Raw genomic sequence first — 42,633 nt, 5'->3', positions numbered from 1 at the left:
GCGGTTAACGATCACCCCAGCCACCATGCCGGCGCGCAGGCCCTGGCTGGCGCACATGGTCAGCAGCGTGGCGGATTCCATTTCATAGTTCATCACGCCCATCGCCTGCCACTCTTCCATCGAGCCTTTAAAACGGCTGACCACGCGGCCGGAGTAAGTGTCGTAACGTTCCTGGCCCGGGTAGAAAGTATCGGAAGAAGCGGTTACGCCAATGTGGGTGGTCGCGCCGCTGGCTTTGGCCGCTTCCACCAGCGCGGTAGTGCAGGCGAAGTCCGCGACCGCCGGAAACTCCATCGGCGCAAAGTGCAGGCTGGCGCCGTCGAGGCGTACCGCCGCCGTAGTCACCAGCACGTCACCGACGTTGATATTGGCCTGAATGGCGCCGGTGGTGCCGATGCGCAGGAAGGTGCGAATGCCCAGCTGCGCCAGCTCTTCCACCGCGATAGAGGTAGACGGGCCGCCGATACCGGTGGAGCAGACGATCACCGCCTTGCCGTCCAGCTCTGCGCGCCAGGTGGTGAATTCACGATGGGAGGCCAGATGCACCGGATTTTCCATCAGCTTGGCAATCTTCTCTACGCGCTGCGGATCGCCCGGCACGATGGCAAGCTGGGCCCCTTGTAAATCGTTCTTGGTGAGGCCGAGATGAAAAACGTCAGACTGAGACATATGAGACTCCTCATGGATCATGTTTATTGGGAGGAACAAAAAAGCACTCTACTGAAAATCGCCGTTTAATTTCGTGACGATAGTCACTATGAAAAGAGAAACAAATTACATGCTACATATTTTTTGTGATTTTCATCACAAAAAAAAGCACTATAAGGCATTCAGAATGCACCGCTAAACCTCAGTCTAGCCAATAAACCTTGCCGCTCCCTGCCCGTTGATTGCCGGCTGAAACTATTTAGCTCATCAATTCGAAATACCCCCATCTTATCGGTTGCTTAGGGACAAAAAAGCCCTCTAACGCACCTTATGGCACTTACGCGGGCCAAAACGCGTAATAACATGATAAAAAGCGCTTAAAAATGCCGCAAAGCCAGATAATTAGCCGTTTTTTATCGACTTGTCCGAAAGTGCGCCACGCAGCGCCAATAATGGGTAATCTTTCCTATAGTTAATCTCAGCGCTTTTTTCTATTGCACGGAGACCGCAATGAAAACCGAACATGTGATGACATTAGAACAGGCTCAGGGGGGATTCGCCCCGGCCGCCGCGCCGTTGGCCACCTCCGCGATTATCACCGACGAACAGGGCATTCACGCCGGGCAAACGACCATCCCTTCTCAGGGCGACGCGCTGCCGGCCTACGTCGCCAAACCCGCCGACCATAACGGCCCCTTTCCCATCGTGCTGGTGGTGCAGGAAATCTTCGGCGTCCATGAGCACATTCAGGATCTGTGCCGTCGCCTGGCCAAGCAGGGCTATCTGGCGATCGCGCCCGAGCTCTATTTCCGCCAGGGCGACGCCAATGACTACAGCGATATCGGCGAGCTGTTCCAGCAGTTGGTGACCAAGGTGCCGGATCGTCAGGTGTTGTCCGATCTGGATCACGCCGCGCACTGGGCTATTCGCCACGGCGGCGACGCCGGCAAGCTGGCGATCACCGGTTTCTGCTGGGGCGGCCGCATTACCTGGCTGTACGCGGCGCACAACCCGCAGTTGAAGGCGGCGGTCGCCTGGTACGGCAAACTGGTCGGCGAGAAAACGCTGAATTCACCGAAGCATCCGGTCGATGTCGCCACCCACCTGTCAACGCCGGTGCTGGGGCTGTATGGCGGGCAGGACAGCGGCATTCCGCTGGAGACGGTGGAAACCATGCGTCAGGCGATCCGCGCCGCCAACGCCGAGGCCGAAATCGTGGTATATCCTGGCGTCGGGCACGCATTCAACGCCGACTATCGCCCCAGCTACAACGCCGAAGCGGCGGAGGACGGCTGGCAGCGCATGCTGGCGTGGTTCGCCCAGCACGGCGTCAAATAATGTCCCTCGCATAAAAAAGGGCGCCGAAGCGCCCAATCATCACACCAGTAAATCTATAAGCGGCGGTTCATCCGCCGCACGGCATCACGCGTGCTCGCGCAGGCGCTGCGCCGCCAATACCATGTTGGCCAGCGACTGCCGGGTTTCCGGCCAGCCGCGAGTTTTCAGGCCGCAATCCGGATTGACCCACAGGCGTTCCGCCGGGATGTTCTGCGCCGCTTTACGCAGCAGCGCTTCGATCCATTCCACGCTCGGCACGTTCGGCGAGTGGATGTCGTAGACGCCCGGCCCGATTTCGTTCGGGTATTCGAACTCTTTGAAGGCTTCCAACAGATCCATATCGGAACGCGAGGTCTCGATGGTGATCACGTCGGCGTCCAGCGCGGCGATAGAGTCCATGATGTCGTTGAACTCGCAGTAACACATGTGGGTGTGGATCTGGGTGTCATCCCGCGCCACGGCGGCATTCAGTTTGAAGGCGTCCACCGCCCAATTCAGGTAGGCGGCCCAGTCGGATTGGCGCAGCGGCAGCCCCTCGCGCAGCGCAGGTTCGTCGATCTGGATGATGCCGATGCCGGCTTTTTCCAGATCTTCCACCTCGTCGCGCAGCGCCAGCGCAATCTGCTTGGCGATCACTTCGCGGGTCACGTCTTCACGCGGGAACGACCAGCACAGGATGGTCACCGGCCCGGTCAGCATGCCTTTCACCGGTTTGTCGGTCAGCGACTGGGCGAATTTGGCCCATTCGACGGTGATGGCTTCCGGGCGGCTGACGTCACCGATGATGACCGGCGGCTTCACGCAGCGGGAGCCGTAGCTCTGCACCCAGCCGTTCTGGGTAAACACGAAGCCGTCGAGGTTCTCGCCGAAATACTCCACCATGTCGTTGCGCTCGGCTTCACCGTGCACCAGCACGTCCAGCCCGAGACGTTCCTGCTCGACAATCGCCTGTTTGATGTGCTCACCGATGCTGGTGCGGTAGTTATTGCCGTCCAAACGACCCTGTTTGAAGTCGAGACGCAGGCCGCGGATCTCGGTGGTCTGCGGGAACGAACCGATGGTGGTGGTCGGCCAGGCCGGCAGGTTGAAACGCTCGCGCTGCGCCCTGGCGCGCTCGGCGTAAGCGCTGTGGCGTTCGCTGTCCTGCGCGGTGATCGCGGCCAGCCGGCGCTCAACCTGTGGGTTATGCACACGGCTCGACTGACGGCGGGCGCGGATCGGTGCGCTGTAGGCGTCCAGTTCAGCCTGTTTCGCCGCGTCAGGCGCGTTCAGCGCCGAGCTCAACAGCGCCAGTTCGGCGCATTTTTGCAGTGCGAAGGCGAACCAGCTTTTCACTTCTTCGTCCAGACGGCTTTCCACGCTCAGGTCGATCGGGCTGTGCAACAGTGAACAAGAGGAGCCAATCCACAGCGGGCGAGTACCCACCAGCGGCTGCAGACGCTCAAACCAGCGGCTCAGATCGGCGCGCCAAACGTTGCGGCCGTTGATCACCCCCAGTGACAGCAGCCAGTCTTGCGGCAATGCGGCGCTCAGCACGGCGATATCGTCATGACCGGCGACCAGATCGACGTGCAGCCCTTGCACTTGCAGCGTGCGAATGGTGTCGAGGTTATGGCCGACGCTGTCGAAATACGTGGTCAACAGCAGCTTCACCTGCCCCTGCAGCGCATCGTAAGCCGGTTTGAACGCGTCCAGCCAGGCTTGCGGCAGCTCCAGCACCAGCGCAGGCTCGTCAATTTGCACCCACTCAACGCCGCGCTTCGCCAGCTCGACCAGCACCTGCTGGTAAACAGGCAGAATCTCTTTCAGCAGCGACAGGCGGTCGAACGGCTCACCCTTCACTTTCCCCAGCCACAGATAGGTCAGCGGACCCAGCAGCACCGGCTTGATGCGATGGCCGAGCGCCAGCGCTTCATCCACTTCATCCAACAGCTGAGTCCAGCCCAGCTTGAACTGCTGGCCTTGCTGGAATTCGGGCACCATGTAGTGATAGTTGGTGTTAAACCATTTGGTCATTTCCGCCGCGGCCGCCGGCTCGCCGGTCGGTGCGCGGCCACGGCCGATGCGAAACAGCGTGTCCAGATCAATAGAGCCATCCGCATTCTGATGGCGCGCCGGCACGTTGCCCAGCAGCAGGCTGGTGGTCAACACATGATCGTACCAGGCGAAATCGCCGACCGGCACCAAATCCACCCCGGCCTGCTGTTGCTGCTGCCAATGACGAGCGCGCAGCTCGCGGCCAACCGCCAACAGCTCTTCCTGTGTTGAGTTGCCGGCCCAGTAGCTTTCCTGAGCTTTTTTCAGCTCACGTCGTAGCCCAACGCGAGGAAAACCCAGTATGTGATTCAAAATTGCCATCGTCATATTCCCCATTTAGCCGTCCAGATGTTTACACATCCATAATCAGCAGGTACTGTATTAACCACAAGCGCAATTTATTCACTGTCAATGTGAAGGACTCTCATGATCGAACTGAAACATTTACGGACGCTGCAGGCTCTGCGAAACAGCGGTTCGCTGGCGGGGGCGGCGGCCCAACTTCATCAGACGCAATCTGCCCTGTCGCACCAGTTCAGCGATCTTGAGCAACGTCTGGGCTTCAAGCTGTTCGTCCGCAAGAGCCAACCGCTGCGCTTCACCGCCCAGGGCGAGATCCTGCTGCAGCTGGCGGAACAGGTGCTGCCGCAGATCCAACAGGCGCTGCAGGCCTGCCACGAGCCGCACCAGACCACGCTGCGCATCGCCATCGAATGCCACAGCTGCATTCAGTGGCTGACGCCGGCGCTGGACAACTTCCGCCAGCGTTTCCCGCAGGTGGTGATGGACTTCACTTCCGGCGTGACTTTCGATCCGCAGCCAGCCCTGCAACAGGGCGAGCTGGATCTGGTGATGACGTCGGATATTCTGCCGCGCAGCGGCCTGCACTATTCGCCGATGTTCGATTTCGAGGTGCGTCTGGTGCTGGCGCCGGATCATCCGCTGGCCGGCAAGCCGCACATCGAGCCGGAAGACTTGAGCGATGAAACGCTGTTGATTTACCCGGTGCAGCGCCAGCGGCTGGATATCTGGCGGCATTTCCTGCAGCCGGCGGGCGTTAACCCGGCATTGAAGAACGTCGATAACACACTGCTGCTGATCCAGATGGTATCGGCGCGGATGGGGATTGCGGCGCTGCCGCACTGGGTAGTGGAGAGTTTCGAACGGCAGGGGCTGGTGGTGACCAAAACCCTGGGTGACGGCCTGTGGAGCCGCCTGTACGCCGCCGTGCGCGACGGCGAACAGCGCCAGGCGGTGACCGAAGCCTTTATCCGCTCGGCCCGCCAGCACGCCTGCGATCATCTGCCGTTCGTGCGCGATGCGGCACGCCCCGGCGCGACCGGCGCCAAAGCGTTGGCGGCCGGCGTATAAACTGTCGGCCCCCCGTTTAGCCGAGCTGTTTCGGCGCCACCCAGCGGCGGTGCACCCACAGCGAAGCGACGATCACCGCCCCGCCGATGATAAAGCTCGGCCAGTGCGGCTGCTGCTGCCAGATAGCCAGGTTGACCAACAAGCCGGCCGGCACATGCATGTTGTTCATGATGCCGAGCGTGCCGGCATCCACCTGCGTCGCGCCGTAGTTCCACATGAAATAGCCCAGCCCCGACGCCACCACGCCCAGCCAGATCAGCACGCCCCACTGCAGGTTGGTGGTTGGCAACTGCTGCGGATTGCCCCACAGGAACCAGGCCACTACCGCCACCGCCGCCGCCCCCAGGTAGAACCAGGAAAAGGCGGTGTGCTGCGGCAAGGGGTGCACTTCCATCAGGCGCTTATAGCCGACCATGCCGATGGCGAAGCTGATGTTCGCCGCCTGCACCAACAGCAGCCCCCACCAGAAGTGTTCGCTCAGTTGGTGATAGCGAATGATCGCCGCGCCCAGCACCGCCAACAGCGCGCTGAACACATAGCCCCAGCGCAGACGGCGGCCGCTCAGTAAGTCGTAGATCAGCGTGATGTACAGCGGCGTCAACACGGTGAACAGCAGGAATTCCGGCACCGTCAGGTAGAGATAGGCGCGGAAGCTGAACAGGTACATGATGCCCAGCTGGAAGGCGCCCACCAGCATATACAGCAGGATCACCCTGGGCTTGATATTGCGCCAGCGCAGGAACGGCAGGAACACCAGCGCCGCCAGCCCGATGCGCACCAGCGCCGAGAACCCGCTGTCGACATGGCCCGCCAGGTACTCGCCGATCAGGCTGAAAGAAAACGCCCACAGGATGGTGGTTATAACCAAAAGCAGCACGATGGGTTCACCCTAAAAAGACCGAAAGGGCGATTGTAACGGAAGATGGACGCATAAGGGGATGAAAGGCAGTTTACATCTGAACAAAAGACAAACTACCGGCAAAATTTCACCGCTGGGTTAGGCTTAGTAAAAAGGCGAGGTAACCATCATGAAAACATCTCACATTCTGTTCGCTCTGCTGTTGCTGCCAGGGTTGGCGGCGGCGGCCAACGGCGTAACCGACCTGCGTTCACAGCAGCAGTTACTCAACCAAAACAGCCAGCAGGCGCAGCAACAGCGCTTGTTGAACAACCGGCAGATGGATCAACGCCGCCTGCAGCAACAGCGACAGTTCGACAATCAACGGCAACAGCTGTTGCAAACCACGCCGAACGGCGGGCAACTGCTGCCTAACGGCAACCAGCCGCGCGATCCGTTCAATCGCACCGCGCCGGCGGTGCCGCAGGCGCCGCTGCCGGCTACGCCCGCACGCCCATAACGGTGAGGATCAGCGGCGTGGTGATCGCCGCCAGCACGGTGGACATCACCAGGCTGGTGGCGGCCGGGCCGGTGAGCGTATTGAACTGGCGCGACATCAGGTAGACGTTCACCCCCACCGCCATCGACCCAAGCAGCACCACAACCCGGGTCTCCATCGGCGGCAGATCCATCATCCAGGCCAGCAGCCAAATCACCAACGGCTGTACCAGCAACTTCAGCACGCAGATGGCGCTGCTCAGCTGCCAGCCTTCGCTGATGCGGTACTCGGCGAGCCCCATGCCAAGCACCACCAGCGACAGCGGCGCCGCCACCTGGCCGAGCATGCTGACCGGTCGATCGACGAAGTCCGGCAGCGGCAAGCCGGTCAGGCTAAACAACGTGCCGGACAAAATGCCGACGATCAGCGGGTTGGTCAGCACGCTGCGCGCGGTTTTAGCGAAGCCGCCCAGCGTCGGCGAGCCGTTGCGCGCCCATTCGATCGACACCGTCACCAGCGTCCACAGGATCAGGCCGTTGAACACCAGCACCAGCGCCACCGACGGGATCGCCGCCTGCCCCAGCATTACGCTGGCGATCGGTAAACCGAGCATCACGTTATTGGAGAAAATACCGCCCAGCGCAAACACCGATCCGGCGACGCCATCCAGCCGGAAGAGGTGCCGGGCGACCAGGCGGCCAAGCACGAACACGATCAGGCAACTGCCGAAGAACGCGATCAACAGCCGGGCGTCGACCGCCGGGCGCTGCGAGAAGTCGCACATCATGCGAAACAGCATGGCGGGCAAGGCGAGGGAAAACACGAAACGCGTCAGGCCATCGGTGATGCTGGAGGGCCATTTCCCCCAGCGAATCAGCCCATAACCCAACGCGATCAGGGCGAACAGCGGTAAAGACAGCACGATCTGGTGCCACAGTGACATCATAAAGCCTGGCATCGCATTCCTTCCGTTGGCGCGGCGGCAAGGCTTGTCGTCGCGGGATTTATCGGCGCCGGATTAAAAATCCGGGCCAATCAAATCTATCCGGTCGGTGCAAATGCAGTCAACGCCCCAGTCGAGCAGCAGGCGCGCGCGATCCGGTTGGTTGACGGTATACACCAGAATGCGCAGCCCGGCGTCTTTCAACGCGTTCACCCGTTCGGCGGTCAGCGCTTTGTGATCGATATGCAGCGAGACGCAATCCAGACGTTCGGTCAGCTCGCGCCAGTTGTCGTCCCAGTCCTCCAGCAGCAAGCCGCGCGGCAAATCCGGCACGGTGCGTTGCGCCGCCGCCAATGCTTCCACCGAGAAGGAGGAGAGCAACGGGTCGGTCTGCCCTTGCCACAGCAGCCGCGCCGCCAGCGCCACCACCCGGCCGGTTTCATCGTCGCTGCCGGTGGTCGGTTTGATCTCGATATTGGCCATCAGGCCGTGTTCCCGGCAGCGTTCCGCCACCTCCGACAGCAGCGGCAGCCGCTCGCCCTTGAAGGCCGAGCTATACCAGTTGCCGGCGTCCAGCTGCACCAGTTTATCCCACGGCAGTTCGCCCGCCACGCCCCAGCCGTTGCTGGTGCGATCCAGCGTATCGTCATGCAGCAGGAAAATTTGTCCGTCCTGCGCCAGTTTGGCGTCGAACTCGATCATCTTGTGGCCGTGGCGCGCGCCGACGTCGATCGCCGCCAGGGTGTTTTCCGGCGCCAGAGAACCGCCGCCGCGGTGGGCGACAATATGAGGGTAAGGCCAGGGTCTCGTCATCAATCCATCCGTAATCCGCTGTGGGTGTCAAAGAAGTGCAGCGCCTGAGCAGGCAGCTGCAAATATAGCGTACTGCCCGCCGCCGGCAAGGTTTCATGCGACAGCCGCGCGATCACCCCGTGTCCGCCCCACTGGCCGTGCGCCAGATTGTCGGCCCCCAGCAGTTCCAACGTCTGCAGCTGCAGCGGCACGCCCTGGCCTTGCGCCACCAGCTGAATATGCTCCGGCCGAATGCCCAGCGTCAACGGCCGCCCCGCCCACTGCGGCTTGGCCGCCGGCAACGGCAGCGCCATGCCGTCCGTCAGCAGCAGCTGGCCGCCGTCAGCGCTCAGGGTGCCGGGCAGCAGGTTCATCGCCGGCGAGCCGATAAAGCCGGCGACGAACAGCGAAGCCGGCCGCTGATATACCTCGCTCGGGGTGCCGATCTGTTCCGCCACGCCCTTGTTCATCACGATCACCCGCTGCGCCAGCGTCATCGCCTCCACCTGATCGTGGGTCACGTACAGGCTGGTGGTTTTCAGGCGTCGGTGCAGCTGCTGCAGCTCCAGGCGCATCTGCACCCGCAGCTTGGCGTCCAGGTTGGACAAGGGTTCATCGAACAGGAACACCGCCGGTTCGCGCACGATGGCGCGCCCCATCGCCACCCGCTGGCGCTGGCCGCCGGAAAGTTCGCGCGGCTTGCGCTTGAGCAGCGGCTCCAGCTCCAGAATGCGCGCCGCCTCCTCCACCCGCTGGCGGATATGATCCTTGCCGAAACCGCGGATCTTGAGGCCGTAGGCCATGTTGTCGTACACGCTCATGTGTGGATAGAGCGCGTAGTTCTGGAACACCATCGCGATGCCGCGATCCTTGGGCTCCAGATCGGTCACGCGCCGGGTATCGATATAAATATCGCCGCTGGTGGTGCGCTCCAGCCCGGCCACCATGCGCAGCAGCGTGGATTTGCCGCAGCCGGACGGGCCGACCATCACGATGAATTCACCGTCCGCCACGTCGAGGTCGATCTGTTTGATCACCGGCGTTTTACCGTCGTAAGACTTGGTGACCGCCTGTAGTTTTAATCCTGCCATCGTCGTTATTTCTCGCTATCAACCAGACCGCGCACAAACCAGCGCTGCATCAGAAGCACCACCGCCAGCGGTGGCAATAAAGTCAGAATCATCGCCGCCATCACCTGGTTCCACTGGGTCGGCGCGCCGGAAGTGGAGATCATGCTCTTGATGCCCGCCACCGCGGTGCCCATCGAGGCATCGCTGGTGATCAGGATCGGCCACAGGTATTGGTTCCAGCCGTAGATAAAGGTGATGACGAACAGCGCCGCCAGATTGGTTTTCGACAGCGGCAGCACGATGTCCCAGAAGAAACGCATCGGCCCGGCCCCGTCGATGCGCGCCGCCTCCAGCAGCTCATCCGGCAGCGTCATGAAGAACTGGCGCAGCAGGAAGGTGGCGGTGGCCGAGGCCATCAGCGGCAGCGTCAGGCCGGTATAGCTGTCCAGCAGGTTGAGGTTGGAGATCACCTCCACCGTCGGGAAAATGCGCACCTCCACCGGCAGCATCAGGGTGAGGAAAATCAGCCAGAAAAACAGGCTGCGCAGCGGGAAACGGAAATACACGATGGCGTAAGCCGACAGCACCGACACCGCGATCTTGCCGCAGGTGATCGCCAGCGCCATGATCACGCTGTTGAGCAACAGCAGCGAGAACGGCACCTTGAGGTTGCCCACGCCGCCCTGCCAGATATTGCGGATGTTCTCCCACAGGTGCCCGCCGGGCACCAGCGTCATCGGCACCTGAAACACCTGTTTGTCGTCCAGCGTGGCGGCGACAAAGGCCACGTACAGCGGGAACAGCACCACCAGCACGCCGATAATCAGCATCACATGGCTGAAGACATCCAGCCCGCGTCGATTCTCAATCATTGGTAGCGCACCTTACGTTCAACGAAGCGGAACTGGATCACCGTCAGGCCGATCACCAGCAGCATCAGGATCACCGACTGCGCGGCGGAACTGGAGAGATCCAGCCCGGCGAAGCCTTCACGGTAGATCTTGTAGATCAACGTGGTGGTGGACTGCACCGGCCCGCCGCCGGTGGCGGCGTCGATCACCGGGAAAGTATCGAAGAAGGCGTACACCAGATTGACCACCAGCAGGAAGAAGCTCACCGGCGCGATCAGCGGCAGCACCAGATGGAAGAAACGCCGCACCGGGCCGGCGCCGTCGATGGCCGCCGCTTCCACCAGCGAACGCGGGATAGACTGCAGCGCCGCGAGGAAAAACAGGAAGTTATAGCTTATCTGCTGCCATACCGAGGCCAGCACCACCAGGAACATCGCCTGGCCGCTGTTTTGCGCATGGTTCCAGTTATAGCCCAGCCCGTTGAGGAAATGGGTAATCAGCCCCAGACCGGGGTTGAACAGAAAGATCCACAGCACCGCCGCCACCGCCGGCGCCACCGCGTAGGGCAGGATCATCAGCGTGCGATAGAGGCGGCTGCCGCGCAGCACGTAGTCCACCAGCGCGGCGAAGAACAGCGAAACCGCCAGCCCGATGCCCGCCACCAGGAAGCTGAAGATCAGCGTGGTGTAGAACGAGTCGAGGTAGTAAGGATCCTGGAACAGCTGTTTAAAGTTATCCAGCCCGACAAACTGGCTGGACAGGCCGAACGGATCGAGGCTCTGCACCGAATACCACAGCGCTTCGCCGGCGGGCCATAAAAAGAAGACGGCGGTAATCAGCAGCTGCGGCAGCACCAACGCATAGGGCAACCAGCTGCAGCCGAAACCGGGACGGGAAGATGACATAGCAGTTAAACCATTAATCGGGTACGGAAGGATCGGCGTGAAGGCGCGAGCCCGGTCCGCCGGGCCCGCGACGCAGGGTTACTTGGTCGATGCTTCGAAGCGGCGCAGCAGCACGTCACCGCGCTGCACGACGGCGTCCAACGCCTGCTGAGGCGTTTTCTTGCCGGTCCACACGCCTTCCAGCTCTTCATCCACCACGCTGCGGATCTGCGGCATGTTGCCCAGGCGCAGGCCCTTGGTGAACGGCAACGGCGGCTTGTTCAGCATCTGGCGAGTGGCGACGTCGGCCCCCGGGTTCTTATCGTAGAAGCCCTGCTGCTTGGTCAGATCGTAAGCCGCGGTGGTGATCGGCAGATAACCGGTCTTCTGGTGCCATTCGGCGGCGATTTCCGGCTGCGCCAGGTACTGCAGGAACTCGGCCACGCCCTTGTAGGTGGCGGCGTCTTTACCGTTCATCACCCACAGACTGGCCCCGCCGATGATGGCGTTCTGCGGCGCGTTTTTCGCGTCGGCGTCGTAAGGCATCATGCCGACGCCGTAGTTGAATTTGGCGTAGTGCTTGATGTCCGCCAGCGAACCGGAAGAGGCGGTGGTGATAGCGCAATCGCCGTTGTAGAACTTCTCGGTGGATTCGTCTTTGCGGCCGAAGTAGGTAAAGTCGCCCTTCTTGTTCATCGCTTCGAGCAACGCGATATGCTTGACCTGCAGCGGTTGGTTGAACTCCAGCTTGGCGCTGGTGCCGCCAAATCCGTTGTTTTCACTGGCGAACGGCACGCCGTGCCAGGCGCTGAAGTTCTCGAGTTGGATCCAACCCTGCCAGCCGCTGGCGTAACCGCACTTCATGCCGGCTTCGCGCAGTTTGGCGGTATCCGCCGCCAGTTCCTGCCAGGTTTTCGGCGGCTGATCCGGGTTCAGGCCGGCCTTTTTGAAAGCGTCTTTGTTGTAGTACAGCACCGGCGTGGAGCTGTTGAACGGCTGCGACAGCAGATGGCCGCTCTTGTTGTCGGTGTAATAGCCGGCCACCGTCGGCACGAACACCGACTCGTCGAAGTTGATGCCGGCCTCTTTAAACACTTCGTAGACCGGCTTGATGGCTTTGCTGGCCATCATGGTGGCGGTGCCCACCTCGTAAACCTGCAGGATCGCCGGCGCCTTGCCGGAGCGGTAAGCGGCGATGCCCGCCGCCAGGCTCTGTTCGTAGTTGCCTTTATAAACCGGCACAATCTTGACGTCGCTGTGCGACTGGTTGAAGCGATCCGCCAGGGAATCCACTTCCTTACCCAGTTCGCCTTCCATTGAATGCCAGAACGGGATTTCCGTCGCCGCCAGCGCCTGGGCGCTGACCGCCAGGGTCAATGCGACGCACAGCGTGGTTTTGCGAATAGCGTAGGTGAGCATGCCTAACTCCTGAAAAAGCTGGTGTAAAAGCGCGTGAGCGAAAAGAATCAGTTTTTTGTTCGGAAGCTAACATGCCATGCGCGGATGACAGAAAAATAACCGTTATATGACAGCCACATGACGGCAAGGTGAAGTGAAGATGGCGGTTTGATGTCGGCGGCGGGCATCGGCTCCGCCGCCGCGAGGATTACAGCGAACGGCGCAGGCGCGCCACCGCTTCTTGCATCTGCTGCTCGGTGGCGGTGGCGAACGACAGGCGGAAGGTCGAACGATCCGGGTTGTCGGAGAAGAAGTATTCCCCCGGCACGAACACCACGCCCTGCTGCAGCGTGGTGTTCAGCCATTCGGTGGCGTTGAACGGCTGGCGGAAACGCGCCCACAGGAACATGCCGCCCTTCGGCTTATCGAAGGTGATGTAGTCGCCCAGCTCCTGCTCCACCAAACCGGCCAGGATCTCGCCCTTTTGCTTGTAGGCGGCACGGATCTTGTCGATCTGCGCCGGCAGGCGATCCAGGCCGAGGTAGCATTCGACGATGCTCTGCGACAGGGCGCTGGCGTGCAGATCCGCCGCCTGTTTGATGATCGCCACTTTATGCAGCAGGAACGGCGGCAGGATCGCCCAGCCCAAGCGTAGGCCCGGCGCCAGGATCTTGGAGAAGGTCGAGGTATAGATGATGTGGTCGGTGTTGCCCAGCACCCGCTGCGACACCTGATGCAGCGTCGGGTGGCGCTCTTCGGTGAAACGCAGTTCGCCGTACGGATCGTCTTCGATGATCAGGAAGTTATGTTCGGCGGCCAGCTTCACCAGCAGTTCGCGGCGCGCGGCGCTGAGGGTAATGCCGCTGGGGTTGCCGAAGTTCGGCACCACGTACACGCCCTTGATGCGCTGGGTTTTCAGCAGTTCGGCCAGCTCTTCCACCACCATGCCGTCGCTGTCAGACGAGACCGACATGATGTTGGCCTCCGCCAGTTCCAGCGTTTGCAGCGCCGCCAGGTAGGTCGGGCGCTCCACCACAAACACGTCGCCGGGATTGACGATGGCGCGCATCACCAAATCCAGTGCCTGCTGCGAGCCGGCGGTGACCATCACCTCTTCCGCGCCAGCGGTGACGCCGCGCTCGGCGCACAGCGCGCAAATGCGCTCACGCAGCAGCGGGCTGCCCTCGGTCAAACCATACTGAAACGCGCTTTTCGGCTGTTCGGTGATCGCCTGCTGGGTGGCGATGCTCAATCCTTCGAAATCGAACAGCGCATCAGAGGGGATGCCGCCCGCCAGCGAAATGACGTGTTCCATCTTGCTGTGCTTAAGCAATTCACGGATGGCCGAACTTTTTACGTTAACGATGCGCTGCGCGAGTAACCCTTCTGTCTTCATTTCTTCTTCTCGTACCTGATTATTTTAATTCGTAGGGGGGCGGATTAACCGCCCAGATACGCCGACCTCACTGCTTCGTTGGCTAACAATGCAGCCCCCGTATCTTCCAACACCACGCGGCCGTTTTCCAGCACATAACCGCGGTCCGCCAATTTCAGCGCCTGATTGGCGTTTTGCTCCACCAGGAAGATGGTCATGCCCTCTTCCCGCAGCTGCTGAATGATGTCGAAGATCTGCTGGATGATGATGGGCGCCAGCCCAAGCGAAGGTTCGTCGAGCAGCAGCAGCTTCGGCTGGCTCATCAGCGCGCGGCCGATGGCCAGCATCTGCTGTTCGCCGCCGGACATGGTGCCGGCGCGCTGGCTTCGGCGCTCCAGCAGGCGCGGGAACAGCGTGAACACCCGTTCGATACGCTGTTGATACTGCTGGCGATCGGCGAAGAAACCGCCCATCGCCAGGTTTTCTTCCACCGTCATGCGCGAGAAGACGCGCCGCCCTTCCGGCACGATCGCCACCGCTTCGCGCATGATGCGCGAGGTTTGCCACTGGGTGATGTCCTGGCCCTGGAAAACGATGCTGCCTTCGCTGGCGCGCGGTTCGCCGCACAGGGTGCCGAGCAGCGTGGTTTTACCGGCGCCGTTGGCGCCGATTAACGTCACGATTTCGCCCTGACTTATCGTGAGACTGACCTGATGCAGCGCCTGAATTTTGCCGTAATGGGCGGATACCTGATTGAATGACAACATATTATTCTTCGCCCAAATAAGCCCGGATCACGTCCGGGTTGTTGCGGATCTCCGCCGGTGTGCCCTGCGCCAGCGGCGTGCCCTGATTCACCACATAAATGCGGTCGGAAATGCCCATCACCAGCTTCATGTCGTGCTCGATCAGCAACACCGAGACCTTATGCCGATCGCGCAGCTCGACGATCAGGTGATCCAGCTCGTCGGTCTCTTTCGGGTTGAGGCCGGCGGCCGGTTCGTCCAGCATCAGCAGCTCCGGCCGGGTCACCATGCAGCGGGCGATCTCCAGCCGCCGCTGCTGCCCGTAGGCCAGGTTGCCCGCCGAACGGTTGGCCATCTCCAGCAGGCCGACGCGCTCCAGCCACTCCGCCGCGCGCGCCAGCGCCTCGGCTTCGGCGCGGCGGAAGGCCGGGGTTTTCAGCAGCCCGGCGAACACGCCGCTTTTCAGGTGCTGATGCTGCGCCACCAGCAGGTTCTCAATCACCGTCATTTCACGGAACAGCCGCACATGCTGGAAGGTACGCACTACGCCCATACGGGCGATGGCCTGCCCCGCCAGCCCTTCCAGATGGCGATCGCGCAATTTGATGGTGCCGCCGGTCGGGCGGTAAAAACCGGTCAGGCAGTTGAATACCGTGGTTTTACCGGCGCCGTTGGGGCCGATCAGCGACACGATTTCGCCTTCGTTCAGCGTCAGCGCCACATTGTTGACCGCCAGCAGCCCGCCGAAACGCATCGACAGGCCTTCCACCTGCAGTAAAGGTTGAACGCTCATGCCTGTTTCCCCTTGCCCGCGTGAATGTCCGCCGCCTGTAGCTTCAACTGCGGCCGTTTCATCGGCAACAGCCCTTGCGGCCGCCAAATCATCATCAGCACCATCAGTGCACCCAGCAGCAACATGCTGTATTCATTCAGATCGCGCATCAGCTCACGCGACACCACCAGCAGGATTGCCGCCAGAATGACCGCGAACTGCGAGCCCATGCCCCCCAGTACGACGATCGCCAACACGAAGGCCGACTCGACGAAGGTGAAGGATTCCGGGCTGACGAACCCCTGGCGCGCGGCGAACAGCGTGCCGGCAAACCCGGCGAAGGCGGCGCTGATGGTAAAGGCGGTCAGCTTGATGCGCGTCGGGCTGAGGCCCAGCGAGCGGCAGGCGATCTCGTCTTCGCGCAGCGCTTCCCAGGCGCGCCCGAGCGGCATGCGCAGCAGGCGGTTGATGACGAACAGCGTCAGCACCACCAGCAGCAACGCCACCAGGTACAGGAATACGATGCGGTCGCTCGGATCGTATTTCAGGCCGAAGACGTTATGGAAAGTATCCCAGCCGCCGTCGCGCACGCTGCGGTTGAACTCCAGGCCGAAGAAGGTCGGTTTCGGGATCTGGCTGATGCCGTTCGGCCCGCCGGTGATCTCGGTATTGTTCAGCAACAGAATGCGCACGATCTCGCCGAAGCCGAGCGTCACGATCGCCAGATAGTCGCCGCGCAGCCGCAGCACCGGGAAACCGAGCAGGAAGCCGAAGGCGGCGGTGACGATGCCCGCCAGCGGCAGGCTCTCCCAAAAGCCGAAACCGTAATAGTGATTCAGCAGCGCGTAGGTGTAGGCGCCGATGGCGTAGAAACCGCCGTAGCCGAGCACCAGCAGACCGGACAGGCCCACCACCACGTTGAGGCCGAGGCCCAGCATCACGTAGATCAGCGTCAGGGTGGCGATATCCACCGTGCCGCGCGACACCAGGAACGGCCAGGCGACCGCCGCCACAAGCAGCAGAGCCGCCAGCAGCTTTTGCCGCGGCGTGGTGCCGTCGAAGCTCGGCAGCACGAGCGCCGGGCCGGAGACTTTTTTCAATCCCTGTTGCAGCAGCGGGCGCAACAGCTGGAATAAAAAGACGATGACGCAGCCGATGCCGATCCACATCCAGCGCACTTCCGCCGCGCCGTGCACCACCAGTTTGGTGCCGTCCAGGCTGAGCTGCATGCCCATCAGGAACGACGCCATCACGAACAGCACCGCCGTGGCGATCAGCGCATTGAGCAGATTGAGTTTCATACTTTCTCAACCTCCGGACGCCCGAGAATGCCGGTCGGCATGATCAGCAGCACCACGATCAGCAGCGCGAACGACACCACGTCTTTGTATTCGGTGCTCAGATAGGCGGAGGTCAGCGCTTCCGCCACGCCCAGCACCAGGCCGCCGATCATCGCGCCGGGAATGCTGCCGATGCCGCCCAGAACCGCGGCGGTAAAGGCTTTCATACCGGCCATAAAGCCGATGTAAGGGTTGATGACGCCGTAGAACTGGCCGAGCAACACCCCGGCCACCGCCGCCATCACCGCACCGATGACGAAGGTCAGCGAGATCACCCGGTCGGTGTTGATGCCCAGCAGGCTGGCCATCTTCAGGTCCTCCGCGCAGGCGCGGCAGGCGCGGCCCATGCGCGAATAGCGTATAAACAGCGTCAGCGCCAGCATCGCCAGGAAGGTCACGAGCCAGATGGTCAGCTGCATGGTGCTGATGGTGGCGGCGAAGCCGTTGCTTTCCCCCAGCACCCACTGGCCGGTCACCAGGCTGGGCAGCGCCAGATCGCGTGAGCCCTGCGTCAGGCTGACGTAGTTTTGCAGGAATATCGACATGCCGATGGCCGAGATCAGCGCAATCAGGCGCTTGGAGTTACGCACCGGCTTGTAGGCCACCCGCTCAATGCTCCAGCCATAGGCGCTGGCGATGACGATCGAGACCAGGAACGCGGCGCCGATCAGCAACCAGCCGACGTCGATGCCGAGCATCATCAGGGCGGCGATAACGATAAAGGAGACATAGCTGCCGATCATGTACACCTCGCCGTGAGCGAAGTTGATCATGCCGATGATGCCGTAAACCATGGTGTAACCGATGGCGATCAATGCATAGGTGCTGCCCAACGTTAAGCCGTTGAACATCTGCTGCAGAAAATAGAGGAGCTGCTCTGACATACTCTGAACCCTTGGCTGCGAAACCCGCCGACGGAGAACCGGCGGGTAAAGGGAGACGGGGCCGGCAAGCCGACCCGCCGGGCGCAGCGGACTGCGCCCCACCCTAATCATTATGGCTTATTTGATCGGTGTGGACGTGCCGTTGGCATGCCATTCGAACACGCCGAACTCGAAGCCTTTCAGATCGCCCTTGTCATCCCAGGTCAGCGGCCCCATCACGGTCTCCACCGGCTTGCCGGTTTTCAGATCCTTGACGATGTCCGCCGGCTCCTGGCTGCCGCTGCGCTCCATGCCGGTGGTCAGCGACTGCAGCGCGGCATAGGTGGTCCAGACGAACGGGCCGGTCGGATCCAGCTTCTTGGCTTTCAGCGCATCGACGATCGGCTGGTTGGCAGGCACCTGATCGTAGCGTTTCGGCAGCGTCACCAGCATGCCTTCCGAGGCGGCGCCAGCGATGTTGGACAGCGAGGAGTTGCCCACGCCTTCCGGCCCCATGAAGCGAGTGGTCAACCCGGCCTGCTTGGCCTGACGCAGGATCTGGCCCATTTCCGGGTAGTAACCGCCGAAGTACACGAAGTCGATATTTTCTTTCTTCAGGCGCGCCACCAGGGTGGAGAAGTCTTTGTCGCCGGCGGTGATGCCTTCGAACATCGCCACTTCGGTGCCCTGTTTTTTCAGGCTGTCGCGCACCGAGCGCGCCAGGCCTTCGCCGTATTGCTGCTTATCGTGCACCACGGCGATGCGCTTCGGCTTGATGTCGCTGAGGATGTATTTGGCGGCGGTCGGGCCCTGATCCGAATCCAGGCCGGTGGTGCGCAGGATCATCTTGTAGCCGCGGGTGGTCAGATCGGCATTGGTGGCCGCCGGGGTAATCATGATCACGCCTTCGTCTTCATAGATATCGGACGCCGGCTGGGTGGAAGAGGAACACAGGTGGCCAATCACGTAGCGAATGCCGTCGTTGATCACCTTGTTGGCGACCGCAACCGCCTGTTTCGGATCGCAGGCGTCGTCATATTCCACGCCGACCAACTTGTCGCCCTTGATGCCGCCCTTGGCGTTGATGTCGGCAATCGCCTGGCGCGCGCCGGTAAACTCCATGTCGCCATACTGCGCGACCGGGCCGGACATCGCCCCGACGATCGCCACCTTGATGTCTTTCGCCATAGCCGCCTGGCTCATGGCCATCGCAATGCAACCCGCCAGCAGTGCCTTACCTGTTGTTAATTTCATCCGCAAATCCCCATCTGTCGTTGTGAACGTACCTGTTGTGTTTGCCTGCGCCCGATCGTTATTGACCGCTTTTGTTATAAGTAATAATGATTTAGGCGCTTTGTCGGCATTATTTTCTAATAAGACTTTATTTTTCATGCCATTAAACAGGAATTTTCTGCTGCAAATCAACTTCATCAGGCAGAAACAAGCGGTGTAAACAGGATAAAATTCGAATTAAATCTGCGCCGTTTACCTTGAGGCGTAGCGCGTTGTGCTGGTTAACAATCCCTTTACTAACTATTTACTCGGAAAATGCCCCGTGCAAAAAACATATTGCACAGTAATCGTACAGAAAAACTTACACAACGCTCTGCACAAGATCTATTACACTGTCGGCATCATTTAGCTGCGCGGAAATTCTGCATGAAACTGACCATCGAGCGCCTGACCGCGCTATCCCCGCAAGACCTTATCGACCTCGGTAAAATTTGGCCGCACCAGCAGCCGGAACAGTGGCAGCGCTGGCTGAGCGACGGCAGGGCGCTGTTCGCCGCCCGCTTCAACGAGCGTCTGCTGGGCGCGGTGAAAATTGCGCTGCAGGACGACCGCGCCGAACTGCAGGATCTGCTGGTGCGCGAAGTGACGCGCCGCCGCGGCGTCGGTCTTTACCTGGTGCAGGATGCGCAGCGTCAGCTGCCGCAGGTCGCCCACTGGCAGCTGTCGACCGCCGGTCTGGCGCCGCGCGAACGCGGGGAAGTCGATAACTTCATGCGCGCCTGCGGCTTTGCACCGCAGGGCGATCTCTGGCAAAAATGAAACGCCGGTTGGCGGCGCTGGTTTTGATTGCGCTGGGGTTGGCGGCCTGGTTCGCCGGGCATCAGCAGGCGCTGCGCCTGGCCTCAGGTTGGGATCAGCAGGTTTATGTCTGGCAGCGGGTGTGGACGCCGCAGCACGCCGATGCGCTGGCGCACAGCCGCGATCTGTTCAGCGGGGTGCGAGTGCTGGCGCTGCAGGTGCATCCGCGTGAAGGCTGGCGGGAAATCCCGGCCGATCTCAACCTGCTGAAGCAGGACGGCCGCCCGCTCTGGCTGGTGGCGCGCCTCGACGGCCAGCTGCCGCAGCTGGACCAGGCGGCCATTATCCAGCGCCTGCTGGCGCTCACCCAGCGCTGGCAGGCGGCCGGGCTGCCCGTCACCGGCGTCGAGATCGATCATGACGCCGCCACCGCCCGCCTGCCGGACTACCAACGCTTTCTGCAGCGGTTACGCCAACGGCTGCCCGCCGCTGTGCAGCTCGGCATCACCGCCCTGCCGGCCTGGATCGGCTCGCCCGACCTGCCCGGCGTACTGCAACAGGCCAACAGCTCCGTCCTGCAGGTGCATGCGGTGCTCTCGCCGCAGCAGGGGCTGTTTGACGGCCCCTTGGCGCTACGCTGGGTGCGGCAGTACGCCGCCGTCACACCGAAGCCGTTTCGCGTCGCGCTGCCGGCTTATGGCATGGCGCTGCTGGGGTTTGATGCGCAGGGCGCGCAGGTGGAGAGCGAATCCTCGCTGCGCGTGGCGGGCAACGGCCGTGAGCTGACGGTCGCGCCGCAGCAGATCGCCGATTTTCTGCAAACGCTGGCGCAGCAAACGCCGCCCCGGCTGCGCGGCATTATCTGGTTCCGCTTGCCGCTGGCGGACGATCGGCGCGCCTGGTCGCTCGCCACGCTGCGAGCGGTGATCGAACGGCGGCCGCTGAATGTCGACTGGCAGGTAAAATTTAGGCCTCAGCCACAGCAAAACGGGCTGTATGATCTGATAATTCATAACAACGGGCCGGTGGACGCCCCGCTGCCGCAAGAAGTCATCATCCGCGCCGACGACTGCCTGGCGGCGGACGCGGTCAGCAACTACCGGCTGGAGTCCGCACCGCAACGGCAACGCTTTATTCGAATCAGCGGCGATCAGCTGCGCGCCGGACAATCCCGGCCGCTGGGCTGGCTGCGCTGCCAACAACTGACGCCAGGAGGCACCCTTGTCACACCTTGATACGCGCGCGGCACGGAACACCCGCCGCCTTCTTCCGCTGGCCATGCTGATCGGCGCCGCGCTGGCGCTGCCGCTGAACGGCTATGCCTGCGGCCCGGATTTTCCTAACCGGCTGCTGATCGACCGCAACGGCACCCTGCTGTATATGCCGGAGGGCAATTTCGCCTTCGAAGCCGGCCGGCTGGTGCCGACGGATAGTCAGTTGCCGCACTGGCAGGCCCCGCCGCCGCCGATGCCGCCGAAACCGATGCCGCAATCGCCGGAAACGATCGCGATCGGCAAAATGCGCGCCGCCAAAACGGTGGAAGAGGCTGACGCCGTCAATACGCAGGGGCTGTCCAACGCCGCGCGTCTCTATCAACTGGGCGCCGTGGCTTTCGCCAGCCACGATCCGCGCGCCGCAGACTATTTCCAGCAGGTGCTGAAGCTACCGGCCGCCGAGCAGGGCGACTGGGGACTGCGGGCGCAGTATTCGCTGGGGCGGGTACTGATGGCGGACCACGGGACGCCGGTGAATGAATCTGGTGAAACCACCCCCGCCGCCGAGCATCCGCCAAAAGCCGCGCTTGAACAGGCGCTGGCGGCATTCCAGCAGGTGATCGATCGGGTGAAAAACGGCGTCGCCGATCCCGATCAGCTGGCGCTGAGCAGCCTTGGGCAACAGGCGCGCATTCACCTGTGGCTGGGTGACGTCGCCCCCGCCGCCCACCTGTACGCGCAACAGGCGGCGCAGGGCGATCCGAGCGGCGGGCAGTCGCTGCAGTACGTCTCCAGCCTCCTGGTCAACCCCGACCATTTGGACACGCTGAAACAGATTATCGGCGATCCGTTGATCCAGCAGTTGGTGACCATTGAGCTGTTCGCGCGCAGCGGCAACCTGCAAATGGCGGATACCGACGGCAACGGCCGCTCCGCCCAGATCATCAGCCAGATCCTGACGCTGCTGGACGGCTCAGTGAAAAGCGGCTTCGCCGGCAGCGATCGGCTGGCGGCGCTGGCTTACCGTTCGGGGCAATACCCGATGGCGGCGAGCCTGCTGAAAAACGCCGGCGACAGCGGCCTGGCGTGGTGGCTGCGCGCCAAAATGGCGCTGCGCGACGGCGACGTGAAAGCCGCCACCGCCGCCTACGCCAAGGCGGCAAGCGCGTTCCCCGCCGACGAAAGCTGGGGTGAACAGCGCAACGCCGACTTCGTCGCGGAAACCATCGTGCCCGAGTGCCGGGTGGCCGGCGAACAGGCCATCCTGGCGCTGAACCGCGGCGACTATCTGCAGGCGATGGACCTGCTGTATCGCGGCAAAGCGCTCTACTGGGCCGACGTGGCCGACGTGGCGGAGCGGGTGCTGACCGTCGATGAGTTGAAAGGCTTTGTCGATAAGCACGCACCGGCGCCGACGACGCCGCTCAAGCCGGTAAACCCGGACGACTACGGCGGCCAGCAGATCACGCCGGAAGTGCAGCTGCGCGAACTGCTGGCGCGGCGGCTGATGCGCGTCGGACGCGCGCCGGAAGCGCTGGCCTATTTCGATATCCCCAACTACCGGCAAGCGGCGCAGCAGTATGCCGATGAGCTGAAGGCCGCCAAGGACAAATCCACCGCGCCGCTGACGCGCGCGCAGGCTTACTATCGCGCCGCCAACCTGCTGCGCGCTCAGGGGCTGGAGTTTACCGGGTATGAGATGACGCCGGATTACGCCATCTATGGCGCCGGCTATTCCTATCTGGGGGATGCGTTCGATACTCGCGAGCTGAAGCATAAAAGCTGGATCGACAGCGCAGAAGCGGCGCGCGCCAAGGCGGCGCTACCGGAGGAAGACAACCGTTTCCTGCACTATCGCTGGCAGGCGGTGGGGCTGGCGCAACAGGCGGCCGATCTGCTGCCGCCGAAGAGCCAGGCCTATGCCGCCGTGCTGTGTAACGCCGCCAGCTGGGTTATCAAGCGCGACGCCAAAACCGGCCGCGCGCTTTATCAGCGCTATATCAACACCGGCACCCGTTATCCGTGGGCGGCGAAATTCGGCTACGACTGCCCGGCGCCGGACTTCGCGACCGTGGCGCCATAACGCCGAATTTCAGGCACTAAAAAGCCCGGCTTGCCGGGCTTTTTTTATCGAATCTCGCATCAACTCAGGCTTCGATCGCCATTTTGAGTTTCTTCATGGCGTTCTTTTCCAGCTGGCGCACGCGTTCGGCGGAAACGCCGTACTGATCGGCCAGCTCCTGCAGCGTCGACTTGTTGTCGTCGTCCAGCCAACGGGCGCGAATGATATGCTGGCTGCGCTCGTCCAGACCTTCCAGCGCATAGGCCAGTTTGTCTGCGGCGTTGCTTTCCCAGTTATCTTCCTCGATGCCTTCGGCGAAGTCCGAGCTCTTGTCCTGCAGGTACAGCACCGGCGCCATCGACTGGCCATCGCGGGCCTCGTCGTCCGGAGTCGGATCGAACGTCATATCCTGCGCCGCCATGCGCGATTCCATCTCGCGCACGTCTTTGCTGGTTACGCCCAGCTCGCGGGCCACCAGTTCCACTTCGTCCTGGTTGAACCAGCCCAAACGCTGTTTGGTTTTGCGCAGGTTAAAGAACAGCTTGCGCTGCGCTTTGGTGGTCGCCACTTTCACGATGCGCCAGTTGCGCAATACGTACTCGTGGATTTCCGCCTTAATCCAATGCACCGCAAAGGAAACCAGACGCACGCCGACTTCGGGGTTGAAGCGGCGAACGGCTTTCATCAGGCCGATGTTGCCTTCCTGAATCAGATCCGCCTGCGGCAGACCATAGCCTGAATAGTTGCGGGCAATATGAGCGACAAAGCGCAGGTGAGACAGGATGAGCTGCTTAGCGGCATCCAGATCGCCCTGATAATGCAGCCGTTCAGCCAGCTCCCGCTCTTCCTCTGCCGTCAGCATCGGATAGGCGTTGGCTGCCCGGATATAGGCTTCCAAGCTACCTTGGGGTACTAAGGCTAAAGTTTGCATTTCTTTGGTCATTCAAACCCTCTCTATGAGAATACAAAATCATGCAGGTGATTATTACAGCGGGGAAATGATTGATTCTACGGCAGTTGCTGAAGCAAAAGCGGTTCCACACGCCGGGCACCTTAACATTTGCTGCAATTTTTGACCGTACTCCGCCCTAAAAGTTCACCCTTGTTGCAAGCATTGTCGCTGACAATACGTGACGAGGGTGCAGGCCGATAGGGAATTTGTGCGCTAAGAAGAGAGGGATGGTGCTGACTTCGCTTGAGGTCACTCTTCTCCCGCAACGCGATCAAAAGCAGCAGGAGAAGAGTATACCAAAAAAATCTTACTGTGGTGTAAATCGGCGTAAATGTTGCACCGTCGCCAGCCAGGCGGCGATCCAGCCGATCATCGCGGAGATGATCAGCAGCAGCAGCGCCTCATCCCAGCCCAGCCCGTGCAAGGTGAAGGTGGTGCCGAACACCTTGGCCACCCCGGCGACCACCGACTCCAGCTGCCACACCAGCGCGCCGGACAGCACCAGCGACAGCAGCGCGCCGGCAAAGCCCAGCATCGCCCCGCCGTTGAGGAACGGCCGCAGGATAAAGCCGTCGGTGGCGCCGATCAGCTTCATCACGTTGATGGTGTCGCGGCGGCTGAAGATGCTCAGACGCACGCTGTTGCCGATCACCAGGAACACCGCCACGATCATCAGCACACCGATGATCGCCGCGATCTGGCCCGCCAGCCCGGTCAGCGCCGCCAGGCGGGCAAACCAGCTGTCATCCATACGCACTTCTTCCACGCCCTGCACCGCCGCTACGCGATCGCGCAGGGTGTTGAGGGTATCCGAACTCTGGAAGCTCATCTTCGGCGTGACGATCGCCACCGCCGGCAGCGGGTTCTCTTCCAGCATGTCCAGCGCGCCGCCAAAGCCCGACCAGTTGCGGAACTCGCCGCGCGCTTCTTCACGCGACAGGTAGTTCACCTTCTCCACGCCGGCTTCCGCCTTAATGGCGTCGAGCACTTTCAGCGCCGCGTCGTCATCGAGCGATTTATCCAGATAGACGGTCAGCTGCGGCGTCGGATACCACTGGCTGGCCGCGGTGCTGACGTTTTTCCACACGATATAGCACACGCTCGGCAGCGTCAGGGAAATGGCGATCACCATCACCGTCAGCAGCGTCGCCAACGGCTGACGCAGCATGTCTTTGATGGCGTTCATCCAGGCGTAACGCCACTGTTCGCGCCAGCCGCCGCGCAGCGCCTTGCTCTTGGCGGTTTTTGCGTTATTGGCCATGGTGAGCGCCTCCTTGCATGCGGCCCTGGCTCAGCGTCAGGATGCGGTAATTGCGGCGGGCGATAAGCCCGGTGTCGTGCGTCGCCATCAGAACGGTCACGCCGACGCGGTTGAATTCTTCAAACAGGCGCAGAATGCCTTCCGACAGCGCATCATCCAGGTTACCGGTCGGTTCATCCGCCAGCAGCACCGCCGGCTTGTTCACCACCGCGCGGGCGATGCCCACGCGCTGCTGCTCACCGCCGGACAGCTGAATCGGGAAGTTCTTCGCTTTATCCAGCAAACCGACCTTGTCCAGCGCGGCGGAAACGCGGCGGCGGATATCTTCGGTGCTGGCGCCGGCGATGATCAGCGGCATCGCCACGTTGTCATACACCGTGCGATCCAGCAGCAAGTGGTGATCCTGGAAGATCATGCCGATCTGCCGACGCAGGAACGGCACCTCGCGGTTTTTCAAGCGGCTGATGTCGTGGCCGCCAAACCAGATGTGGCCGGCGCTGGGCCGTTCGATACCGCAAATCAGTTTCAGCAGGGTACTTTTCCCCGCGCCGGAATGGCCGGTCAGAAACGCCATTTCCGCCGGGCGCAGATGGAAATCGACCCCCTGCAGCGCTTGCCGTCCGCCCAGATAAGCTTTACTGACCTGTTCAAAGCGAATCATCCGTATTAATCCTCTCGGGCAAAAAGTGCCTCAATAAAATCGTCAGCCTTAAACGGCCGCAAATCTTCGATGCCTTCCCCGACGCCGATATAGCGGATCGGGATACCGAACTGATCGGCGATGGCAAAGATCACCCCGCCCTTGGCGGTACCGTCCAGTTTAGTCAGCGTGATGCCGGTTAAGCCCACGGCCTCATTAAATAATTTCGCCTGACTGACGGCATTCTGGCCGGTGCTGGCATCGAGCGTCAGCATAACCTCATGGGGGGCCTGGTCGTCCAGTTTTTTCATGACGCGGACGATCTTCTTCAGCTCTTCCATCAGGTGCGATTTGTTCTGCAGACGGCCGGCGGTATCGGCGATCAACACATCGATGCCGCGCGCCTTGGCGGCCTGCACCGCATCGAAGATCACCGAAGCGGAATCCGCGCCGGTATGCTGCGCCACCACCGGAATGCGGTTGCGTTCGCCCCACACCTGCAGCTGTTCCACCGCCGCGGCGCGGAAGGTGTCCCCCGCCGCCAGCATCACCGACTTGCCCTCCGCCTGGAACTGACGCGCCAGCTTGCCGATGGTGGTGGTTTTACCCACACCGTTCACGCCGACCATCAGGATGACATACGGGGTTTTCCCGCTGACATCCAGCGGCCGATCGACCTTGGCCAGAATTTCGGACATTTCCTCCTTCAGCTTGCCGTACAGCGCTTCGGCGTCTTTCAACTGCTTGCGGCTGGCGTGCTGGGTCAGGGAGGTGATGATCTTGCGCGTGGTGTCCACGCCGACGTCGGCGATCAGCAACTGTTCTTCCAGCTCGTCGAACAGGTCGTCGTCGATCTTTTTACCGCGGAACAGCCCCATAAAGCCGGAACCGAGGTTTTGCTTGGTCTTCAGCAGGCTGCGCTTCAGGCGCGCGAAGAAGCCCTCTTTGGTCGGGCGCTCCTGCTCTTGCGCAACGGCCGGCACGACAGGTTCCAGCGGCTCTTCTTCCGGCTCGGGCTCGATGACCGGCTCAGGTTCGACGACCGGCTCGGGTTCGATGACCGGCTCAGGTTCGACCACCGGCTCGGGTTCAACCACTGGCTCGGGCTCGACGACCGGCTCGGGTTCAACCACTGGCTCGGGTTCGACGACCGGCTCAGGTTCAACCACTGGCTCAGGCTCGACGACCGGCTCGGGTTCAACCACTGGCTCGGGTTCGACCACCGGTTGCTGCTGCGCCGCCACTTGCTCGGTGACGCTGACGATCTCTTCAGCCAACGCTTGCGGCGCCGCCGGATGTTCAGCCGCCGCCGGTAGGTTTTCCGCGATTTGTTCACCGGCCTGACCGTTATCCCACTCTCCCGGGGTGTCGACGGAGGCGGCAGGTTCAGATTCCTGGGCGGGGAGCTTGTCATCCAGCTTGGCGGCGGCCGGTTCAGCCGGCGTCTCCGCGGCCTGAGGTTCCGCCTGCTCTACCGACGGCTCAGGTTGCTGTTGCTCTTCTTCCTTTTCCTTCTGGCCAAAGCCCAGCCAGGAGAAAAACCCACGTTTCTTATCTTTTGCCATGTTATGACTCTACTCCGTACCGAAGGCTCGCTTACCCTCCATACCTGAAGGATATATGCTGACAATAATCCGCCGAGTCTATCACTTTCCCTCGCGCAGCAACACGCATCCGGCATGCTTTCCGGCGTGAAATCAGACAACAACGTTTTACCGTTCCCCCCGACGCCCGTCACCGGTAGAATAGGGACAACTTTTCGTTAACCTCGGCGGCCCCGCGCCGCGAAAGAAACCAAACAACGCTTATGACAAGACTCTCGCCACGGGCGGCGGCCAAAAAACCGCCCCAGGCCGCAGCCGGACAGATCCGCATCATCGGCGGCCAATGGCGCGGCCGCAAACTCCCGGTGCCGAACAGCCCGGGGCTGCGCCCCACCACCGATCGAGTGCGCGAAACCCTGTTCAACTGGCTGGCGCCGGTGATTCAGGGCGCGCGCTGTCTGGACTGCTTCGCCGGCAGCGGCGCATTGGGGCTGGAAGCGCTGTCGCGCTATGCCGGCAGCGCCACGCTGCTGGAATTCGAACGGCCGGTGGCGCAGCAGCTGGAAAGAAATCTGGCGCTGCTGCAAGGCAAAGGGGTGGTTATCAACACCAACGCGTTGAGCTGGCTGGCGGGTGACGGTCAACCGTTCGACGTGGTCTTCCTCGATCCGCCGTTTCGCAAAGGTCTGCTGGCGGAGACCGCCCTGTTGCTGGAACAGCGCGGCTGGCTGGCCGACGAGGCCTGGATCTATGTAGAAGCCGAGGCGGAAAGCGCCGCGGCGGACGTGCCTGCCAGCTGGCAGCTGCACCGGGAGAAGGTCGCCGGCCAGGTGGCCTATCGCCTTTATATTCGTTCGCAAGAGAAAACCGATCATGCTGATTAATCTGGGCCGCCTGCTGATGCTGTGCGTGTGGGGCTTCCTGCTCTCTAACCTGTTCCATCCATTTCCCAAGCCGCTGAAGTATTTCATCGACGTGGCGCTGTTCTTTATGGTGGTGATGCACGGCCTGCAGCTGGTGCTGTTGAAATCCACCCAGCCGAAGGATCAGCCGATCAGCTACTGGCAAGAGGCCAAGATCTTTATCTTTGGCGTGTTCGAGCTGCTGGCCTGGCAAAAGAAACAGCCGCCCATCAAGAAGAAGTGACCGCTACGGCTGAGCGGTGAACGAGACGAAGCGCGTGCCCTGCATGTTCAACGTGCCCTGCGCGCCTTTTTCAATCGGGTTGTACTGCCATTGCTTCAGCCGCAGCTGGATGTCTTCACCGCCCTGGTTCGGGCTGAACACCACCTCGTAATACATCGGCTCATTGACCAGCGGTTCGCGCTGCGGCGCGCGGGTCTTGGCGACCGGCACCGCGCGTTTGTCGCTCACCGTCACCTGCAAACTGCGCATCGGCGCGCGATCGTTTTCCGCCTCCTGCTGGCGCTGTTTGAAGTAGCGTTGCGTGGCCAACACGGCGATCAACGCCATCACGGCGACAAAAAACAACGGTGGCTTACTCATCGGTTTCCCATTTCCTTCGCGGCTAAATCAGCGTAAACATAGCATTCTCAAGAAAGCATTGTCGATCGCCGGCAGGCTACCTACACTGAAATGAAGAAGTGACATGGGTGACAGTTTGGAGCCGGTTGTTGCGGCTCCCTCATACATAAGGAAGACATAAATGAGTTGGCCGTTCCTTGCCGTATTCTTTTCCGGTTGGCTGTTCGTCGACGCCTCTTACCGTGGGCCGCGCTGGCAGCGCTGGGTGTTCAAACCCGTCACGCTGCTGTTGCTGTTGCTGCTGGCCTGGCAGGCGCCGGTGCTCGGCGCGGCGGGTTATCTGATCGTACTCGGCCTGCTGGCGACGCTGATCGGCGACGCATTGCTCCTGTTGCCGCGCGAACGGGTGCTGTACGCCATCGGCGCCTTTTTCCTGTCCCACCTGCTGTACACCCTGAGTTTCGCCAGCCAGATGACGTTCAGCCTGTTCTGGCCGCTGCCGCTGGCGCTGCTGGCGATCGGCGCACTGCTGCTGGCCACCGTCTGGACCCGGCTGGAAGAGATGCGCTGGCCGATCGTTACCTACGTGGCGATGACGCTGCTGATGGTCTGGCTGGCGGGCGAACAATATTTCCTGCGCAGCACCGATTTCGGCTTCTCGCTGCTGATCGGCACCTCGCTACTGCTGCTGGCCAACGTGGTTTGGCTGCTCAACCGCTACCGCTTCACCTTCCGCGCGGCGGACGCCATCGTGGCTTTCTGTTACTTCTCCGGCCACTTCCTGATCGTGCGTTCGCTCTACCTGTAGAGACCTGCCGCGGGTTCGGCGCGCCGAACCCGTTTCTTCATCAAGCCAGCGCTTTCAACGTCAAAGCCTCATCCGCACCCAGCTGATTGCGGTACAGATCGCCGTCGCGCGAGAAGAAGGCCAGCGTGCTGCCATCCGCCCGCAGCAGGGCGATGCCGTCCGGCGCCGGGCGCCAGCCCACCACTTCCGCCGCAAACACGCTCTGCAAACACTGTTGCCGATCCACCAGCTGATAGCCGTTGGTCTCGCTTTGTTCATCCGCCAGAAACTCGATTTGGCATTGCCGTTCGCTGTCGGCCACCTGCCATTGTCCCGCCAGCGACTGCGCGGTCGGCAATGCCAAACTGCCGGCCATCACCGCGCTCGTCACCATCATGCCGCCCGCCGCCAAGGCGGTGCGCGCTAAAGTGCCTTTCATACCGGGCTCCCGCATCACGCCCGGCCGAGACTGCGCCGGGCGTTCCGTTGCTGTGTTACACGATAAAGTCCGTGGCGACGTCTACCTGGCCGACGATTTTCACCAGGAAGTCCGGCGCCTGATGCCCACCGATATTCACCGACAAATCGGTCACGTTGCTGGACGCGTTGTAGCTCAGCAGCGCCTCACCGGCCGTGCCGCTGAAGTGATCGACGAAGTGAATGAAATCGCTGCTCTGCGCTTCTTTATTGAAGAACGACAGGTCGATCTTGTCGATCCCCTTCTGGAAGTCGCGGATCCAGTCTGAAGCGCCCGGTGCGGAATCGCTGGCGGCAGAGAACACGAAGATGTCTTTGCCGGCACCGCCCCACAATTCATCCGCCCCGCCGCCGCCGAACAGCACGTCGTTACCCGCGCCGCCTTTCAGCACGTTGTTGGCCGCGTTGCCGACGATCACGTCGTTGCCGGAACCGCCAATGGCGTTCTCAATGGTCACACCGGCGGCGATCGAGACGTTGCCCTTCAGGCCGCCCACGTCGGAGAACGATTTCTCGTTCAGGTTGATGCGCTGGTTAGCGGTGTAACCGGAGAAGTCGAAGGTATCGTTGCCGCCCGCATCCCAGGCCGCAAAGATCACTTTCTGCGAGTTGCTGGTGGTGCTGAGGAAGTCACGACCGGTATTGGAGTTAAAGCCGTACACGGTGTCGCCGGTGCGGGTCGACAGGTTGGCGCCATACAGATGCTGAATGGCGGCAATGTCATCCAGCAGCGGAGCCGCGGCATAGTGACCGCCGTTGTCGCCACCGGTATTGGTTTCACTCCAGTAGCTCATCAGGCTGAACTGGCGGGTATCTTCCGCATAGGTGACATCTCTATAGGTCGGGTTGCCCTCACCGGCGTTGTAGTCGCCCGGGTGGCTCAGACCCAGCGCATGGCCAATCTCATGGGTGAACGTCTGGCGGCCGTAGTCTTCGGTCGCCGGATGCTTCACGTTGGATTGGTTGACGTTGTACCAAGTCTGGCCGCCCAAATCCTGGCCCTGCCAAATGGTGTTCGGCAGGAAGGCGTAGGCCTGGGTGCCGTAATCATAGTGGCCGGGACGATCCTGGCTGTAGTTGCCGAAGGTGATATTGGCCTTTTGACCGGCCGCCACTTCGGTGAAGGTGATATTGGCGACGTCGGCCCAGGACTGCAGCGACAGCTTAGCCTGCTGCTGCTGTTCCGCGCTGAACTTGCTCAGCCCGGTGTCGCCGGCGACGTTGGTGGAAGAGAACTTATAGTCCGGGAACGAGAAGGTTAATTTGACCGGCTGGCCAAATACCTTGTAACCGTTCCAGGTTTGGTTCTCGCGGGTAATAAACAGCCCAGCTTGCTCGTTAGAAAATGAATCCTTGCCATTAATCTGAATCCCGTTACCCCGCTCATGATAATGCAGCAGGTCGTCTACAGCATCGTAACCGGTTGTCGCGGCAGCGAGGCTGGATTCAGTAATTTCAATTGCCTTTTTAGTAGATTGCATTGGTTCGATTCCACTCATTACCTGATTGATATCAATCAGACAGATAGACATAACCTCCCCGTAAGCCACGGTTAATGAACCTCAAGCTTGCTGGAAGGGGCTTATGCACCGTTACCGGCAGTGTGTTAGGTAGAATTAATGCATATATATCAGCAAATAAGATCACCATTAAAAATGGTAATCGATTCCAATTATAGGCAGGACCGTAAAACTGCACATAAAATAATCAACCATTTATTATCGCAACGAAAGTTTGTTATGCTGCTTTTTAGGCTTCTTTACAAAGCAAATGAAACTTGATGAGGATAAGTTGGCACCAAACTTCAATAGCAATGCGGCCTGCAGACTCAAGCGAATCATGCTGGCTTTACTCGGGGGAAAAGGTAAATTTTGCTAAAGCGTTATAGATTAATAACTCTTTATTATTAGGTCGGGCGATTTTTTAGTTTCTATAGGAATATTATTTTCTTATTTAAACTAACGGCAGCGAGCCTTTTCGCCCAAATAGGGGATAAGAAAAGCCGATATATTTAAATTCGCATTATTCATTATTGAATGAATCCCCCTTTTCTACGCCCGAACGCCGTTAGCAATAATTCTCATCCGGCGCTTGACTCTGGAGTGGACTCCAGGGTGTAGAGTCAGCTGAGCAAACCCGTTTAACAGCCCGAAGGGGGACGTTATGCACAATCAGCAAAACCATAATCATCAGGAACATCACCACGCCGAAGGCGGCTGCGGCTGCAACCACAGCCACAGCAAAACTCAGCATGGCTGCAGCAGCGAGCCGAAAAACGCCGCCGCACAGGCCGAACACGCCCACCATCATCACGATCATGGCGATAGCGGCTGCTGCACCGCCGCCCCCGACGATCCGGACGAGGAAAGCGACAGGCTGGCCGCCGCTCCCCCTTCCGGCAGCCAACGTTTCAGCTGGAAAGTCACCGGCATGGACTGCCCCAGCTGCGCCAAAAAAATCGAAAATGCCGTCACGGCACTTCCCGGCGTCGACAGCGCGCGCGTGTTGTTCGCCACCGAGAAACTGGTGGTCGACGCGCAGTCCGATATCAGCCTGCGGATCCAGGACGCGGTCGCCCAGGCCGGTTTTACCCTGCTCGGCGCTCAAACCGCCAAAGCCGCCGCGCCGAAAACCTCACGCTTCGGCGAATTCGCGCCGCTGCTGCTGTTAACCACCCTGATGGTGGTCAGTTGGGCGCTGGATCGGGTTAACCCGGAGCTGGGCCGCATCGCCTTTATCGCCACCACGCTGGTCGGGTTGGCGCCGGTCGCCGCCAAGGCGCTACGTTTGATTCGTTCCGGCACGCCGTTCGCCATCGAAACGCTGATGAGCGTGGCGGCCATCGGCGCGCTGTTCATCGGCGCCACCGCCGAAGCGGCGATGGTGCTGCTGCTGTTTATGGTCGGCGAACTGCTGGAATCCTACGCCGCCAACCGCGCACGGCGCGGGGTGACGGCGCTGATGGAGCTGGTGCCTGAAGATGCGCTGCTGCTGCAAGGCACGGAACGCAAACGCGTGCCGGTCGCCAGCCTGCGCCCCGGCGACGTGATTGAAATCGCGCCCGGCGGGCGCCTGCCGGCCGACGCCGAGCTGCTCAATCCGTTCGCCAGCTTTGACGAAAGCGCCCTGACCGGCGAATCGGTGCCGGTCGAGCGCCAACAGGGTGAGAAAGTGGCCGCCGGCAGCCTGTCCGTCGATCAGGCGGCGCAGATGAAGGTGATCTCCGAGCCTGGCAAAAACGCCATCGACCGCATTTTGCAGCTGATTGAAGAGGCCGAAGAGCGCCGCGCGCCGATCGAACGCTTCCTCGATCGCTTCAGCCGCTACTACACCCCGGCCATTATGCTGCTGGCGGTCGCGGTGATCCTGGTACCGCCGCTGCTGTTCTCACAGCCGTGGGAGACCTGGATCTATCGCGGCCTGACGCTGCTGCTGATCGGCTGTCCATGCGCGCTGGTGATCTCAACGCCGGCGGCCATCACATCCGGGCTGGCGGCCGCCACGCGGCGCGGCGCGCTGATTAAAGGCGGCGCGGCGCTGGAGCAACTGGGCCAGATTCAAACCATCGCCTTCGATAAGACCGGCACCCTGACCGAAGGCAAGCCGACGGTCACCGACGTGCTGCCTATCGGCGCGCTGACCGAACAACGGCTGTTGCAGCTTGCCGCCGCGGTGGAAGCCGGTTCACATCACCCGCTGGCGCAGGCGATCATCAACCGCGCCGCCGCAAGCGGGGCTGAGTTGCCGTTGGCGCAGGCGCGCCGCGCGCTGGCCGGCGTCGGCGTGGAAGGGATCGTGGACGGCAAGACCGTGTTGATCAGTGCGCCGGGCAAGCTGGCGCCGGGCCTGCTCGCCACCCAATGGCAGAGCCAGGTAGACAAGCTGGAAAACGCCGGTAAAACGGCGGTGGTGGTGCTGGAAGACGGCGCGCCCATCGGTTTGCTGGCGCTGCGCGATACGCTGCGCGGCGACGCCAGGCAGGCGATAGCCGAACTGAACGCGCTGGGCATTCGCGGCGTGATGCTGACCGGCGACAACCCGCGCGCCGCCGCGGCGATCGCCGGCGAGCTGGGCCTCGACTATCGCGCCGGTCTGCTGCCGGAAGATAAGGTCAGCGCGGTCACCGAACTGAGCGAACTGCGCCCGACGGCGATGATCGGCGACGGCATCAACGACGCCCCGGCGATGAAAGCCTCCAGCATCGGCATCGCCATGGGCAGCGGCACCGACGTGGCATTGGAAACCGCCGACGCCGCCCTGACCCACAATCGGCTGGTGGGCGTCGCGGAGATGATCCGCATCTCGCGCGCCACCCACGCCAATATCCGGCAAAACATCACCATCGCGCTGGGGTTGAAAGGGGTCTTCCTGATCACCAGCCTGCTGGGGCTGACCGGGCTGTGGCTGGCGGTGCTGGCCGACTCCGGCGCCACCGCGCTGGTCACCGCCAACGCGCTGCGGCTGTTGAGAAAGCGCAGCTAAGTTTGGAAACAAACACGGGCGCGGCATACCGCGCCCGTTGTCATTTGGGGAAGGGAACTTTTAACTCGGCCGCGCCGCCGTTATACGCCTTTACGCAGCAGATAACGGTATGGCGCCTGCTCGGTCTCCTGCGCCACCAGCGTGTGCTCCATAAAGCGGCAGAACCCCGGGATATCGCGGGTGGTGGCCGGATCGTCGGCGATAATCAGCAGCGTTTCGCCGTTGTCCATATGGCGCACGGTTTTGCGCACCATCATCACCGGTTCCGGGCAACGCAGCCCCAGCGCGTCGAGCGTCTGGTCTGCCTGGGCAAATAAGTCAGTCATGCAATTTTTCTCGTTCAAAAACGATCGGCGAACGCTCGCCGCATCTCATTAGCGCCTAGTTTACGCCGGTAGTTTTTCTGCGCAAGATGCGTTAACGTTTGCGTTAAATTTAACCATTGCATTGGTTGCGCAAACGCGTATCATGCCGCCGCGCAGCGTTTTTTGCTGTTTTGACAAGACACACTGGGTTCCCTCACCCCACTGCTAAAAAGGCTACAACATGTATTCGTTTACCGCACAGCAGCGCTTCACCGCGTTGGTCTGGCTTTCGCTGTTTCATATCGCCATCATTACCTCCAGCAACTACCTGGTGCAGCTGCCGATCACCGTTTTCGGCTTCCATACCACCTGGGGCGCCTTTACCTTCCCGTTTATCTTCCTGGCGACCGATCTGACCGTACGCATTTTCGGCGCGCCGCTGGCGCGACGCATTATCCTGGCGGTGATGGTGCCGGCGCTGTTCATCTCTTATGTGATCTCCACCGTCACCTATCAGGGAGAATGGCAGGGCTTCGCGGCGCTGAGCAGTTTTAACCTGTTCGTGGCGCGCATCGCCGTCGCCAGCTTTATGGCCTATGTGCTCGGCCAGATCCTCGACGTACACGTCTTCAACCGCCTGCGCCAACGCAGCGCCTGGTGGGTGGCGCCGGCGGCGGCGATGTTCCTCGGCAACATCAGCGATACGCTGGCGTTCTTCTTCATCGCCTTTTATAAGAGCAGCGATCCCTTCATGGCCAACAACTGGGTGGAGATCGCGCTGGTGGATTACAGCTTCAAGGTGATGATCTGCCTGCTGTTCTTCCTGCCGATGTACGGCGTGTTGCTGAACATGCTGCTCAAACGCATCGCGGCGCGCAGCGGCGGCCTGCAGCCGGGCTGAGTCGTGCTATTCTGGGCGGCCCTATCCTTTGGAGGCCGCTCATGACCCCAATCGTCCGCACCGCCACGCTCGAAGACATCCACCGCCTTTACCAACGCATCCCCGAATTCGGCGGCCTGCACAGCCTGGGCGATCTGCAGCGGCGCATCGGCGCCGCCCCCGCCAGCCTGTTGATCGCCGAGATAGCCGGACAGCCGGCCGGTTTCAAACTCGGTTATCAACGGCAGGAAACGGTGTTTTACAGCTGGCTGGGCGGCGTGCTGCCGGCATTTCGTCGCCACGGCGTGGCGCAGGCCTTGTTGGCTGAACAGGAACGTTGGGCGCGGGCGCAGGGCTATCGCCAACTGACGGTCAAAACCCGTAACCGGTTCCGCGCCATGCTGACGATGCTGATCGCCCACCACTATCAGATTGTTCAGCTGGAAAAGAAAGGCGAAGTGGCTGATTATCGGCTATTACTGGAAAAAAACTTGTGACAACATCTGCCTTGCATTTCAACCTGGAATAGGTTGCGATACGACAGTGAATCCCTACCGGAAAGGAAGAAGGAAGCCCGATGCGTAAAGTAGCGAAATTGATGGGTATCAGCCTGCTGGCGCTTGGCCTCGCGGCCTGCGACGGCGAAACCAAAGACACCAAGGCAGCGCCAGACGGCGCGGCGGCCAGCGCGCCGGCCGGGCAGCAGGTGAGCCTGCTGGACGGTAAACTGGCGTTCACCCTGCCGGTCGGCATGGCGGATCAGAGCGGCAAGCTGGGCAACCAGGCCAACAACATGCATGTTTACGCAGACAGCACCGGCCAGCGTGCGGTGATCGTCATCTTGGGCGACAAGACCGCCGACAGCCTGGAGACTCTGGCCAAACGCCTGGAGAATACCCAGCGCGCGCGTGACGCCAACCTGCAGGTGATCACCAACAAGGCGCTCGACGTCAACGGCGTGCCGCTGCGTCAGCTGGACAGCATCATCACCAGCGGCGGTGAAAAGGCTTATTCTTCCGTCCTGATCGGTTCGCTGAACAACAACATGCTGACCATCCAGGTAACGCTGCCGGCAGACAATCAGCAGCAGGCGCAGACTGAAGCCGAAGGCATTATCTCTACCCTGAAGCTGAAGCAGTAATCCCGCAGGGGCCGGCCTGCCGGCCCTTTCGTTTTATGCCAGCGCCTGCGCCAGCAGGGTGATCGGATGTTCGCAGCGCTTGCTGGTGGACATTTCGATCTGCCATTTGCAGGTCTCGCAGTCGGTCACCACCAGATCCACCCCGCTCTCTTCTATCTGCCGGAACAGCGGCGCGCCGATGCCTTGCGACGTGGCGTAGTTCTCCGATTTGAACCCGTAGGTGCCGGCGATGCCGCAGCACTGCGAATCCAGCACCACCAGCTCCAGCCCCGGTATCTGCCGCAGCAGCTCCAGGGTGTAGGCGGTCCAGCCCATCTTCTCCATATGGCAAGGCGTGTGATACGCCACCCGCAGCGGCGTGCGTTTCAGCGGCAGGCGGCGCCCCTGATTGATCAGGCGATAGAGATAGCGCGTCGCCAGCTCCACCCGATCGCGCACCGGGGTAGTGTCTACGTCCAGCAAGTGGGGGTATTCGTCACGCAGGGTGAAGGTGCAGCTCGATGAAGTGGCCACCACCGGAATGCCGCGCTCCAGCACCGTTTCATGCAGCGACTCGGCGTTAACCCTGGCCTGCTTTTTGGCCTGCTCAATAAACCCGTTGGCGATCAGCGGCACGCCGCAGCATTTCTCGCGCTTCAGCAACTGCACGCCGATATCCAGCGCATTGAACACCCGGATCAAATCCTTGCCCAGCTGCGGGTGGTTATAGTTGACGAAGCAGCCGTGGAAAAACGCCACCTGCTCGGCGTAACGCTGCTGCGCCTGCGCCTGTTGCCGGTACCAGCGGCGGAAGGTGCCGAACGAGTATTTCGGCAGTTCGCGGCGGTGATCGATCTTCAGCGCCTTGTCCAGCAGCTTGCGCACCGGTTTCAGCCCGGTGGCGGCGTTGACGATCGGCGCAAATGGCGTCGACAGCGAGCCCATGATATCGGTGTGGCTGAGGATGGCGTCACGCAGCGTCGGCTTGCTCTGGGCGAAGTCGGCGCGGGCGCGCTGAATGATGTCGCCGATTTTGACGTCGGACGGGCAGGCCACTTCACAACGCTTGCAGTTGGTGCAGTATTTCAGCGCTTCGTCGTACAGCGCCGGGTCTTTCAGCCGCAGCCGCTCGCCGTCCGGCCCCGCCTGTTTCGGCCCCGGATAGAGCGGGTTCACTTTGGCGACCGGGCAGTAGGTGGTGCAGACGGTACATTTGATGCAGCTTTCAAAGCTGTGGTCTTGATGCAGGCTCATACGCACTCCTCCGCGGCGATCTGCTGCGCGACGTGCAGCGCGCCGATCAATGACACGCCGGCGCCGCAGCCCTGCTGCAGCGGATCGTAGCCGCCGGCGACCGCGCCGATGGCATACAGATTGTCGAACGGCACTCCCTGCTTCATCGCCCGCAGCCTGCCGTCGGTGCGCACGCCAAACTGCAGATAAGGCTGCGGCGCGAACAGCTCGCGCCGGCTCCAGTCGGCGCGATCGGCGCGGCTGTGCACGTCCAGCCCGAAGATCGGCTCACGCACCCGGTCGAAATCGGCCACCAGCCCATTGCTGAAGAAGCTGCCGCTGGCCAGCACCACCTGCTGCGCCCGCAGCGGAATATCGCCGTGGTTGCGGGTGTACAAACCGGTGATGCGACCGGCCTCGCTCTCGGCGCGCAGCACGCTGTCGCCGGGCATGAAAACGCCGCCCAGCTGTTGGAAACGCCGCCGCAGCGCCTGATGCAAGCGCATGCCGGGCACCGAAGGCGGCAGCGTCGGCAGCAGCCGGATCGGCTTGCCGACCGCATCCTGCAGCACCGCCAGCGACGCGTCGTCCTCCAGGCCCAGACAGGCCGGCAGGAAGAGCGCCTCGGTCTCGCCCGCCAGCCGCCGCAGCTCCTCGGCCATCGGCGGCAGGCTTTCCATCAAATCCAGAACCCGGGCGATGTTCACCGCGCGGAACTCGCTGGGGTTATTGCGCAATCTGTCCAGCGCCGGCATGTGCAGATAGGCTACCTCCGTCTCTACGCCGAGCTCGCGGCTCAAGGCGTCGGCGGCCATCTGCGGCTGGAAGTCGAGGAACCCTTCGATGCCGATCACCGCGATGCGCCGCCACGGCAGTTGGCCGGTCAGCGGCAGCGTCGGGATCGCCTGCGGGCTGAGCCAGGTGGTGCGGCGCGTGCCCAGCGGCGTAATGCGCAGATGGTTGTTGGCTCCCTCGCCCTGCAGGTGCAGCCCGCAGCGCTCCAGCAGCCGCTGTGCGGCGGCGGACAGCGCCGCCACCCGGCCGGGCCCGATCAGAGAATACGGATGCTGCGGAGCCTGTTGCGCCAGCTGCGGCAACGCCGCCAGCGGCATCTCGACCGGCGTGCCGTCCGGCAATCTCGCCAGCAGATCGAGCGAGCCGGAGGAGAAGTAGAGCGCGCTCTGGCCGGAACTGACCACCGCACAGCGTTTGCCCAGTTCGGCCACGGCAATGGCGCAGCTCAGGCCCGCCAGGCCGCCGCCAATCACCACTACGTCAAATCGCATCATCCGCCTCCTGCTCTTTGTCTGCCTGGGCCTCAAGCCCGCATAATCCCTGGTAAACCCAACTGGTAAATTCACTCTCGCGCAGCGCGTCGCCCCAGGCGATCGGCCGCACGCCTTTCCAGCGTTCGTTGAGGAACTGCGACAGCTGCGCGATGGATTGCTGCGGCGTGCTGACCTTGAAGCGCGTCAGCAGTCCGGCGGCGCGGCAGGCGCAGAGTTCCCCCTGGCAGGTGCCCATGCCGACGCGGGTGCGGCGACGCAGATCCACCAGGTTATTGACGGTCAGCGAATTGACCGCATAGCGCACTTCCCCGGCGGTCACCGCCTCGCATTCGCACACCAGGCTGGTGTCGAGCCGATCGGCCGCCGGCACCTGGCTGGCGCGATCGCCGTGCCGGTAGATCGCCGAGCCGCGAATGCTGGCGGGCAGTGAGACCACGCTGCGCACCGTTTCCTCCGCCGACTGGCGGGATCCTGGCAACGCGTCCTGCGCGGTGGTGCACGGACGGTTTACGCCAAGCTTTTCGCACACCTTGTCGGTGGCCCACTCCGCCATCAGGCGGTAGGTCATCAGCTTGCCGCCGGTGATGGTGATAAACCCTTCCAGCCCGTCGCGGGCGGCGTGATCGAGCAGCACGATGCCGCGGCTGACGTTGCGCCCGCTGGGATCGTCGTCGCTGGCGACCAGCGGCCGCACCCCGGCATAGGCGCGCAGAATACGGGTCTGCGCCAGGGTGGGCGCCAACAGCGCCCCCTCGCGGATCAGAATGTCCACCTCCTGCGGGGTCACCAGCATGTTATCGATTTGGTCGTAGTCGATATGGGTCGAGGTGGTGCCGATCAGCGAGATGGTGTCGCCCGGCACCAGGATGTCGGCGTCCGCCGGTTTGCGGCAGCGGTTGATCACCATATTGTTGATGCGGTGACCGAGGATCAGCAGCGCCCCCTTGGCTGGGAACATGCGGATGCGCAAATCGGCGTATTCGGCGATCTGCTGGCCCCAGATGCCGGCGGCGTTGACCACCACCGGTGCGTGCAGCTCATAGCGCCGCTGATTCTGATGGTCGTAAACGCGCACGCCCGTCACCCGGTCGCCGCTGCGCAACAATCCCACCACCTGGTGGTAGGTCAGGATCTGCGCACCGTGCTCGCGCGCGTCCAACATGTTGGCGGCGGTCAGCCGGAAGGGATCGACGGTGCCGTCCGGCACCCGCACCGCGCCGATCAGCGCCGGGTTAGCCGCCGGCTCCAGCCGCAGCGCCAGCTGCGGGTCGATCGCTTCGGCGTCGATATCGGCCTGGCGACAGGCGGCGATAAACTGTTGCTGATAGTCCAGCGAGTCTTGCGGCAGGGTGATGAACAGCCCATCGGTGCGTTCGATACAGTGATGCGCAATGCGTTTCAGGATGCGGTTTTCTTCGATGCACTCGCGCGCCGACTCGCCGTCGGTCACCGCATAGCGCGCGCCGCTGTGCAATAAACCGTGGTTGCGGCCGGTGGCGCCGGTAGCGATGTCGTGGCGCTCCAGCAAAATGCATCGCAGGCCGCGCCGCGCACAGTCGCGGGCAATGCCTGCGCCGGTGGCGCCGCCGCCGATGATGATCACATCCGTTTCGCCGCCGTCAAAATAGCTGCTCATGTCGCTCCCTCAGGATCGGTAGTTATGAGCCTATTGAGCCACGGTTATTGGGGTCTTTGTTTGATAAGGAACAATAACGAACATAAAACGAAATAAAAATGACCACAAAAAACCATCAATGTGATCATAATCACGATTTTTGGACGTTTTTCTATTTCATAACGTTAACGAATCGCTCAAAATCCGCCGTGGTTTCATGAAAGTGTAACAATTGCGCCATTCGTCACAGCGACACCAGGCGTATTTGATGACAATGGCGCTCGTTATGGAACACAAAAACACCACATTCGATATCCGCTCAATCATCAAATGAACGTAAAAGGTCATATTGATGTGATAACAGATAAAGCCATCGGAGGCGCTCATGTTGAGTATTTTTAAGCCGGCCGCACACATCGCCCGTGTGCCGAGCGATAAGGTAGATCCGCTCTACCGTAAGCTGCGCTGGCAAATTTTCCTGGGGATCTTCTTCGGTTACGCCGCCTACTATCTGGTGCGTAAGAACTTCACCCTGGCCATGCCTTACCTGATCGAACAAGGCTTCAGCCGCGGCGACCTCGGCTTCGCGCTGTCGGGCATCTCTATCGCCTACGGCTTCTCCAAATTCATCATGGGTTCGGTTTCCGACCGTTCCAACCCGCGAGTGTTCCTGCCTGCCGGTCTGATCCTGGCGGCGGCGGTGATGTTGTTCATGGGCTTCGTGCCGTGGGCCACCTCCAGCATCGCCATCATGTTCGTCCTGCTGTTCCTGTGCGGCTGGTTCCAGGGCATGGGTTGGCCGCCGTGCGGCCGCACCATGGTGCACTGGTGGTCGCAGAAAGAACGCGGCGGCATCGTTTCCATCTGGAACTGCGCCCACAACGTGGGTGGCGGCCTGCCGCCGCTGCTGTTCCTGCTGGGCATGGCCTGGTTCAACGACTGGCACGCGGCGCTGTACATGCCGGCCTTCGGCGCCATCCTGGTGGCCCTGATCGCCTTCGCCCTGATGCGCGATACCCCGCAATCCTGCGGCCTGCCGCCGATTGAAGAGTACAAAAACGACTACCCGGACGACTACAGCGAAAAAGACGAAGAAGAGCTGACCGCCAAGCAGATCTTCATGCAGTACATCCTGCCGAACAAGCTGCTGTGGTACATCGCGGTCGCCAACGTGTTCGTCTACCTGCTGCGTTACGGCATTCTGGACTGGTCGCCGACTTACCTGAAAGAAGTGAAGCACTTCGCGCTGGACAAGTCTTCCTGGGCTTACTTCCTGTACGAATACGCCGGTATCCCGGGCACCCTGCTGTGCGGCTGGATGTCGGACAAAGTGTTCAAAGGCAACCGCGGCGCCACCGGCGTGTTCTTCATGACGCTGGTGACCATCGCCACCGTGGTGTTCTGGATGAACCCGGCCGGTAACCCGACCGTAGACATGATCTGTATGCTGGTCATCGGCTTCCTGATCTACGGCCCGGTGATGCTGATCGG

The 42,633-nt window shown here is 61.6% G+C and carries 40 protein-coding genes; 14 read left to right on the top strand and 26 right to left on the bottom strand.

The window, feature by feature from the left end:
* The coding region (gene udp, locus ADK28_RS11005) for a uridine phosphorylase (RefSeq protein WP_048795670.1) at positions 1-669 on the bottom strand (669 nt) is incomplete at its 3' end.
* Between the two features lie 489 nt (positions 670-1,158).
* Here udp and ADK28_RS11000 point away from each other — a divergent pair.
* The gene (locus tag ADK28_RS11000) at positions 1,159-1,986 is read left to right on the top strand and encodes a dienelactone hydrolase family protein (RefSeq protein WP_033638980.1); all 828 of its coding nucleotides are present in this window, start codon (positions 1,159-1,161) and stop codon (positions 1,984-1,986) included.
* 84 nt (positions 1,987-2,070) lie between these two features.
* Here the strand turns inward: ADK28_RS11000 and metE are convergent, their stop codons facing one another.
* A complete protein-coding gene (metE, locus tag ADK28_RS10995; RefSeq protein ID WP_082172279.1) occupies positions 2,071-4,359 on the bottom strand; it encodes a 5-methyltetrahydropteroyltriglutamate--homocysteine S-methyltransferase in 2,289 nt (762 codons plus the stop codon).
* A gap of 90 nt (positions 4,360-4,449) precedes the next feature.
* On the opposite strand from metE, the gene metR reads away from it, so the two are divergent.
* Positions 4,450-5,394: an HTH-type transcriptional regulator MetR gene (gene metR / locus ADK28_RS10990; RefSeq protein WP_016929455.1), complete on the top strand. Its 945-nt coding sequence runs from the start codon at positions 4,450-4,452 to the stop codon at positions 5,392-5,394.
* Positions 5,395-5,410: 16 nt separating this feature from the next.
* Here the strand turns inward: metR and ADK28_RS10985 are convergent, their stop codons facing one another.
* A complete protein-coding gene (locus ADK28_RS10985) occupies positions 5,411-6,271 on the bottom strand; it encodes a carboxylate/amino acid/amine transporter (RefSeq protein WP_016929456.1) in 861 nt (286 codons plus the stop codon).
* A gap of 151 nt (positions 6,272-6,422) precedes the next feature.
* Here ADK28_RS10985 and ADK28_RS10980 point away from each other — a divergent pair, with 151 nt between their 5' ends.
* Entirely contained in the window at positions 6,423-6,752 is a 330-nt protein-coding gene (locus ADK28_RS10980; RefSeq protein ID WP_016929457.1) for a hypothetical protein, read from the top strand.
* Here the strand turns inward: ADK28_RS10980 and ADK28_RS10975 are convergent.
* From ADK28_RS10975 to ADK28_RS10920, 12 genes are all read right to left on the bottom strand, one after another.
* Positions 6,733-7,689, bottom strand: a complete 957-nt coding sequence (locus ADK28_RS10975; protein ID WP_016929458.1) for an AEC family transporter — start codon at positions 7,687-7,689, stop codon at positions 6,733-6,735. The genes ADK28_RS10980 and ADK28_RS10975 overlap by 20 nt on opposite strands.
* A gap of 60 nt (positions 7,690-7,749) precedes the next feature.
* Positions 7,750-8,487 (bottom strand): glycerophosphodiester phosphodiesterase, encoded by a 738-nt coding sequence (gene ugpQ, locus ADK28_RS10970; protein WP_033638985.1) that lies wholly within the window; start codon positions 8,485-8,487, stop codon positions 7,750-7,752.
* Complete coding sequence (locus ADK28_RS10965; RefSeq protein WP_033638987.1) at positions 8,487-9,557, bottom strand: sn-glycerol-3-phosphate import ATP-binding protein UgpC; 1,071 nt, start codon at positions 9,555-9,557, stop codon at positions 8,487-8,489. Before ADK28_RS10965 ends, ugpQ begins: the two co-directional genes overlap by 1 nt.
* A gap of 5 nt (positions 9,558-9,562) precedes the next feature.
* On the bottom strand, positions 9,563-10,408 hold the full coding sequence (gene ugpE, locus ADK28_RS10960; protein WP_033638989.1) for a sn-glycerol-3-phosphate ABC transporter permease UgpE: 846 nt from the start codon (positions 10,406-10,408) through the stop codon (positions 9,563-9,565).
* A complete protein-coding gene (ugpA, locus tag ADK28_RS10955; protein ID WP_015376293.1) occupies positions 10,405-11,292 on the bottom strand; it encodes a sn-glycerol-3-phosphate ABC transporter permease UgpA in 888 nt (295 codons plus the stop codon). The genes ugpE and ugpA overlap by 4 nt, the downstream gene beginning before the upstream one ends.
* 78 nt (positions 11,293-11,370) lie before the next feature.
* On the bottom strand, positions 11,371-12,690 hold the full coding sequence (gene ugpB / locus ADK28_RS10950; protein ID WP_048795669.1) for a sn-glycerol-3-phosphate ABC transporter substrate-binding protein UgpB: 1,320 nt from the start codon (positions 12,688-12,690) through the stop codon (positions 11,371-11,373).
* 187 nt (positions 12,691-12,877) lie between these two features.
* Positions 12,878-14,065, bottom strand: a complete 1,188-nt coding sequence (locus tag ADK28_RS10945; RefSeq protein ID WP_033638994.1) for a PLP-dependent aminotransferase family protein — start codon at positions 14,063-14,065, stop codon at positions 12,878-12,880.
* Between the two features lie 44 nt (positions 14,066-14,109).
* Positions 14,110-14,811: a high-affinity branched-chain amino acid ABC transporter ATP-binding protein LivF gene (gene livF / locus ADK28_RS10940; protein WP_004934391.1), complete on the bottom strand. Its 702-nt coding sequence runs from the start codon at positions 14,809-14,811 to the stop codon at positions 14,110-14,112.
* A 1-nt stretch (position 14,812) separates the two neighbouring features.
* Complete coding sequence (livG, locus tag ADK28_RS10935) at positions 14,813-15,583, bottom strand: high-affinity branched-chain amino acid ABC transporter ATP-binding protein LivG (RefSeq protein WP_025304904.1); 771 nt, start codon at positions 15,581-15,583, stop codon at positions 14,813-14,815.
* Positions 15,580-16,863 carry a high-affinity branched-chain amino acid ABC transporter permease LivM gene (locus tag ADK28_RS10930; RefSeq protein ID WP_048795668.1) on the bottom strand — a complete coding sequence of 428 codons (1,284 nt, stop codon included), beginning with the start codon at positions 16,861-16,863 and terminating at the stop codon, positions 15,580-15,582. Before ADK28_RS10930 ends, livG begins: the two co-directional genes overlap by 4 nt.
* A complete protein-coding gene (gene livH, locus ADK28_RS10925; RefSeq protein ID WP_015376290.1) occupies positions 16,860-17,786 on the bottom strand; it encodes a high-affinity branched-chain amino acid ABC transporter permease LivH in 927 nt (308 codons plus the stop codon). The genes ADK28_RS10930 and livH overlap by 4 nt, the downstream gene beginning before the upstream one ends.
* 117 nt (positions 17,787-17,903) lie before the next feature.
* Positions 17,904-19,019 (bottom strand): branched-chain amino acid ABC transporter substrate-binding protein, encoded by a 1,116-nt coding sequence (locus ADK28_RS10920; protein WP_025304902.1) that lies wholly within the window; start codon positions 19,017-19,019, stop codon positions 17,904-17,906.
* 405 nt (positions 19,020-19,424) lie between these two features.
* On the opposite strand from ADK28_RS10920, the gene panM reads away from it, so the two are divergent.
* The 3 genes from panM to ADK28_RS10905 are packed head-to-tail and all read left to right on the top strand — an operon-like array spanning position 19,425 to position 23,093.
* Entirely contained in the window at positions 19,425-19,817 is a 393-nt protein-coding gene (panM, locus tag ADK28_RS10915; protein WP_016929466.1) for an aspartate 1-decarboxylase autocleavage activator PanM, read from the top strand.
* Positions 19,814-21,031, top strand: coding sequence for a DUF3142 domain-containing protein (locus tag ADK28_RS10910; RefSeq protein WP_048795667.1), 1,218 nt, complete (start codon positions 19,814-19,816; stop codon positions 21,029-21,031). Before panM ends, ADK28_RS10910 begins: the two co-directional genes overlap by 4 nt.
* 43 nt (positions 21,032-21,074) lie before the next feature.
* Positions 21,075-23,093, top strand: a complete 2,019-nt coding sequence (locus ADK28_RS10905; RefSeq protein WP_152929690.1) for a hypothetical protein — start codon at positions 21,075-21,077, stop codon at positions 23,091-23,093.
* Between the two features lie 64 nt (positions 23,094-23,157).
* On the opposite strand, the gene rpoH is transcribed toward ADK28_RS10905, so the two are convergent.
* The 4 genes from rpoH to ftsY all read right to left on the bottom strand — a co-directional run bounded on the left by rpoH (position 23,158) and on the right by ftsY (position 27,490).
* On the bottom strand, positions 23,158-24,015 hold the full coding sequence (gene rpoH / locus ADK28_RS10900; protein ID WP_004934345.1) for an RNA polymerase sigma factor RpoH: 858 nt from the start codon (positions 24,013-24,015) through the stop codon (positions 23,158-23,160).
* A 316-nt stretch (positions 24,016-24,331) separates the two neighbouring features.
* Complete coding sequence (gene ftsX / locus ADK28_RS10895) at positions 24,332-25,285, bottom strand: permease-like cell division protein FtsX (RefSeq protein ID WP_033636680.1); 954 nt, start codon at positions 25,283-25,285, stop codon at positions 24,332-24,334.
* A complete protein-coding gene (gene ftsE, locus ADK28_RS10890) occupies positions 25,275-25,946 on the bottom strand; it encodes a cell division ATP-binding protein FtsE (RefSeq protein WP_004934337.1) in 672 nt (223 codons plus the stop codon). The genes ftsX and ftsE overlap by 11 nt, the downstream gene beginning before the upstream one ends.
* Positions 25,947-25,951: 5 nt before the next feature.
* Positions 25,952-27,490, bottom strand: a complete 1,539-nt coding sequence (gene ftsY, locus ADK28_RS10885) for a signal recognition particle-docking protein FtsY (protein WP_048795665.1) — start codon at positions 27,488-27,490, stop codon at positions 25,952-25,954.
* Positions 27,491-27,732: 242 nt separating this feature from the next.
* On the opposite strand from ftsY, the gene rsmD reads away from it, so the two are divergent.
* Both rsmD and ADK28_RS10875 read left to right on the top strand, forming a co-directional pair.
* Positions 27,733-28,353: a 16S rRNA (guanine(966)-N(2))-methyltransferase gene (rsmD, locus tag ADK28_RS10880; RefSeq protein ID WP_016929471.1), complete on the top strand. Its 621-nt coding sequence runs from the start codon at positions 27,733-27,735 to the stop codon at positions 28,351-28,353.
* A complete protein-coding gene (locus ADK28_RS10875; protein ID WP_004934327.1) occupies positions 28,343-28,615 on the top strand; it encodes a DUF1145 family protein in 273 nt (90 codons plus the stop codon). Before rsmD ends, ADK28_RS10875 begins: the two co-directional genes overlap by 11 nt.
* 3 nt (positions 28,616-28,618) lie before the next feature.
* Here the strand turns inward: ADK28_RS10875 and ADK28_RS10870 are convergent, their stop codons facing one another.
* A complete protein-coding gene (locus tag ADK28_RS10870) occupies positions 28,619-28,975 on the bottom strand; it encodes a DUF2500 domain-containing protein (RefSeq protein ID WP_028127633.1) in 357 nt (118 codons plus the stop codon).
* Between the two features lie 160 nt (positions 28,976-29,135).
* Here ADK28_RS10870 and ADK28_RS10865 point away from each other — a divergent pair, with 160 nt between their 5' ends.
* On the top strand, positions 29,136-29,762 hold the full coding sequence (locus ADK28_RS10865) for a lysoplasmalogenase (RefSeq protein ID WP_016929474.1): 627 nt from the start codon (positions 29,136-29,138) through the stop codon (positions 29,760-29,762).
* 40 nt (positions 29,763-29,802) lie between these two features.
* Here ADK28_RS10865 and ADK28_RS10860 read toward each other — a convergent pair whose 3' ends face one another.
* Positions 29,803-30,180 (bottom strand): AprI/Inh family metalloprotease inhibitor, encoded by a 378-nt coding sequence (locus ADK28_RS10860; protein ID WP_033639004.1) that lies wholly within the window; start codon positions 30,178-30,180, stop codon positions 29,803-29,805.
* Positions 30,181-30,235: 55 nt separating this feature from the next.
* Positions 30,236-31,699 (bottom strand): serralysin family metalloprotease, encoded by a 1,464-nt coding sequence (locus ADK28_RS10855; RefSeq protein WP_016929476.1) that lies wholly within the window; start codon positions 31,697-31,699, stop codon positions 30,236-30,238.
* A 682-nt stretch (positions 31,700-32,381) separates the two neighbouring features.
* On the opposite strand from ADK28_RS10855, the gene ADK28_RS10850 reads away from it, so the two are divergent.
* The gene (locus tag ADK28_RS10850) at positions 32,382-34,700 is read left to right on the top strand and encodes a zinc/cadmium/mercury/lead-transporting ATPase (RefSeq protein WP_048795664.1); all 2,319 of its coding nucleotides are present in this window, start codon (positions 32,382-32,384) and stop codon (positions 34,698-34,700) included.
* Between the two features lie 80 nt (positions 34,701-34,780).
* Here ADK28_RS10850 and tusA read toward each other — a convergent pair whose 3' ends face one another.
* The gene (gene tusA / locus ADK28_RS10845) at positions 34,781-35,026 is read right to left on the bottom strand and encodes a sulfurtransferase TusA (protein ID WP_025304890.1); all 246 of its coding nucleotides are present in this window, start codon (positions 35,024-35,026) and stop codon (positions 34,781-34,783) included.
* A 220-nt stretch (positions 35,027-35,246) separates the two neighbouring features.
* On the opposite strand from tusA, the gene ADK28_RS10840 reads away from it, so the two are divergent.
* The 3 genes from ADK28_RS10840 to ADK28_RS10830 all read left to right on the top strand — a co-directional run bounded on the left by ADK28_RS10840 (position 35,247) and on the right by ADK28_RS10830 (position 37,026).
* Entirely contained in the window at positions 35,247-35,906 is a 660-nt protein-coding gene (locus ADK28_RS10840; protein ID WP_016929479.1) for a 7-cyano-7-deazaguanine/7-aminomethyl-7-deazaguanine transporter, read from the top strand.
* A 41-nt stretch (positions 35,907-35,947) separates the two neighbouring features.
* Positions 35,948-36,382 (top strand): GNAT family N-acetyltransferase, encoded by a 435-nt coding sequence (locus ADK28_RS10835; RefSeq protein WP_048795663.1) that lies wholly within the window; start codon positions 35,948-35,950, stop codon positions 36,380-36,382.
* Between the two features lie 80 nt (positions 36,383-36,462).
* Positions 36,463-37,026: a DcrB family lipoprotein gene (locus ADK28_RS10830; protein ID WP_016929481.1), complete on the top strand. Its 564-nt coding sequence runs from the start codon at positions 36,463-36,465 to the stop codon at positions 37,024-37,026.
* 33 nt (positions 37,027-37,059) lie between these two features.
* Here ADK28_RS10830 and glpC read toward each other — a convergent pair whose 3' ends face one another.
* From glpC to glpA, 3 genes are read right to left on the bottom strand one after another with little or no spacing between them, the layout of a single operon-like run.
* Positions 37,060-38,259, bottom strand: coding sequence for an anaerobic glycerol-3-phosphate dehydrogenase subunit GlpC (gene glpC, locus ADK28_RS10825; RefSeq protein WP_048795662.1), 1,200 nt, complete (start codon positions 38,257-38,259; stop codon positions 37,060-37,062).
* Positions 38,256-39,524 (bottom strand): glycerol-3-phosphate dehydrogenase subunit GlpB, encoded by a 1,269-nt coding sequence (gene glpB, locus ADK28_RS10820; protein ID WP_048795661.1) that lies wholly within the window; start codon positions 39,522-39,524, stop codon positions 38,256-38,258. Before glpB ends, glpC begins: the two co-directional genes overlap by 4 nt.
* Positions 39,514-41,163 carry an anaerobic glycerol-3-phosphate dehydrogenase subunit A gene (gene glpA / locus ADK28_RS10815; protein ID WP_048795660.1) on the bottom strand — a complete coding sequence of 550 codons (1,650 nt, stop codon included), beginning with the start codon at positions 41,161-41,163 and terminating at the stop codon, positions 39,514-39,516. Before glpA ends, glpB begins: the two co-directional genes overlap by 11 nt.
* A gap of 364 nt (positions 41,164-41,527) precedes the next feature.
* Between glpA and glpT the strand changes: the two genes are divergently transcribed.
* Positions 41,528-42,633: glycerol-3-phosphate transporter (glpT, locus tag ADK28_RS10810; RefSeq protein ID WP_048795659.1), on the top strand; the 1,106-nt coding region annotated here is incomplete at its 3' end.

The organism is Serratia sp. 506_PEND (genome assembly GCF_001076875.1).
In the GTDB taxonomy this organism is placed as follows: Bacteria; Pseudomonadota; Gammaproteobacteria; order Enterobacterales; family Enterobacteriaceae; genus Serratia; species Serratia marcescens.
The sequence above is the reverse complement of the archived record's forward strand: the minus strand, read 5'-3'. Positions and strand labels throughout refer to the sequence as shown.

What these genes read in the sequence shown, in the direction of transcription:
- ADK28_RS11000 (WP_033638980.1), top strand. Translation starts at nt 1,159, where the DNA reads ATGAAAACCGAACATGTGATGACATTAGAACAGGCTCAGGGGGGATTC.
- metE (WP_082172279.1), bottom strand. Translation starts at nt 4,359, where the DNA reads ATGGGGAATATGACGATGGCAATTTTGAATCACATACTGGGTTTTCCT.
- metR (WP_016929455.1), top strand. Translation starts at nt 4,450, where the DNA reads ATGATCGAACTGAAACATTTACGGACGCTGCAGGCTCTGCGAAACAGC.
- ADK28_RS10980 (WP_016929457.1), top strand. Translation starts at nt 6,423, where the DNA reads ATGAAAACATCTCACATTCTGTTCGCTCTGCTGTTGCTGCCAGGGTTG.
- ADK28_RS10975 (WP_016929458.1), bottom strand. Translation starts at nt 7,689, where the DNA reads ATGCCAGGCTTTATGATGTCACTGTGGCACCAGATCGTGCTGTCTTTA.
- ugpQ (WP_033638985.1), bottom strand. Translation starts at nt 8,487, where the DNA reads ATGACGAGACCCTGGCCTTACCCTCATATTGTCGCCCACCGCGGCGGC.
- ADK28_RS10965 (WP_033638987.1), bottom strand. Translation starts at nt 9,557, where the DNA reads ATGGCAGGATTAAAACTACAGGCGGTCACCAAGTCTTACGACGGTAAA.
- ugpE (WP_033638989.1), bottom strand. Translation starts at nt 10,408, where the DNA reads ATGATTGAGAATCGACGCGGGCTGGATGTCTTCAGCCATGTGATGCTG.
- ugpA (WP_015376293.1), bottom strand. Translation starts at nt 11,292, where the DNA reads ATGTCATCTTCCCGTCCCGGTTTCGGCTGCAGCTGGTTGCCCTATGCG.
- ugpB (WP_048795669.1), bottom strand. Translation starts at nt 12,690, where the DNA reads ATGCTCACCTACGCTATTCGCAAAACCACGCTGTGCGTCGCATTGACC.
- ADK28_RS10945 (WP_033638994.1), bottom strand. Translation starts at nt 14,065, where the DNA reads ATGAAGACAGAAGGGTTACTCGCGCAGCGCATCGTTAACGTAAAAAGT.
- livF (WP_004934391.1), bottom strand. Translation starts at nt 14,811, where the DNA reads ATGTTGTCATTCAATCAGGTATCCGCCCATTACGGCAAAATTCAGGCG.
- livG (WP_025304904.1), bottom strand. Translation starts at nt 15,583, where the DNA reads ATGAGCGTTCAACCTTTACTGCAGGTGGAAGGCCTGTCGATGCGTTTC.
- ADK28_RS10930 (WP_048795668.1), bottom strand. Translation starts at nt 16,863, where the DNA reads ATGAAACTCAATCTGCTCAATGCGCTGATCGCCACGGCGGTGCTGTTC.
- livH (WP_015376290.1), bottom strand. Translation starts at nt 17,786, where the DNA reads ATGTCAGAGCAGCTCCTCTATTTTCTGCAGCAGATGTTCAACGGCTTA.
- ADK28_RS10920 (WP_025304902.1), bottom strand. Translation starts at nt 19,019, where the DNA reads ATGAAATTAACAACAGGTAAGGCACTGCTGGCGGGTTGCATTGCGATG.
- panM (WP_016929466.1), top strand. Translation starts at nt 19,425, where the DNA reads ATGAAACTGACCATCGAGCGCCTGACCGCGCTATCCCCGCAAGACCTT.
- ADK28_RS10910 (WP_048795667.1), top strand. Translation starts at nt 19,814, where the DNA reads ATGAAACGCCGGTTGGCGGCGCTGGTTTTGATTGCGCTGGGGTTGGCG.
- ADK28_RS10905 (WP_152929690.1), top strand. Translation starts at nt 21,075, where the DNA reads ATGCTGATCGGCGCCGCGCTGGCGCTGCCGCTGAACGGCTATGCCTGC.
- rpoH (WP_004934345.1), bottom strand. Translation starts at nt 24,015, where the DNA reads ATGACCAAAGAAATGCAAACTTTAGCCTTAGTACCCCAAGGTAGCTTG.
- ftsX (WP_033636680.1), bottom strand. Translation starts at nt 25,285, where the DNA reads ATGGCCAATAACGCAAAAACCGCCAAGAGCAAGGCGCTGCGCGGCGGC.
- ftsE (WP_004934337.1), bottom strand. Translation starts at nt 25,946, where the DNA reads ATGATTCGCTTTGAACAGGTCAGTAAAGCTTATCTGGGCGGACGGCAA.
- ftsY (WP_048795665.1), bottom strand. Translation starts at nt 27,490, where the DNA reads ATGGCAAAAGATAAGAAACGTGGGTTTTTCTCCTGGCTGGGCTTTGGC.
- rsmD (WP_016929471.1), top strand. Translation starts at nt 27,733, where the DNA reads ATGACAAGACTCTCGCCACGGGCGGCGGCCAAAAAACCGCCCCAGGCC.
- ADK28_RS10875 (WP_004934327.1), top strand. Translation starts at nt 28,343, where the DNA reads ATGCTGATTAATCTGGGCCGCCTGCTGATGCTGTGCGTGTGGGGCTTC.
- ADK28_RS10870 (WP_028127633.1), bottom strand. Translation starts at nt 28,975, where the DNA reads ATGAGTAAGCCACCGTTGTTTTTTGTCGCCGTGATGGCGTTGATCGCC.
- ADK28_RS10865 (WP_016929474.1), top strand. Translation starts at nt 29,136, where the DNA reads ATGAGTTGGCCGTTCCTTGCCGTATTCTTTTCCGGTTGGCTGTTCGTC.
- ADK28_RS10860 (WP_033639004.1), bottom strand. Translation starts at nt 30,180, where the DNA reads ATGAAAGGCACTTTAGCGCGCACCGCCTTGGCGGCGGGCGGCATGATG.
- ADK28_RS10855 (WP_016929476.1), bottom strand. Translation starts at nt 31,699, where the DNA reads ATGCAATCTACTAAAAAGGCAATTGAAATTACTGAATCCAGCCTCGCT.
- ADK28_RS10850 (WP_048795664.1), top strand. Translation starts at nt 32,382, where the DNA reads ATGCACAATCAGCAAAACCATAATCATCAGGAACATCACCACGCCGAA.
- tusA (WP_025304890.1), bottom strand. Translation starts at nt 35,026, where the DNA reads ATGACTGACTTATTTGCCCAGGCAGACCAGACGCTCGACGCGCTGGGG.
- ADK28_RS10840 (WP_016929479.1), top strand. Translation starts at nt 35,247, where the DNA reads ATGTATTCGTTTACCGCACAGCAGCGCTTCACCGCGTTGGTCTGGCTT.
- ADK28_RS10835 (WP_048795663.1), top strand. Translation starts at nt 35,948, where the DNA reads ATGACCCCAATCGTCCGCACCGCCACGCTCGAAGACATCCACCGCCTT.
- ADK28_RS10830 (WP_016929481.1), top strand. Translation starts at nt 36,463, where the DNA reads ATGCGTAAAGTAGCGAAATTGATGGGTATCAGCCTGCTGGCGCTTGGC.
- glpC (WP_048795662.1), bottom strand. Translation starts at nt 38,259, where the DNA reads ATGAGCCTGCATCAAGACCACAGCTTTGAAAGCTGCATCAAATGTACC.
- glpB (WP_048795661.1), bottom strand. Translation starts at nt 39,524, where the DNA reads ATGCGATTTGACGTAGTGGTGATTGGCGGCGGCCTGGCGGGCCTGAGC.
- glpA (WP_048795660.1), bottom strand. Translation starts at nt 41,163, where the DNA reads ATGAGCAGCTATTTTGACGGCGGCGAAACGGATGTGATCATCATCGGC.